We start from the raw sequence: 55,395 nt of genomic DNA on the forward strand, positions 1-55,395 counted from the left end.
GGGTGAGATACTGAGGCTGAGGGAGGGCCGGTCTCCGGCCCTCCCGTGCAAGGCTGGGGCGCCTAGCGTGCGGTGTTTCGTGCAAGTTCTGAAACCGCCTGTTCAGACGCGCTCCACCGCCAGCGCCAGACCCATGCCCACGCCCACGCAAAGGGTGGCGAGCCCGCGTTGGCCACCGGTCTGTTCCAGTTGACGCACCAATGTCAGCGCGAGGCGCGTGCCCGACATACCGAGCGGATGCCCCAGCGCGATGGCGCCGCCATGCGCATTGACGTGCGCCGCATCGTCTTCCAGCCCGAGCGACCGGAGGACCGCCAGGCTCTGGCTGGCAAAAGCTTCGTTCAGCTCGATCGCGTCGAAGTCACGGATGGTGAGATCGAGCCGCTGCATCAGCTTTTGCGTGGCCGGCACCGGGCCGATTCCCATTAGCCCGGGCTCTACGCCCGCTGCGGCCGCGCCGAGGATGCGCGCACGCGGCGTCAGCCCGAAGGTCTTCGCGGCCTGTTCGCTCGCGATGATCATCGCCGCCGCGCCGTCATTGATGCCGGACGCATTGCCGGCGGTGACGGTGCCTTCGGCACCGAACAAGGGCTTGAGCCGCGAGAGCGTTTCAAGGGAGGTGGTAGGGCGCGGGTGCTCGTCGAAGGACACGAGATCCGTCTCTCCACGCACCTTTCCCGGCACCGCGACGGGCAGAATTTCACCGTCGTGGAAGCCGCTGCTTCTTGCCGCGGCGGCGCGCTGCTGGCTGCGGAGCGCAAATTCATCCTGATCCGCGCGGCTGATCTTGTATGCCGATGCGACATTCTCGGCCGTTCGCGGCATCGTCTCCGTGCCATAGGCGGCATCGAGCGCTGGATTGATGAAGCGCCAGCCCATCGTTGTATCCATCAACTGCTGATCGCGGTCGAAAGCGCTTGTGGCCTTGCCCATGACAAGCGGCGCGCGGCTCATGCTCTCCACACCGCCAGCCAGCGCAAGCTGCATCTCCCCCGTGCCGATCGCGCGCGCGGCCGCGCTGACGGCCTCCAGCCCCGAAGCGCACAGGCGGTTGTGGGTGACGCCCGGCACCGTCACAGGTAGCCCGGCAAGCAAGAGGCTCATCCGCGCGACATTGCGATTGTCCTCGCCCGCCTGATTGGCGCATCCGTAGAACACCTCCTCGATCGCGGCTGGGTCGAGTTGCGGATTGCGTTCGAGCAGCGCCTTGATAGGCAACGCGCCCAGATCGTCCGCCCTTATGCCGGAGAGGCTCCCGCCATAGCGCCCGATCGGGGTGCGGATGGCATCGCAGATGAAGGCCTCTCTCATGCCTCTTGCCCCGATCCGCAGAGGCCTCGCGCTCCGGCCGTGAGTTCCAAGGGCACTCCGGTGAGCGCACGGAGATCGTCAAGGCCGAGGCCATCCACCATGTCGATCACGCGGGCGCCTGCGTGCCCCACTTCGAAGGTGGCAAGATCGGTATAGACGCGGGACACGCAGGCCAGCCCTGTCAGCGGATAGCTGCACTCGGCCACGAGCTTGCTTTTCCCTTGGCGGGTCAGCAGGTCCATCATCACAAAGGTCTGCCGGGCGCCGATTGCCAGATCCATCGCGCCTCCGACAGCCGGGATCGCGCCTTCCTCGCCGGTATGCCAGTTGGCGAGATCGCCGGTCACGGACACCTGATAGGCGCCCATCACGCATATATCGATATGGCCGCCCCTCATCATCGCGAAGCTGTCCGCATGGTGAAAATAGGCGCCGCCGGGTAGCAGGGTGACCGGCTGCTTGCCTGCGTTGATCAGTTCCCAATCCTCCTCGCCCGGCGCTGGCGCAGGCCCCATGGCGAGCAGTCCATTTTCGCTCTGGAGGAAAATGTCGCGGTCTGCTGGCAGATAGTCCGCGATCTTGGTTGGCAGTCCGATGCCGAGATTGACGTAGGCGCCCTCCGGGATGTCCTGCGCCACGCGCTGGGCAAGCTGATTGCGATCGCGTCGGTTCATGGCAGGCTTCTCCTCATGCGGCGGCCACGTTCCGGCGATCGACCTGCACCACTCGCTGGACAAAGATGCCGGGCGTCACGATCGCTTCAGGATCGAGGGCTCCCAGCGGGACGATTTCGGACAGCTGAGCGATGCATGTTCTGGACGCCATCGCCATGATCGGGCCGAAGTTGCGGGCCGTCTTGCTGTAGACGAGATTGCCCCAGCGGTCGCCGCGGTGTGCCCTGATCAGCGCGAAGTCCGCCGAGATCGGATATTCCAGCACATAATCGCGCTCGCCGATGCGGCGGGTTTCCTTGCCCTCTGCGAGTTGCGTGCCAAAGCCGGTGGGCGTGAAGATTGCGCCAAGGCCCGCACCGGCGGCCTGTATCCGTGCTGCCAGATTGCCTTGCGGCACGAGTTCGAGCTCGATCTCTCCGGCCCGATAGCGCGCGTCGAAATGGTGGGAATCAACCTGGCGCGGGAAGGAACAGATGATCTTCGCGACGCATCCGGCCCGGATCAATGCTGCGAGGCCGGATTCGCCATTGCCCGCATTGTTGCTGATGATGGTGAGGTTGCCCACGCCCCGCGCAATCAGCGCGTCGACGAGGTCGTCCGGCATGCCAGCGGTTCCGAACCCGCCGATCATCACCGAGGCGCCATCAGGAATATCCGCTGTCGCCTCGATCAGGGATGCAAAGGTCTTGTCGATCATGATGTTAAATCCAGGAGGCCAAAACCGAGTGGATCACGCGGGGTAGGGCAGGGGGCGAACGCCGATCCGCCCAAGGCGCCCATGTCCCGCCGCCATCGGCTAGCCGGAGCGGGTTTGCTCCGTCTCAAACCGGGAGGCGACGAAGATCAGAAAGCCGCCAACGGCCGCCGAGCACGCCACGATTCCCATCGAATAGCGCAATGCGTGGACGCCAAGATCGGCGAAGATCGTATCGTTCATCAGGCCGATGCTGGTCGGCCCGATGAGATCGGCTAAGAAATTGCTGGCGAGGAGCGCGAAGGCCAACCCTGTCGCGCGCAGACCGGCGCCCGATACGTCCATGCAGATGGCAACCGTCGACGCTTGCGACCCCATGATCAGCATTCCGGTCAGCAGATAGGCGGGCATCCACACCCAATAGTCGTCTGCCATCAGATAGGTCATTTCGGCGGGCGCGCCCAGCATCAGCATGATCCCCGGCACCCAGAAGCGCCAGCGATGGTCACGCCGGGCAAGTCGGTCGGTGACCCATGCGCCGACAAGCGCGCCGATCAGCAAGGCCGGGCCGCGCGAAATTCCCGAAAGCACGCCAATTTCCGTGGGAGACAGTTCCCGAACCCGGACCAGGAAGGCCGGCGCCCATACACTGTTGGCCTGCAACGTCACGCCAGCCAGCGCGAACCCGGTGATCACAAGCAGGAAAGCCGGTGAGCGGCGCCACTGAGCCCAGGCCGCTTTCAGGCTGACCGGTGCAATGGCCTTGCCCTGGGCGTCCTTCTCGCGCTCCGGCTCGCGCACGGTGAAGATGGCCAACGGCACGAGGATGATCGCCGGCAAAGCCAGAACGTAGAAAGACGCACGCCAGCCGTAGCGATCCGTGACGTAGCCGAGGCTGCTCATCATCACGAGAACGATGATCGCGCCGAAAATCCGCAGGCTCGCAAGGGCCATCCGGCGGTTTTGCGGCGGCACCAGATCGTTGACCATCGCGCTGGAAGGGGCGTTACCCGATGCCTCGCCGATCCCCAGCAGCATGCGCGTGAACAGCAGGCCGACAAAGCTGGTGACCATCCCCATCAAGCCGATGATGAGGCTGTAAAAGCCGAAACCGATGGCGATGATGTCGCGACGGCTGTAGCGATCGGCCAGACGCGCCAGGGGCACGCCGGCGACGGCATTCAGCAGGAAGAAGCCGATGCCCGCGGCCAGGCTCATCTGGGTATCGGTCGCACCGAGCTCGAGTTTGATCGGCTCCAGATTGAGCGCCAGCAAGCCGCGATCAACCATGTTAAAGCCGCTGAAAATCCCCAGGATCGTCAGTGCCCAGAGCTGGTGACTGGAGAATTTGGTGGCGGCTGGCTTGAGAGCGCCACCGGCAAGGCCCGGCCGAGCATCCATAATCAATCCTTCCGAGCAGCGCCGCGCCGAGACCGGACCTCGGCGGGTTCAAGTATGCCGTTGCGGTTGGTATCCTGGGCATCGAAAGCGGCAGCCTTTCGACCGCCAGATGCCCATTCCGCGCGCGAAAGCTGGCCGTTTCCGTCGCTATCCAGCGTCGCGAGGGCGCCCAGCCGGGCTGATGGCGGTAATGGCTTGAGGGTGAAGAGCCCGAAGGCGCCGACGCATGACGATGTCACTGCGCAACCTATGCCGATCAACTGTGGCCAGTTCATTGCATCCCTCCGGCTCGACAGCGCGCCCTCATCAGCGCACGCTCTCCCTCACATAAAACCTATATATCCAGATTAACGGCCTAGTAAAGCGGAGATTGGGGGGAAATGGCCACGAAATGACCGTTTTAAGCCTATTTGGACTTGATGTTGAGGCGAACGACGTCCCCTCGATAGGTGTTCCGCGCAAACAGAACGAGGATGCCGTCCGCATCGACCACATAGCGCTCGATCTGCGCGACAGGTGCGTTGAGCGGGATCTGGAGGGAAACCGACGCGTCGAGATCCGCCACGCCGATGGTCATGATCTGCTCCACATCGGCAATGGCGAGGCCATCGATGTCGGCGACCAGCTTCAACGCCGTCTTGCTTGTGAACGCCGCGCGCGGAATCTTGTTCGCCCAGCGCTCGGAAATGAAGACCTCGGCGATCATATAGGGCTGGTCATCGCGCCAATGCCGGCGGCTGAGCTTGCGATAGGCCCCGTCGGCAACGCCAAACTCGATCGTTCCAGCGATGCCGACCTTGCGCTCCTCGCCGATCAGTTCGATCTGTGCGCCTTCGCGCGCCTGGAGCAGGCCGAGGAAGTTGGTCTCCAACTGGCACCAGATCTGATCGCGCGGTGCGCCGGTGACGAACGTGCCTTTGGCGCGGTATCGGCGGATCAGACCTTCCTCGGCCAACATGCCCAGGGCCTGCCGGACGGTCTCCCGCGCCACATCATAGGACAGGGCCAGCTCAACGACGGTCGGTATCTGGCTGCCGACTTCCCACACGCCCGTCTCGATATGGCGGCGGAAGACGGCCGCGAGTTGATGATAGCGCGCGATGCCCCGGCTGCCGAGATCGGCGGCTCCTGCGGGCCGGCCACCGGGGCCTTTCGGATTGGACCGGGTTGAATGCGTGCTCACAGCCTGTCTCCGTTACAAAGAGTCCGCCATTAGCTGCCGGGCTGCCTTCCGTAAAAGGCTTTGATCGCTCCCCATGATATACCAATTGGCACCCATGTCCGAGAAGTAACGGCGCTCCGCCTCGCTGGAGACGACGACGCCCTTGATCTTTTCGCTGTCTGCCACGGCCTGAAAAATCGAGGTCACGATCGCTTCGACAGCAGGGGAGGAGGCGTCGCTTTCGCCCAAGGCCACAGCGAGGTCCGCCCGACCGATCACAATTCCGTCCACGCCCTCAAGCTCCAGAATCGCTTTCGCCTCATGTGCCGCGTCCGGATGTTCGATTTGCACCAGAACAAGGACATCGTCCGCGGCATCGATGACGTCACGCATCGAGCCCGAGCCGTAATTTGCGTGGCGCGGCGCGCTCGAATAGCCTCTTTTGCCGCCCTTATAGCGGGCGCTCGCGACCACGGCGCGTGCCATCTCCACCGACGCGACATGGGGAACCATGATCCCGGCGGCCCCAAGATCCAGAGCGCTGCAGATCGAGCTGCTCTGGGCGTCGGCAACCCGCACCAATAAGGGCAACTGCGCCGCGCGTCCTGCCAGCATCATGAGATCGAGCATGCCCCGGTCGAAAGGGCCATGCTCCGCATCGATCACCGCGAAGTCCGGCTTCTCCAGCGCCAGGATCTCGACAATCTGGGGCGCGGGCGTCTTGATGAACAGCCCGCGAGGCGCTTCCCGGCTCATGCCGCCGGCTCCGCATGGACCTGATATTCATGTGCGTTGAACACCCAGCCCTTCGCGATGAAGTCGGCGCGAGGCGGCGCGAACACGTCGACCAGCACATGCTTGCCGTCTCCTACGCCTTCCGTGGTGTGGATGATCTCGGGCGGAATGACGACCACGCTGGAAGGGCCGGCAGGCAGATGCTGATCCTCCTGCCAGAGCCGCGCATCGCGGCCCCAAGGGGTCCGCAGATGGTGGGTGAACTGGCCTTCGATGGCCAGGCTTGCCTGCTCCAGATCGGCATGGGCATGGGGGCTTAGCGCGCTATTGTCCCGCAGCCCGTCATATTCGACCCAGTTGATGCTCATGGTTTCGCTTTGAAGGAAACGCAGCCTGCCATTGTCGGGCGGAATGGTCACATCCTCGATCCGGTGAATGCGGACATCCCCCCCATGCGCGATGCGCTCATAAGCCTTGCCCACGGGACGCACCCGCGCGTCATGCGAAGCATAGGCGTCGGCATTGCGGGGCATCGCCATGTCGGCCTGCTCACGATGGGTCGCGAGAAGATAGAAGGCCGCGGGCCGGTCCAACGCGAAGGCATAGGCGCCGGCCGGGATGATGACCACACTGTGGTCAGGCAGCGCCATGGCCCGATCTCCGCTCAGCGTTCCCCCGGCATGCGGAAGAAGCAGGATGATCTCCCGCTCCGAAGCGAAGCGATGCGATGCGGCGGGGCCGCTCTCGACCCGCTCGATGGAGAAATTCTGCGCTCTGGCAGCGGTGCGGCCAAGCTCATCGGCAGGAGCGGGCATCAGGTCCACGAGCATGGGCGTTCGCACTGGCTTGTTCATGTGTTCGGCCCTCAATAGGTTGCTTCATTGGCGCGCTTGAATTTGCGCGTCAGTTCGAAGCTCTCCTGCGTCACCGCATATTCGGCGCCGCCCAGTCGCGACACCGGACGGGCGGCGAGCGTGTCGAAATGCCCGTCTTCGTGCAGATAGCCGGGCGCAATATGCATCCCCACCACCTCGCCGAACGTGACATTCGTCTCGGGCCCCAGATCGCCCCCGCCGAACGAGACCACCTTGATGACCCGGCATTCCAGGCTGCAGGGCGAGGCGGCAACGCGGGGCGCGGCAACGACCCGGCAGGGCGCTTTTTCGATCCCGAAATGCTCGAATTCGTCGACGCCGTAAGGCACCGGCGAGGAGGTATCGTTCATCGCTTCGAGCTGACTGGCAGCGACGAGATTGAAGACGAATTCGCCGGTCTTCCTGACGTTCGCCAACGTGTCCTTGGCCGGCCGATCCTCCGGCGTGTTGCAGGAGAACATGAGGATGGGCGGCAGGTTCGAGACGATATTGAAATAGGAGAAGGGCGCCAGATTGGACTTGCCGTGCTCGTCGACCGTGCTCAGCCAGCCGATGGGCCGGGGCGCCACGATGGCATTGAAGATACCCCGTTTGAACGACGCGCTGTCCTTCGGATCGAAAAAGAGGGGCTGAACATTGGCCATGATTATTCCGATCTTTCGGCTGCTACGCGACGCTGGTTGAGCGTCTGCATGATTGCGGGCAGGCGACTGCGCGCCTGATCTTCAAGAGACTGGTAGATGGAGCGGCCCCGGGCATCGATGCCGACGGTGAGAGGGCCGAGATTTTCGACCCTCATCTTGCTCAGCCTGAAATGCGATGGAAAATCGCGCCATTCGACGGCGAGAACCGCTTTGATCGCTTCGGACAGGATCGGGCTCCCGCCGCCGAGCAGCGACAGGTAGACGCAGCCTGTATCCGTCATGACCTTGGCGACATCAGCGCCCAGGCCGCCCTTGCCGCCAACGATGTGCAGGTCCAGATCGCGGATAATCTGCGGCATATAGGCATCGAAGCGGCGGCTGGTCGTGGGATTGACGTATTGCACATCATAACCGCCGTCGGGCCGCGCCTCGATCATGTGCGGGAGATGGATGAAAACACCCTCCATCGCGAGCGGCAGTGGCAAGCCGCGATCAAGACAGTCGATCATCCGCTTGTGGGCCGGCAGGCCGCCGGTGACGACGATATCGCCGCTCAAAAAGACCAGATCGCCAACATTGAGCGCGGCCACCGCGTCCCGGGAAGGCGGGCATGTGATCGAGACGACCGCCATCAGAGCAGTCGTTCCACGCGGCCATCGCTATGGAGCCGCGCCTTCGCCCGCCGGTTGATCCAGCAATTGAAGCAGACCGCGACCGGCGTGTAGCCATGGCCGAAAGCGTAATCGATGTGGACGGCAAGCGCCGTGGTGCTGCCGCCAACCCCCATCGGGCCGAAACCCGTTGCATTGGCCGCCTCGGTCAGCCGCTCTTCCATGGCCGCGAGCGTTGGATTGGGGTTGAGAGAGCCGATCTCGCGATAGGTCGCGCGATTGGCGAGTTTGGCCGTCAGGTCGAAATTACCGCCAATTCCCACGCCAACAACGACAGGGGGGCAATGCTGAGACCCCGCTTCGATGATGGCATCCAGCACGCAGGCTTCGATGTCTTCCAGCGAAGGCGAGATCAACGTGCGCAATGATGCCCAGCGTCCCGACCCGAGCGCCTTGGGCACGCAGGTGATGTCGATATAATCGGCATTGCCGAGCAGATCGACGGTAATAGCGGGCATGTCCTTGCCCGGCCCGCCGCGCTCGTTCGTCAGGGGATTATTGACGTGTTTGAGAAGGGGCGGTGAAATGGTCTCGACAAGATGATCGAAGCCGCGGGTAATGGCGGCCTTGAGGTCGCCCTGCCACTGTGCCGCCCCGCCGATTTCGACGAAATAGGTCGGCACACCACTGTCCGAGCAGACGAACGTGTCTTTCGCCTCTGCCAGGCGCGCGCTCCGCACCATGAGATCGAGCGTTGCCCTGGCGCCCTCCTGCGCCTCGTGTTCCCGTGCTGCTTCCAGCGCCTGGACCGTATCCGGCGGAACCCTCCGCAATGCGGCTGAGTAGAGGGATTCCGATATCTCCTGGACCAGATCCTCGGTAATCATGACAAGAGAATACCCATATAACTAGGTTTTAGTTCTAGGAGTCGGGATTGGCACGGTCAAGGCATTTTCATCCCGAGAAGGGCGGCAGGATTGTCTGAAAGGCAGCGACGGAAAGCCTCTTCTCCCATCCAGGACCGGAGCTGATTGAGCAGGGCTGACGGGTCGGGCACCTGAGCGGTCCGTACAAAGGGCCAGTCCGATCCCCAGATCACCCGGTGGGGTGCCGCGTCTACAAGTGCGGATACGACCGGCTGCATGTCGCTATAGTCGCCCGGCAGTGCCGACCGCCGAAAATAAGTCAGCTTGACCCAGGCCATGCCGGTGGCGACGGCATCCAGCAGCCGGTCGAAGCGATAGGTGCCCGGACGGTCATCCGGGGAGAGACCGGCGAGGTGATCGAACACCAACGGCATATCGCTCCCAGCGTCGCCAAGCGCCAGATCAGCGCATTGCTCCAAACTTCCCCACACATGGGCGTGAAGCCCGAGAGTGCGCATATCGCTGCGCAGATCCTCAAGCTGATCAAAGCCTTGCGTCCCCGGATAGGGGCCGCCGTCCGGCCCCGGAACGCCGACAAAGCGAAGGGCGACGACGCCTGCGCTTCTTAATGCTGCCAGTCTATCCCGATCGATCGTCGCGCTGACAGAGCCGACTCCCAGCAGCCGGCCCTGGCCGTGGCGCAAAGCATCCAGCAGGGCGCTATGATCGTCGCCATAGAGGGAGGGCTGGATGAGAAGCGCATGATCGAACCCCAGCCGGTCGAGCGTCGCAAGATGCAGGTCGCGGTCGGCGGACGGAGGCTCGTAAGCGCCGCCTGCTGCGAGCGGAAAGTGCGGACGCGGCCCGAAAACATGGGTGTGGAAATCCCAGGCGCTGGCCGGCAGGATGTGCGGAGGACGACCGTCGCCGGACATTCCGGAGTTGCTGGTCATGCTTCTGCCTCCTGACGTGCTTTCACCGTCGGACGACGGCCGGGTTAGCGCTATTGACCTATTTCTTTAGGTCATGCAAGTCGGCCAGAAGGAGCGACTATGAACGAGCGACCCGAAATTGCTGTCATCGCCGAGCTGCCCGCAGACCTGCGAACCGCGCTCGAACGCGATTTTCGGTTGATCCCCGTCCCGCTCGAAGGCGCGAATGCGCAGCCAGTCACGGCAATTCCATCGACTGTGCGCGCTGTGGCCACGCGGGCGGTCCTTGGCATTCCCTCGGGCCTTCTGGAAGCGCTGCCGGATTTAGGACTCGTGCTCTCCCTCGGCGCGGGTCTGGACAATATCGACGTCGAGGCGCTGGCCGCACGCCAGATCGTCCTCGCGCACACCCCCGACCAGTTCACGGAGGATGTCGCCGATTTTGCACTCGGGCTCATCTACGCCGCCGAGCGCAACATCGTCGCGGCCGACCGGTTCATGCGCAGCGGACGTTGGGCGGAGAACCGCTTCATGAATGGCCGTCGCGTGAGCGCCCGGCGGGTCGGCATTGTCGGGCTGGGTCGGATCGGGCGGAGGCTCGCCCAGAAATGTGCCAGCCTGGGCATGTCTGTCGATTACCACGCGCGCGCCCCGGTCGCGGCTTGCGCCTACACTTATCATTCCGACGTAACCGCGCTCGCTGCCGCGTGCGACATTCTGGTGCTGGCCTGCGCGGTGACGGATCGGACGCGGCGCGTGGTCACCCGCGAGGTCCTGGACGCGCTTGGCCCGCAAGGCATTGTCGTCAACATCGCGCGCGGCGCCGTGATCGATGAAGAGGCGTTGATCGACGCCCTGCAAGATCGCACCATCGCCGGCGCGGCGCTCGATGTGTTCGACAAGGAGCCGGACTTCGACCCGCGCTTGGCCCGCCTCGAGAATGTGATCCTGACGCCGCACGCCGCAAGCTTCACATTTGAAGCGCGGCAGGCGGTCATCGATCACTTGACGGACGCGGCAAGAACCTACTTTTCGAGCGTTGATGCTTCCCAGGCCCCAACATAGCGGAGAATTGCGATGCCCAGCCTGTCTGAGATGGAAATCACCCGGCGTTGGCCGGCCGAACATCCCGATCGGATTCAGCTCTATTCCGTCTCCACGCCCAATGGCGTGAAGGTCTCCATCATGCTTGAAGAGACGGGGCTGCCGTACGAGGCGCATCTCGTCGCCTTTTCGACGGACGAGCAAAAGAGCCCGGAGTTTCTCTCGATCAGCCCGAACGGGAAGATTCCGGCGATCGTCGATCCCTCCGGCCCGGGAGGAGCCCCGATCGCGCTGTTCGAGTCCGGTGCCATTCTGCTCTACCTTGCCGACAAGACGGGGCAGTTCATACCCACCGACGCATCCGGTCGCTGGGAAGCGCTGCAGTGGTTGATGTTCCAGGTCGGGGGCGTCGGTCCGATGGTCGGGCAGCTGGGGTTTTTCCACAAGTTCGCGGGCAAGGACTGGGAGGACAAGCGCCCCAGAGACCGCTATGCGGCGGAAGCGGCTCGGCTGCTCAGCGTCATGAACACGCGGCTCGCAGATCGGGAGTGGTTTCTCGGTAAAGATTATTCGATCGTTGACATCTCGCTGCTCGGATGGATCCGCAATATTGTCGGCCTGTTCGACGCGGCAGAGTTGGTTGACTTCGGATCAATGCCCCACGTCGCGCGATGGCTCGAACAAGGACTGGCGCGGCCGGCAGTTCAGCGCGGGCTGACCATGCCGCCGCGCCCGTCCTAAGTCCGGCTTTCCGGCGACGGCGGTGGTCAGCGCTCGTCCAGCCCGTGCCGGTGAAGGAAGGCCGAGAGGAGGTCGGCCACGGCCACATTATTGAGGTCCGCAAAGGGGAGGTGGGTGTTCCCCGAGAGGCCGGCGGCCGGCAAGGAGAGGATTTCCGCCTTACCGCCATGGGCGTTGACGATCGCTACAAAGGTCGTCGCCGCGCGATAGGCCGCACTCCAGTTCGTCGACTGCGCAATGTGGTCGCCGAACACGATCTGGATCGGAATGCGCGTGAGCCGTTTGAATTGCTCGGCGGACACCTTGACCGGGCCGAACGGTCCCTTTCCAGCCGGCGGGCCTTCCCCTTCAGGAAACACGAACCCGGGCGGCTCGTAAGCGACGATGCCTTTGACATTGTCACTCTCGAGCGCGGTCATGAAGGCCCGGAAACCGCCGCCGGAATTGGTGACAAGCACCGTTGGGCCGATCCGGTCGACAGCCTTCGCCGCTGCCGCGCTCTGCAACTGGGCGTTAGGCACAGTGTCGAACTCATCGTACCGCGCGCGCATCGCCTGATCCCAGGCTTGCGGGTCGTCCTTGGGGAACTGGATGCCCGGGAACCAGTTGGGGTAGGCTTCCCCCAGGCGCCAGGCCTTGAAATTCCCCTCATCTCGGCCGGGCACTGCCTTGTAGGTATAGTCCTCGCAGCCCCAGTTCGCGCGGCCAACACGCGGGCCATCCCAGAGGTAGATCGGGAAGCCGCGGCGCAGGAAGATGCTCTGGAAGCCTTCGCCGCCATCCCACCGGTTTTGCCACACGGCCACGCTGGAACTGTGCCACAGCAGCAGCGCTGTCTTCCGCGCCCGCCGGGGGATCTGATATTCCACGAAACCGTGATCGCACGACAGATGTCCCGATGCGGCGTCACCCAGCAGCGCACCTCCGACCGAAAACGAACCTTGCCGCTCAAGGACGATGGGCGCAGCGAATGCCGGAGTTGCCTTGAACGGACTCGCGGCGACGCACAAGCTGCCGATGCTCGCCAACGTTAGCAATCGGCGCAGTGATCTTCTCATGGATTCGGTCTTCCCCGGAAAGGCAGATGAAGAATGTCAGGAGGCTCGCAGGGCGCGGAGGCAGTTTCCCACCGCCGGTCTTGCATCATCCATTGATCCGCAGATGCTACCGGAGAAATTTCCGCTTCTCAAGGCCGGAGGATGGCTTGCGCTGCAGACAAAGCCATGCAATTTGTGAATCCGGAATATTTTCCGGCTTATTGCGGCGCGGGCAGGTTTCAGGAGCGTCCCAGCGGCGTCTTGAACAGGCATCCGCCCAGACAAGAGCAATGCATCGCGGGGTTCGGAGAGGAAATTTGGACGACATTTCAGTCACGCGGATCAACGGTCTCATCGGCGCCGAGATTGGCAATGTGGACATGTCCAAGGATCTTGATGACCGGACGATCGAGCAGATCACAAAAGCTCTCGCCGAGAATGGCGTCATCTTTTTCCGCGATCAGGATCTCAGCGCCGACCGGCAACGCGCATTTGCAGGCCGCTTTGCCTTGCCGGGCGCAAAGCGCGCGCCGGTGGCGGACGCGCAGATCACGATGATCGAGAAGGAAGAGCAGCAGCTCAAGAATGTGGGCGGCGGCTGGCATGCCGACCAGACGTTCAACGAGATTCCATCCTGGGGCTCTATCCTCGCGGCGAAGGTGCTGCCGTCAGCCGGCGGCGACACGGTGTTTGCGAGCCTCGCTGCCGCTTATGATGATCTCTCCGAGGGCATGAAGACCCAGCTCGAGACGATGCGCGCAGAGCATAATAACGAGCGGGTCGTCACGTCGATGTCCCTGCTGCCCCAATATGCAGGCGCCAAGGCGAAGGTCGTGAAGGCGACCCATCCCGTGGTCATCCGGCATCCGATCACCGGCCGTAAATCGCTGTTCGTCAACCGCGGCTACACGACCCATTTCGAGGGCTGGACGCAGGAAGAGAGCGCGCCCTTGCTCCAATATCTGTTCCAGAAGTGCGAACGACCGGAATATCAGGTCCGTCTCAAGTGGCGCCCGGGAACGGTAGCGTTCTGGGACAATCTCCAAGTCCTGCACTATGCCGTCAATGATTATCACGGCGAGCGGCGGGTCATGCAGCGGGTCTCCGTTTCGGGCATTCGCCTCGATCGGGCGGGGTGCACAGCAGCGGCCTGCGTGTCCCAGCCATGATGTTCAATCACATCTTTGTCGGAACGAACGACCTGGAGAGAGCGCGGCAGTTTTACGATGCCGTGATGGGGGCACTGGGGCATGCCAATGCCGCCGCCCCGGACGCGCCCCTGCTTTCTTATCGCTGTGGCGAGCAAGGGTTCGCCGTCAGGGCGCCCCGCAATGGCGATCCGGCAACCTTCGCGAACGGCGGCACGATCGGCTTTCGGGCGCCAAGCCCGGAACATGTCGATGCGTTTCATCGTGCCGGGTTGGCCAATGGAGGGGTAGACGATGGCGCGCCTGGCACGCGGCCGGGCAGTTACGGCCAGCCATATATCGCCTATCTGCGCGATCCCGACGGCAATAAAGTCTGCGCGACCTGGAAAGCTTCCTGGAAGGACTAGTCGCGCCGGTGTGGCTGCCGTCAGAGCAGCGAAGACGCCGCCTGTTCGATCTCGATCGCAGCCTCCTGCAATGGGCCAAGCAGATCGGCCACCAGCCGATCCAGGGACGCACTGCTGACCGAGGCGGCTGCGACAATCGAAGCCGCCTGAACCCCGCCCAGCGACAGAGGGACGGCAATGGAGCGTTGGCCGAGGAAGATCTCCTGATCGTTCAAGGCATAGCCTTTGCTCCGCGCCTCTTCCACATCGGCCTTCAGCGCTGCGGCACTCGAAAGGGTGTTGGGCGTGAAGGATTGGAAGTCCCAGCCCTTCAGGCGCTCGTCCAAGACGTCCGGCGCCAATCCGGCGAGCAGAACCTTGCCGGGTGCCGTCGCATAGGCCGGCAGCCGCGCGCCGACATGCACGTAAAAGGGCTCGATCGGCTTATGCGTGCCCCGCGCGATATAGACCACATCCCGCTCGTCCAGCACCGTGATGCAGCATGTCGCATTCAGCCTGCGCGCAAGCTGGGTGAGAAGCGGTTTCGCGATGGTAGCGAATGGCTGCGACGAGAGATAGGAAAAGCCGAGTTTGAGAACCCGGGGGGTGAGGCAGAACCGGCCTTCGTCGGCTACGGCATAACCGAGCTTTTCCAGCGTCCGCAGAATACGGCGGGTGGTTCCCGGCGTGAGCTTGAGCTCCCGTGCAATCTGACTCAAGGTCCAGTCAGGATTGTCCGATCCGAACAACTCCAGGACGGCTAGCCCTTTTTCCAGCGAGGGAATGAAGTCGTCATCCACCGCGCGCGCGCCCTCCTGCTCCCCGGTCTGCGTTTTCGATTTGGCCATGTTCAATATTCCGACTTTTTCGCGGGGAATGATGCTTCTCTGCTTTCCACGGCTGGCGGTCAGAATCAAGCTGACGCCCTTAGCCGATCCTGCATGGCAGACAGAGCCAGAAGCAGACAGGGCCGCCGGCGCCTGCCGACAGCCCTGTGTCGCTTTGGGGTAAGCCGAATGCTCGGCTCAGCGCATTATTAGAAGCTCTTCTCCACAGTCAGGTAGAACTGGCGCGGCGCCGCCGGCTGCGCGTTGGTGTAGGCCGCGCCCAACGCCTGGGAGTCGAACACGTTATAATAATAAACCTTGTCGAACAGGTTCGTGGCTCCAACGGCGATCGAGAAGTCATATTCGTCGTTGTCGTAGGTCAGGCGGGCATTGAAGACCGAACGCGCCGGCATAAGGTTATCAAAGGTGGTCGACGTGCCGGACACCACCTGGCTCGATTCATAGATCCAGTCCACCCGGGGCGTGATCGATCCGGCCAGTGACGGAAGCTCCGCCGTGTACTGCACGCCCGCATTCGCCGTCCAGAACGGCGAATTCTGCCGCCGGTTGACTGCGCGCTCCCGAATGTCCGGCGCCGTCAGCTTGGTGTACCCCACCGAGCCATTGATGAGCAGGCCATCGACAGGATTGATGGTATACTCGGCTTCAAAGCCGCGGATTTTTGCAGCCTGATTGCGATAGTAGGTCCGTCCGAGGCAGGTAATGCCGGTGCCTGCCGCCACGACCGCACCGCAGGTGGTCGACCCCGCAGGGCCTCCCGCGAGTGGGACGAGCGCGCGATTTCCGGGCACGGGCTGACCATTTGCGTCCAGCAGGGCCTCGGATCCTGAAATCGAAGTCGGGCGGTTCTTGAAGTCGGTATAGAAGGCCGCGAGATTCAGGCGCACCCGACGATCGAAGAGATCGAGCTTGGCGCCGATTTCGTAGGCGATGTCGTCATTGCCATCATATTGCGCGATCTGCGAGGGCTGTTGCGGGCGCGGATCGAAGCCGGGAAGCGAGTTGCCGGTCGCAGCGGACACATAGATGAGCGCGTTGGACGCCAGCTGATAATTGACGCCGGCCTTCCAGTCGAACCGCGTCTGCTGCGGAACGACGTAAAAGACCGTGTCGCTGGCGCTGGGCGAGGTGTCGAGGACGTTATAGAAGTCAACGACCTTCTTGTCGTCCGAATAGCGCAGGCCGCCCACGAAGCTGAGCGCTTCACCAAATGGCCGGATCGTGGCGTTGGCGAAGACCGCCTTGCTCGTCGGGTTGAACTCAGAATCGATCAGCCGCTGGAACGAGCTCTGGGGCGAGATGAAGGCGGCGTGCTGCGAGCCATCGGCCGTGAAGTAGAAGCCGCCCACGACCCAGTCGATGAACGATGACTGGCCGGACAGGCGCGCTTCGGCCGTCCAATATTCCTCCGAGAAGGTATTGGACCGCAACACCACATTGAGCGGCGAGCCATCATCGTCATAGGAATGGGTCTCGACCATCTCACGATGGGCGACCACCGCGAGGAAATTGATGTCGGGATTGATGTCCCAGCTCATCTTGGCTGAGACGCCCCAGTTCTTGAGGTCGATGAACGGCGAAAAGCTGGCGCCGCCGCGCACGGCCACACCATTGATCCGCAAACCATTATAGAATGTGTTGCCCGGGATGACCGTGCCTGCGGCGATGGGATCGCTGAAGCTGGCATAGGTGCTATAGGGATCGCCCGTCAGGAAGCGCGTGTCATAGGCCAGACCCAAGGTGTTGGCGGCGGACACGACCGTCCCGGATACCCGGTTGTTGATGATCCCGACGATGCTATCGGCGTTATTCTCGCTCGTATCGCGGATATAGTCGCCCGTCACCGTGAACCGCAGATCCTCGGACGGCTTCCAGAGCAAGGACCCCCGGTAGGCCTGCACATCTTCGCCGCCCTGATGGCCGACGACGCAATCCTTGGGCGTGAACCCGGCGGTCGGCATGTTGAGGGTCGAGGCATAAGGCAAGGAGCCCGACAGCGCAGGCGTGCCGCGCGCGCGCATCTCGCAGGTGAAATCGAGGATCTTCTGATAGCCGGTCCGCTTCTTCGAGAGCGCGGAAACGGAGAGGGCGAGCTGCTCGTTCAACGGCAGATTCAGCGAGCCGCGGAAGTCCATGCGGTCATAGGATCCCGCCGTGATCTGAATACGCCCATAAACATCGCTGGTGGATGGCTGCTTGCTGATGATGTTGACGGCGCCGGCGAGCGAATTCCGCCCAAACAGGGTGCCCTGCGGACCCCGAAGCACCTCGATATGCTCGATATCCAGAAGATCGAAGTTCGACCCGAGCAGCGTCGGGAAATAGACGTCGTCGAGATAGAAAGCGACGACAGGCTCGCTGGCGAGGCTCGTGTCCCGATTGCCGATCCCCCGGATCGTCGCGTCGATACCGGGCCCGAATGCACCCTGAGACTTCCGGAATTGCGTGTTGGGAACCACAGCGGTCAGTTCGCCGACGCTGGTAATGCCCTTCTGCTCGATCGCCTCGGCCGTGACCGCGGTGATGGCGATCGGCGTATCCTGCAAATTCGTCGACTGGCGCGTGGCGGTAACCACGATGTCCTCAAGGCCGCCTGCCCGGCTGTCCTGTGGCGTCGCTTGCGGGGCCGCCGATGCCGATCCAACCTGTGCGCTTGCCGGCCCTGCTAACAAAGCGAGAACCAGCGCTGCCGAGCTTATGGTTGCCAATTCCAGGTTTTTCATCTCAGTCTCCCTCGGGCGAATTCTAGCGAAATGGAGACCCTCTCGTCGCCTCTCGCGATGCTCGCCATATTTCCGGATATTTTTCCGGTTAGCGATCTAGCGCGCATTTTCGGCAGCTGCAATCCTAATAATCGGCGAACTCCAGAGGAATTTGGCGGAGGTGCGATGTATCTATTTTGTAAAAATGAGACAGGACTGTGATGAGTCGGGCGATAAAATAAGTGATCAACTACAGATATGTCTTGTCTACATGTATGATCTCGCTGAGAGAGTTCATGTATATGTTTATCGATCTACGACAATTTTCAGATGTTTTCCGAAGAATGGGAGGACTTCTTTTTGCAGTCTTTCCGGAACTTTACTGCTGTGATCGCCCGGATAAATGTCCAGTTGATTGCTTATAGCATAGTTATCTAGGTTTTTATGGAGCTCGGTTGCTGCGGTGACGATCGTGTCCTGATCGCCGACGTCGATGCCAATGGCGCGATAGGTCCTGAGAGCAGAGACGTACTGGTCGATGAAACTGAGCGGGGCATTGGCTGCGCGCTTGGCCATGATCGCCTCGCGCGACTCGCCCTGTTCCGTAATCGGCAGATCGACAAAGAGCGGCGGCTTCGCCGGATTGGGCGAGAAGGCCGCCGCTGTCGCAAGTGGCCCTGCATATTTGAACGGAAGCCCCCGGGCTGCCTGAGGGGATGCAAGATCGTTGATCTCCCTCACTTCTTTTGCGGTCAATCCCTGCGTTCCGAGAGCGCTCAGGCAACAGGGCGACATCATGTAGAGAACGCCAAACCGCCCTGGGCGCTTCATGCCAATGCGCGCGACGCCGTAGCCGCCCATGGAATGCCCCATCAAGCCACGCGCGGCCGCCTCTGGAATCGAGCGGAACTCCCGGTCGATATAGGCAGGCAATTCGTCCGCAACGAATGTCTCGAAGTCGCCGGTGACGATGGAACTGCCATAGAAGGACCCGCCATACTCATTGCTCCCATCGGGGAACACGACAATGACCTCCGGCACCCCCGCAGCAAAAGCTGCAGCGATCCGCCTGGCCGCATCGAGTTTCTGCATCCAGCTCGCCGCGTCGATGGAGAAGCCGTGCAGGGCGTAAACCACGGGGTATCGCCGCTTGATGTCGCGGCCATAACTCGGGGGAAGAACGACAAAGACCTCGCGCTCGGCGGAGGTTCTGAGAAGATTGCCGGCAATGGCTTGCGAGTGCACCAACCGTCGCTCCACCCGAACCTGGGTGTTGGGGGCTTCGGCCTGGCTTGCGATCGATGGAGCGGCGGGCGCGGCGCCGGCAGCCACCGAGGCAGTGACAAGGCCAAGACCACCCAACAATCGCATCTTCATATCTGTATCCTCTCTGATCGTCAGGCCAGGAGCGGTTGTCACGGCCAGCTCTCTGCATCTTGGGCTGGTACGACGCAGCGTTGCGGGATCACTTTAAACATATGTTTACATGTTTTATCGGTCAAGCAATGCTTGCCTTGACGCCCTTCGCGCGGTCACGTGGCCGGCCTGCGGCGCTGGTCAGAAGCTTGGCGAGTGTAATTCCTCTTGGTCAGGAGCTAAGGTCGCCTCATACCCGAACTCGGCCCAGTCCCACATAGCCAACATGCGCGGTGAATGACCCTGATTTGGGCACCGCGGACTTCAATCAGCGTCAGCGTGCGACCCAGCGGAGCACGGATTTTCACCATTTAAATCGCCGCCGATCATGGGGTCTCCACTCGGCTCACCGCGCTGGAAGTATTTGATTAACATCGCATCCCTAGCCCGGTCGCTAAGGAGCCTGCCATGCATCGCATTTTATATATCAGCACTGTCCGTCGAACGCTTTCGGATGCGGAGCTTGAGGACATTTTGGTTGCGTCCCGACGGAATAACCGGCTCGCTGATGTAACGGGCTTACTCGTGGTAGGGAATCGGCGCTTCCTTCAGGTTCTCGAAGGCCCTGAAGACGCGGTCAATTCGACGTTCTCCCGCATTTCAAAGGATCAGCGTCACTATGCTGTGGTCCAACTGAATAACAAGGCAATCGCGGCACGGTCGTTCGCGCGTTGGGAGATGGGATTTCAGCGGGGTGGCGACGTCAACGAGGGCTCGACCCTTGAAGAGCAGGTGGCAAGCTTGCTTGAACCTGTCACCGACGCAAATCTGAAAGCCTATTTCAGCGGTTTCGCTAAATCCCAAAGTCAGCCGGCCTGAGAAACCACCAACATTCGTGATTAGCGGATCCAAGCTCAGGAACCACCCGCATGTTTCCTCGTAGGAAGCCCGAATAGTCATCTTGGGCGCCGACGATTGACACTCATCGTCCAATCCTCAGTTGGAGCAGAGCGCGGCCTCGATGAGAGCAGAATGCCTCGCAACCATTGCTTGGCCTCCACGACATGTCTTCCTCGCGCCTTATCTTAGGCAGTCCTGCGCTACCGCACTAAAACCTCGTCGGCGCCAGCCTAAACCGCCTTCGGTAAGCGCGAGAGATGCTTGTCCAAGGTCATCGGATAATCCCGCAGCCGCACGCCGGTGGCATTGTAGATGGCGTTGGCGACCGCGGCTCCCACGCCGCAAATCCCAAGTTCCCCAACGCCTTTCGCCTTCATCGGCGTGGACCAGGGGTCGGTGGTATCGAGAAAGATGACGTCCTGATGCGGGATATCGGCATGGACCGGTACTTCGTAACCCGCGAGGTCGTGATTGACGAAGAAGCCGAACCGCTTGTCGACGACGAGTTCCTCCATCAGGGCCGCGCCTGCGCCCATGGTCATGGCGCCGATCACCTGGCTTCGCGCTGACTTGGGATTGAGGATGCGACCGGCATCGCACACAGCGAGCATTCGCCTGATGCGGGTTTCGCCCGTGAAGGCGTCGACCCCGACCTCCACGAAATGACCAACGAAGGTGGATTGCTGCGCCCGGTCGGCGAAGTCGTCGGCATAGTCGATGCCATCCTCGGCGACGACCTCCCCATCGCGCGCCGCGTCGCGCAAGGGGACGGCGCGATCGCCCGAGCGGACCTCGCCGTCGGTAAACGTCACATCTGCATTGTTCAGCCCCAAGCGCGCCGCCACCTGGTCGCGCATCTTGATGCAGGCGGCATAGACGCCAGCCGTCGAGTTGGCAGCGCCCCATTGGCCGCCGGAGCCGGCTGCGGCGGGGAAATCAGAATCGCCCAATTTCACGATGACATCGCCCAGGTCCACGCCCATCATCTCGGCGGCGGTTTGGGCGATGATCGTGTAGGTGCCGGTGCCGATATCGGTCATATCGGTCTCGACGGTGACCTTACCGTCGCCCGACAGCCGGACCCGTGCCGCGGATTTGGTCAGCTGATTGTTGCGAAAGCCGCCGGCCACGCCCATGCCGATCAGCCAGCGACCGTCACGCACCGACCCCGGGGTCGTCTTGCGCTTGTACCATCCGAACCGCTCCGCGCCGGTCCTGAGGCACTCGACGAAATGACGCGCCGAAAAGGGACGCTCGGGCTTCATCGGATCGACCTGCGTATCGTTCAGGATACGAAATTCCACCGGGTCCATCCCCAGCTTCTCGGCCATTTCATCCATGGCGATCTCCAGCGCCATCAGCCCCGGCGCTTCGCCAGGCGCGCGCATCGCATTGCCTTCCGGGAGATCGAGCTGCGCCAGTTTCATGGCGACTTCCCGGCTTTCCCCCGCGTAGAAAAGCTTGGTTTGCTGGACGGCGGTCTCCGGCTCGCCGTCCGGCAGGTTTCCCGAAATGCTCTCATGCGAGATCGCGAGAATGCGCCCATCCTTGTTCGCGCCGATCCGGATATGCTGCAGCGTCGCGGGCCGATGGGTCGTGTTATTGATGATGAGCGGACGCGTGAGCGCGACTTTCACCGGCCGCCCGACCGTCTTGGCCCCCAGCGCCGCAAGAACGACATCGGAGCGGAGAAACAATTTTCCGCCAAAGCCGCCCCCGACAAAGGGGGAATCGAGCCGCACCTGCTCGGGCTTGAGCGACAGGGCCTTGGCCAGATCGCGCTTGCCCCAGGCAATCATCTGGTTCGACGTCCAGACGGTGAGCCTGTCGCCTTCCCACGCGGCGATGGTGGCGTGCGGCTCCATCATCGCATGGCTCTCGTCCGGCGTGCTGTAGCGCTGGTCGAGCTTGACCTCAGCCTTGGCGTAGCTGGCTGCGAAATCGCCGGCTTTATTGGTCTCGTCCTCGTCCGGAACGGGCTCGGCCCGAGGCGCCTCACGCTGGAGATCGAATTTGCCATCCTCCCGGACATAATCGACCTGAATCAGCGACGCGGCCGCGCGGGCCTGCTCGAACGTCTCGGCGACCACCAGCGCGATCGCCTGATGATAATGCTGGATCTTCGCCCCGCCGAATAGATTGGCGGTGTTCTGGCCGCCGAGCGGCAGCGGCTTATGGTCCAGCGTGGTGATGATCGAGAGCACGCCAGGCGCGGCCTTGGCGTCGACCAGATCGAACGACCGGATCGTCCCCTTGGCGATGGCCGCGCCGACGACGAAGCCATAGGCCTGGTTCGCGGCGACATCATGCCGCTCATAGGCATAGGGTGCGCGCCCCGTCGTCTTGAGCGGCCCGTCGATGCGATCGGTGGACTTGCCGACGACCTTGAGCTGGTCGATCGGGTTCTGGGTGGCGGGGGCATCGAACTTCACGGCATCAACCCTTCGCGTCGTGCAAGATGCCGGCGAGCGTCCGCTCGACCAGCTCGATCTTGAATGCATTGTCCTTGGTCGGCGCGGCGCCGGCGAGGAGGTGCCGGGCCACTGCCTCCGCCCCTTGCGGGAGCGCGGCATCCGCGGCGTCCGTGCGCCAGGGCTTGGGCGCAATCCCGCCCACCGCAACGCGGCCTGTGCCATCCGGCTGGAGGATCGCCGCCACCGATACGAGCGCAAAGGCATAGGAGGCCCGGTCACGCACCTTGTGATAGACATGCTGGCCGCCAACCGGCTTGGGCAGCAGCACGGCCGTGATCAGTTCGCCGGGCGCCAACGCGGTTTCCACGTGGGGCGTCTCACCGGGCAATTTGTGAAAGTCGGCAATGTCGATCGACCGGACATTGCCCTGTGCATCGACCGTCTCCACGCGCGCATCCAGCAGCCGCATCGCAACGGCCATGTCGCTGGGGTTTGTCGCGATACATGCAGCGCTGCCGCCAATCGCCGCCAGCTGGCGGGAGGCGCCCTCAATAGCCGCGCAGCCAGTCCCGGGCTGACGTTTGTTGCAGGGTTGGTTGGTATCGTAGAAATAGGGACAGCGGGTCCGCTGCAGCAGATTGCCGCCGGTGGTCGCCTTGTTGCGGAGCTGCCCGGACGCGCCGGCCAGAATGGCCCGGCTCAGGACCGCATAATCGCTGCGCACGCGCCGATCCGCCGCAAGCGCCGTATTGGTGACGAGCGCGCCGATCCGCAGGCCGCCATCGGTCTCTTGCGTGATCTGATCGAGCTTCAGATCCTGGACATCGACCAGATGGGTCGGGGTTTCGATCTGCAGCTTCATGAGGTCCAGCAGGTTCGTGCCGCCGGCAATGAAGCGGGCGCCCTGCTGTCTCAAGACGGCCGTCGCGGCCTGAGCGGGCGAGGTCGCGCGCTCATAAGTGAACGGCCTCATGCCTTGGTCTCCGCGACTTCCGCAATCGCCTCGGCAATGTTGGAATAGGCGCCGCAGCGGCAGATATTGCCGCTCATCCGCTCGCGCAGTTCCGCGTTGCTGAGTTGCGGCTTGGCCGACAGATCATCGGTGACGTGGCTCGGTACGCCGGCGGCGATCTCATCCAGCATGGCGACCGCAGAGCAGATCTGGCCAGGCGTGCAATAACCGCACTGATAGCCATCGTGCTTCACGAAGGCGCGTTGCATGGAGTGCAGCTGTTCCGGCGTGCCCAGCCCTTCGATGGTGGTGACCTTGTCGCCGTCATGCATGACCGCGAGCGTCAGGCAGCTATTGATCCGGACACCATCGACCAGCACGGTGCAGGCGCCGCACTGGCCATGGTCGCAGCCTTTCTTCGTGCCGGTGAGTTTGAGCTCTTCGCGCAGCGCATCGAGCAAGGTGGTACGCGTATCGGTTTTGAACCTGTGCGGCTGACCATTTACGCTCAGGGTAACCTCGACCATCGCGTGGGCGGGCTGCGGCAAGGGCTGCCGAGCATCGGCGTTGTTCAGGCTCATGGTCGCCGCCGTGGCCGAGCCGCCAACCAGCGCGCCGCGTCGAGAGACATGCCACTCCTCCGATCGATCCATGGCATCGTCGTCCTTCGCACCTGCTGATTGGATAATCCCATGCTGGTCGAACGCAGCAGCTGCGAATTGGCTTCCAAATTATCGTGAGTGGCGGACAGGCGCGGCACTGCCCGGCCTGTTCAGCACCGCTCGGGACAGGTTGGCTTTACAGGCTCCCACTGCCAATGTTGCGGGATGACCAGTGATCCATTCGATCTGAACCGATTTGTCGACGCCCAGCAGGGACGCTACGCGCAGGCCCTGGCGGAAATCCGCAGCGGTGCAAAACGAACGCACTGGATGTGGTTCATCTTTCCGCAGATTGCGGGCCTGGGGACCAGCCCCACGGCGCAGCACTTCGCGATCCGCTCGCGCGCCGAAGCCAAAGCCTATCTGGCGCACCCGGTCCTCGGCCCGCGCTATGAGGAATGCGTCATCGCATTACAGGAGCTGCATGGCTCCAGCGCTGAGCAGGTCTTTGGCGCCATCGACGCGATCAAGCTCAGGTCATCACTGACGCTGTTTAACAGCGCTGAGGACAGGCCGATTTTCCGTGCCGCGATCGAGCGCTGGTTTGACAGCCCTGACGAACGCACCGTCGAAATTCTGGGGCAGATGGGTTCATCAGCCTGAAAGGGGGCGGTTGATGAAGCGGAGGCTCATATCGCCCGGCGAACGTATCGCAAACCTTCCTATAAAAATTCGCCTCACCGCCGATTTCAACCCACGCTTGTCACAGCCGAACCTCCTGTGTATTGAATGGCAATCGATTGCAAAATTGCTTTCGGGCCTACGAGTTCGGGCCGCCCGAACCCTCTGCCCGGCCATCCTGCACACCTGGCCGGGCAGAGTTGGGCGACCCATGCGGATAAAGTCCCCAGCCGCCGGATGAGGGATTGACTTGCAATCGATGGACAATAGCCTGTCGCAGATAAATGTGGCGGGCGAGGGGAGTGGCTGATGGATCTGGATGGCGATCATGAACTTGCGGCCATCAGTCGCGATCCGCACTATCAGGCTCTCGTCCAGGCCCGTGGCCGTCTCGGCTGGATTCTGAGCGGCGTGATGATGGCGATCTTCTTCGGCTTCATCCTGCTGGTCGCGTTTGGGCGCACCATTCTTGGCCAACCGCTGCCGGGCATGACGACGACCATTGGCGTGCCGCTGGGCATGGCGGTGATCCTCTCGGGCATCGCGCTGACCGGCCTGTATGTCTGGATCGCCAACCGCCGGTTCGATGCCGAACTGGATGCGCTGCGCGCGGAGCATCGCCTGTGAGCGGTTCGCGCTGGGCGGCGCTCGCCCTCATGGTGACCATCGGCGCGTTGATGCCCGGGATCGCCCGTGCGGCGACGCCGGGCAATGCCGGCCCCAACATGCCGGCCGTGGTCACCTTCGGCCTGTTCATCATCGTCACATTGGGCGTCACGGCCTGGGCTGCACGGCGGACGCGCACGACGAGCGATTTCTATACGGCTGGCGGCGGCATCAGCGGTCGGCAGAACGGTCTGGCCATCGCCGGTGACTATATGTCCGCCGCCTCGTTCCTCGGCATCTCCGCGCAGATTTATGCCGATGGCTATGATGGGCTGATCTACTCCACAGGCTTTCTGGTCGGCTGGCCGATCATCCTGTTCCTGCTCGCCGAGCGGCTGCGCAATCTCGGGCGCTACACTTTTGTCGATGCCGTCGCGTTCCGCTTCGCGCAGACGCCGGTGCGGATTTCGTCCGCCTTCAGTTCGCTCACCGTCGTGCTCTTTTACCTGATCGCGCAGATGGTCGGCGCGGGGCAGCTCATCCAGCTGCTGTTCGGCATTCCCTATCCTTATGCGGTCGGCATCATCGGCCTCGCGATTACGGCCTATGTGCTGTTCGGCGGGATGATCGCAACGACCTGGGTGCAGATCATCAAGGCAGTCATGCTGCTCGGCTGCGCCACCTTCATGTCGCTCGCCGTGCTGTATCGCGTCGGCTTCTCGCTGGACACGCTGTTCGAGCAGGCCGTCGCCGCCAAGCAGGCGATTGCGCTGGCCGCAGGCGCCAGCGCCGATGCCGCGGCGGCGAGCGCGCGGGGCATTCTCGCACCCGGCGGCTTCATCAAGGACCCGCTGTCCGCGATTTCGCTCGGCATGGCGCTGATGTTCGGCACCGCTGGCCTGCCGCATATCCTCATGCGCTTCTTCACGGTGCGCGATGCCCGCACCGCGCGCGCCTCCGTGCTGTGGGCGACGGGCTGGATCGGCTATTTCTATGTGCTCACCTTCATCATCGGCTTTGGCGCGATCGTGTTCGTCGGCAGCAACCCGGCCTATCTCGATGCCTTGAGCGGCGGGCTACGTGGCGGCAGCAACATGGCTGCCGTCCATCTCGCGGACGCGGTGGGCGGCGAGGTGTTCATGGGCTTCGTCTCGGCGGTCGCCTTCGCCACCATATTGGCAGTGGTGGCCGGGCTCACCCTTTCCGGCGCCTCGACGATCGCGCATGATCTCTACGCCTCGGTCATCCGCAAGGGCAATGTCGACCAGGCGACCGAGCTGCGCCTGTCGCGGATCACCGTGCTGGTGCTGGCCCTGATCGCGGTGGGGTTGGGGATCGCGTTTGAAAAGCAGAATGTGGCGTTCATGGTGAGCCTTGCTTTCGCGGTCGCCGCCTCGGGCAATTTCCCCGCCCTCTTGCTCTCCATCCTGTGGAAGGATTGCACGACGCGCGGCGTTGCCTGGGGCTCGGCCATCGGCACGCTGACTGCGCTGGCGCTGACCATCCTCTCACCGGTGATCTGGGTCGGCCAGCTTGGCGCCGCGCACCCCATCTTCCCGCTCGCCTCGCCCACATTGGTGTCGATGCCGCTGGCCTTCTTCACCATCTGGCTGATCTCGACGCTCGACCGCAGCGCGCGGGCGCAGGTGGACCGGGCCGGCTACACCGCCCAGCGCATCCGGTCGGAGACCGGCATCGGCGCCGCCGGCGCCAGCGATCATTGATCTGACTCATGCGACAGGAGACGCATTCATGAAGTTTCTGAACCGATCCTCGGCCTGGCTGGTGGCGGCGCTGCTTGCCACGACCGGCCCGACCCACATGGCCAACGCCCAGCCGCTGCCCGATCCCGCTACCGTCGCCGCGGCTTCGCTAAGCGCTGAGGACGCAGCCAAGCTCGCGCCCGTCGCGCCGGAACTGCACGGCGCCGCCCGCATGGCGCTCTATTATTCGACGCTGATGGGGCAAATGACCGAGGACTCGGTGCGCGCGTCGCGCAAGTCGGGCAATATGGGGCCGCCCCCGCCGCCGCATCACCGCGACGTTCCGGTCGTCGAGCAGATGATCCCCGGTGCGGCCGGCGCGCCGCAGGTGAAGCTGTACGTGATCAACGCGCAGGAAGGCGCCTGGCGCGGCGGCATCCTGCACACCCATGGCGGCGGCTACATTCTCGGCACGGCCGCGACCGATGTGCGTCGCCTGCAGGAGCTGGCCAAGGAACTGAACGTGGTCATCGTCTCCGTCGAATATCGCCTCGCGCCGGAAACGACCTATGCCGGGTCCATCGAAGACAATTATGCCGGCCTGCGCTGGATGCATGACAATGCCGCCAAGCTCGGCCTCGATCCCAAGCGGATCGCCGTGATGGGCGAGAGCGCCGGTGGTGGCCATGCGGCGCTGCTGGCGCTGACCGCGCGCGACCGCGGCGAAATCCCGGTTGCTTTCCAGGTGCTCATCTACCCGATGCTGGATGATCGCACCGGCGGCGTGGTGAAGGTGCCTTCGCACATCGCCACAGTCGGCTGGGACGCGCAGCAGAACCAGCTCGGCTGGAAGGCGTTCCTCGGCCAGCAGCCGGGCACGAACAAGGTGCCGGCCACCGCCGTGCCGGCACGCGCTGCTTCGCTCAAGGGTCTGCCGCCCGCGTTCATCGCTGTCGGCGGTGTCGATCTCTTCGTGAGCGAAGACATCGACTATGCCCGTCGCCTGACCGAGGCCGGCGTGCCGACCGAGCTGCTCGTCGTGCCCTCCGCCTATCACGGCTTTGACGCCATGGCGCCGGACTCGCCGCAGGCCAAGCAATTCAACAAGGCCCGCATCGAGGCCCTGCGCCGCGCTCTGGCGACGCCGGAGAAATAAGCTATAGCTTGATCTACAGCGTCTTCCGGCCCTTACCGGTCGGAGAGCACAAGGGGGCGATCGCAAGGTCGCCCCCTTTTCCTTACCGTCGACCGGGCGTGGGTGTCAGCCTTTCATCGCGGCGAGCTCGGACTCGTCCCAACCAGTTCGCATGGCCGAGACGGTGTCGAACCGCATGGTCTGTGCGCCATGGCCCACCACAGGGTCCCATTGCGCCAGCCCGCCATGATTGGGGTTGCCCGTCCGCGCGAAAGCAATCCACGCATCGGCCATCTCGGCCTCCAGCTTGAGGGCCTCGGCATCGCCGCCGGTCATGCTGGCACATCGTTCGGCATTGGCGAAGACATAGGGGATTTCCGCGCAGTGGAAGGCGCGCGGACGCCCGTCCAGCACGGGCGTGCTCCGATCAAAGCTGTAAAGCCATGCCGGGGCACGACGCAGCGCGGCCTTCCCGCTCGCCTGATCGATGGCGGTCTGGCGGATCGGTGCGGTGGCGATGCGTGACCAGATGTCGCAGGGCAGGGCCTCCGGCGTCGTCCGGCGGAACGCGGCCACCACCGCCGCGCCGCGCCCTCCCGTGTAGCGATCAGCCCGGTTCAGCAGCTCCGCCTCGCTCATCGTGAAAAAGTCGGGCTGGTTGATCCCGGTGGTGAACTCGTTGAGGGTCGTGCCGACGATCAGCGGCACATCGGCCGACAGCGCAAGGGACTGCGGTGCGTCGGGATTGGCGGGCAGCACCGCGCCATCCACTACCGGGGTAAAGCCGTAGCGGCCGCGGGTCCGAGCCTCCATAGAGCCGCCTTCGGGCAGTGGCGGATTCTCCCGGCGGAAGATGGCCGAGCTCGCCGCCAGCAAGCGATCATAGGGTAGGGAGTGCAAGGCACGCAGATCGGTTTTGCCGATGCCCAACTCCGCCAGCATGAGTTCCCCCAGCTTACGGGCCTGAGCGTGGGGCGTGGCCTTGGCGAAGGAGCCGCTCTGAACAATCGCACGGTGAAACATGCCGCGCGCGGCGGGCATGGCCATCAACGTCGAAACCTTGGCGCCGCCCCCGGACTGGCCGAAGATCGTGACCCGACCGGGATCGCCGCCAAAGGCTTCGATATTGCGCTTCACCCATTGCAGCGCCGCGACGATATCCAGCATGCCGACATTGCCGGACTGCGCATAGGCCGGGTCCACGGAGGAGAGGTCGAGAAAACCGAGCAGGTTGAGACGTTGATTGAGCGTGACGACCACCACGTCGCCCCGCTGGGCGAGATTATAGCCCTCGAAGGCGGGGACGTCGTGCCCGGAGCCGGCGACAAACCCGCCGCCGTGGAGCCAGACCATCACCGGTCGTCGGGCATTGTCCGTGCCGGGCGTCCAGATATTGATGCGCAGACAATCCTCGCCGTCGAAGCTGTCATTCCACTGGAAAATGAAGGCCTCTTCGTCATTCTGGCGGCCTGTGCCCTTGTCCTGCGGGCAGATCGGCCCATAGGCGAGGCTGCTGCGCACGCCGGTCCAGGGCTTGGCTGGCTTGGGCGGAAGGAAGCGATTGGCGCCGCCGGTCGTGTCGGCATAGGGGATACCGCGAAACATGGTGATCCCGCCCCGCATGAAGCCGCGCACCCGGCCGCTGGCGGTCTCGACATCCGCCATGCCTGTGCCGGTAAGAATGGGACCTCGCCCGCCGATGGCTCCGGGACTCGCCTGCGCCGGTCGCGCCCCGCTGGCTAAGGCACCGGTGGCGACAAGCCCTTGCAGAAGCGCCCGACGACTTGCGCCCTCTCCGCGCGAACCTGTCATGTTCCTCTCCTTGCCCTAAGGTCTTCGCAATCGATTACAGGTTTAGGCCCTTCGCGCGCGGAAGCAAGCCGGGTGAGGCCCACAATCGGGCTGTGCCGCGCTACCCGCTTGATCGTTGGGGAGGATCAGCCCCTGCTACGGCGCCAGCCGGAGAGGCGGCGCAGCAGGCCGCGGTTGCTGAGGGCTTCGAACATGTCGTCCGGCCCTTCGGGGTCGAGGATCTGGTTGTCCGCCAGCCAAGCCTCGACGCCTGTGAGGTCGGGAATCTCATAGGGCACCAGCGTGCGCCGGCGGCTCTTTGCATTTTTCCGGCCCTTGAAGCGGAGCGCCTCGATCGTCTCGATCAGCGATCCGCTGGCGGCTAGCTTTTTCTCGACCTGTGAGATGCTGGCATCGAGATGCTCGGCCAGCAGATCGTTGCGAACCTCCGCGATGGCGGCGCTGCATCCAGAATTGCTCGGCCGCGAGCAGTCCACGGCCACGTCGCATTCCGTATCGAGCCGCAAGGAGCGGGCATTCATGTTGGATGAGCCGACGCGCAGGATCATATCATCCACGATCATCACCTTGGCGTGGACGTAGATCGGCTCCTGATCGCGGGTGACGGGGTGGTAGAGCCGGAACCGGCCATGCTTGTCCCGCCGCCGCAGCGCGGCCACCAGTCGGGCGCGCGCGGTATCCATCGCCAGCGGTTCGAGCCAGCCTTGCGCGGCCTCGGGATTGACGATCACGATCTCTGGCCCGTCCGGCTCGTCCAGTCGCCGGGCCATGGCTTCGGCGATGCGGCGGGAGGCGAAATATTGGCTTTCGGCATAGATCCACCGCTTCGCCCGCCCGATCTGCTCGATATAGAGCTGCTCGATCTCGGTCACCTCGCGCTGATCCGGCATTTTGGGTGCCGTGCGGGCGATGAGAACCTCTACATCCTCGAATTGCACGGGCAGCGCTTCCGGCCAGACGTCATGTTTGCTGCGGATGCCGGCAATGGTCTGCCCGGTCGCCCGCTTCCAGCGGTCGCGCGAATGCTCGCCCAGCGCCGCCGCCGCCGGCCCCTGCAGCGCGGTCGTCGCATCGTGCCAAGGCATGTAGGCCGGCCCTTTGCCGGGGCGATGCCGCTCGGGTTCCTCGTCACGATGCGCGCGCGTGTCCCACCGGTCGCCGGTCATGTCGATCCCGCCGCAAAAGGCGAAGCAATCGTCGATCACGACGATCTTCTGATGATGCGACCCGCCGGTAGGATGATGAGCGTCCAGCTTCACATGGATGCGCGGATGGATGGCCCATTTGGCCACGGTGAAGATGGTCTTGCCCCGGAACAGCGAGCCAATGGCCCCGAGATCCCAGCGCAGCAAATAGACTTCGAGCTCGGGATTGGTCTCGACCAGCCAGTAGATAAGATCGCCGATGGTGGTCGGTTCCGGTCCATCGGGTTGCCCCTCTTCCTGGTGCGCGAGTTCGATCCGCGCGTCGAAGTCCCAGCCGACCAGCATGATGCGCTTGCGGGCGCGGATCATGGCCTGCCGCGCGAACCGGAAATAATCTTCCGCATCGACGATCACGCAGGCTTTCGCGGCCTTGGCGGCGCGCCAGTAATTGCCCTTCATGCCGGCGCGCTCCCCGCGACCCCCGCCTCGACGTGTCGGCGAGAGTGGGGATGTTGGCGGCCTGCTTCGATCATGCTTTCCCCGTTTCAATCGCCATCGGAACCCTTAGGCGTAACGGCTATCATTACGGTTGCAACGCAAAAGGGTGCCCGGAGGCTTCCCACTTTTCGCGCGGATCTGTGCGCGATGGCTCAAGGGGCGCCGGAGTCTGTCCGCCGCGCCGGCGACTCGGCTCGTCCCTGCAACGTTGCTGCTGCGGAACCGGCCGCCTAGCCAGTGCGATCCCAGTTTTCCGGAGCTTTCAAGATGATGACCGTTCGCACCGCCCTGATATCCTGCACAGCGCTTGCGCTGGCGGGCCTTGCCGTCCCCGCGCAGGCAGAAGGGCTGGGGGCGGAGGGCAATTATGCCCGTGCCAATGGGCGCTGGGGTGCCGAATTGGGTGCTGGTTATGCGGTGGACTTTGCAGGCTTCAGCCTCACGCCGGGCGCCGGGGTCTATCTGCGCGATGGCGGCACGGCAGCCTATGGCCGGGTGGAAGCGGCTTACCAGATCCCCATGTCCCTGCGCATCGGCATCGGCGCGCGGATCAGCGGCGAGGAGCCGCGCGTCTATGGCACCGTCGCCATGCCGGTGCTGCCCCGGGTTGCCGTGAAGGGCAATGTCGGGGACCGTTATGTGTCCGTGGGGCTAACGGTCGGCTATTAAGGGTCGACGATGGCGGTTGGCTGACAGCCGAAAGTCGCGCAGAGAGACGACATGCCGACCATCTTCAGCCATGCCGCCCTATCCCTGTTCGCCGGCGGTGCGCTGGGCCGGCGCCGGATTGCGCCAGCCCTTATCATCATCGGTGGTGCGCTCGCTGCCCTGCCGGATCTCGATGTGATCGGCTTTCCCCTCGGCATCGGCTATGCCAGCCAATGGGGGCATCGAGGCTTTACCCATTCGCTGGCGTTTGCGCTCGGCGTGGTCGGCCTGATCGCGCTGGTCTGGCCGCGCGCGGGACGTCCAGCGGCCTTTGCCTTTCTGTTCGCCTGCGCAGTGTCCCATCCTCTGCTCGATATGCTGACCGACGGAGGGCAGGGCGTGATGCTGTTATGGCCGTTCGACCATCAGCGGCTGTTCCTCGACTGGCAGCCGATCCGCGTCTCTCCGATCGGCGCGCGCTTTTTTTCGGCACGCGGGCTGGAGACGGTCTACTCCGAACTGCTGCTGATCTGGCTGCCCGGGCTGGCGATGATGACCGCCGCGTGGTTTTGGCGCCGCTGGCGCCGCCCCAAAGCAAAGTCGTCACAAAATCGCGCATAAAGAAAGGCCCGCGCCGATCGCTCGGGCGGGCCTGTTTCTTTGAGCGCGGAAGAGACCCCGCGCTGCCTCAAAAGCGCTGTTGGCGCTCGTAAAGCGACTTGTAATGCTGGATCCGCGTGACCCGCAGACCCGGCATGCCGGACCGGTCCACCGCGCGCTGCCAGCTGGCGAATTCCTCGAGCGTCAGATCGTAACGCGCACAGGCTTCGTCCACTGTCAGCAGGCCGCCATTGACGGCCGCCACGACTTCCGCCTTGCGACGCACTACCCAGCGGGTGGTCGACGGGGGCGGCAGCGAGTCAAGCGTCAGCGGCTCACCGAGAGGGCCGACAACTTGAGCAGGGCGAATCTTCTGGTTCTCGATCATTCTTTCCTCATTCACCGACGGGGATCGGTCTGACACGGTCTTCTTGCTCATGATGTTGACCCCAAAGCTTTTCACTCCGGCTAACCGCCAGAGTGAACGGCGCCTTCACCATTGGTCCCCACCGCCATGAATGCCGCCACGGATGCATTGAACGATCCCGCCGCGCGTCGCAGCGTTGCGGGGCTCGGTGTGTTCGATGCAAAGATCAGGCTCAGCCGTGACGGCTCATCCGCAAGCACGACCGGAAGATCGGCTTCACGAATGGCCCGGGCCGTCGGTGTCGTATCCTGGCGCGCGGCGTGAACCGTGAGCAGCAGGCGCAGATCCGGAATCCGGGGGCTGCGTCCGCTTGCCAGGGCGACAGGCAGGGCCTGATCATCGAGGTTGGCACTTATGTCCATGGCCACCCTGCTAGCAGCCAAAAGATAAGCGCTCGTAAAGGCCGTGGTGACAGGTTGTTAGGTGAGATTACCGGTGCATAGACCGCGACGGACGGCCTTTACCCGCTGGTCATCGGTTGCGGGTGCTGGTCGCTGCGCCCCAATGCGCTTATATGGCGCCGATGGACGGACTTTTTCAGCTTCCAACGCCTTTGCAGGGCAAGCGCATCGTCGTCGCCATGTCCGGCGGCGTGGATTCCAGCGTGGTCGCGGCGCTGGCCGCACGGTCGGGCGCGGAAACGATCGGCATCACGCTGCAGCTATACGATCATGGCGCCGCCGTGGGGCGGACGGGAAGCTGCTGCGCCGGGCAGGATATTCGCGATGCGCGGGCGGTCGCAGACAAGCTCGGCATCGCGCATTATGTCTTCGATTATGAAAGCCGCTTCCGCGAAAGCGTGATGGACCGCTTCGCCGATGAGTATCTGGCCGGCCGCACGCCCATTCCGTGTGTCCGCTGCAATATGGGCGTCAAGTTCACTGACCTGTTCGCGCTGGCCCGCGATCTGGGTGCAGATTGCCTGGCCACCGGCCATTATGTCCGGCGCGTGGTAGGCCCGGCCGGGGCTGAGCTGCATCGCGCTGTCGATCCCGCGCGGGATCAGAGCTATTTTCTGTTCGCCACGACGCAGGATCAACTCGATTATCTGCGCTTTCCCCTCGGCGGCATGGAAAAGCCGGTCGTCCGGCAGATCGCGGCAGAACTGGGGCTGGGCGTCGCGCTCAAGCCGGACAGTCAGGACATCTGCTTCGTGCCCGATGGCGACTATGCGGGCGTGGTGCGGAAAATCCGGCCCGAAGCCGATGATGCGGGGGAGATCGTCCATATCGATGGCCGTGTGCTGGGGCCGCACAAGGGCCTGATCCATTATACGGTGGGCCAGCGGCGTGGGCTGGAGATCGGCGGCCTCGCAGAACCGCTCTATGTCGTGCGGCTGGATGCCGAGCAGCGCCGGGTGATCGTCGGGCCGAAGGCGGCACTGGCCGTGCGCGCCGCGCGCCTTGACGAGATCAACTGGCTCGGCGGGACGTTCCATGGAAGCTTGAGCGCCAAGGTGCGGTCCATGGCCCGTCCCGTTCCCGCCCGGTTGGATGGCGACCGGTTGCTCTTCGAGAGCGAAGAATTTGGCGTGGCGCCGGGTCAGGCGGCAGTGCTCTACGATGGAGACCGGGTGCTCGGTGGCGGCTGGATCGCGGAAACGGAAGGCGCGGAGATGGCCATCGCATAAGGGCCGCGAGCCCTACCGTGAAACAAAACGTCAACTCCCATGGCTTAGAGGTGAGTGGCGGCTTGCGGAGTGCGTCCATGGCAATTTTGAAAAGGATCAAGGGTCGGGCGAATCGAATCGCAAGGAACCTTTCAGGTCGGGTGGTGGATGTTTTCCATGATCGGGCGATCGATCCCAAAATCGCCCGCTTTCGGGCCTCCGAGCACTTCCAGTCCATGCCGAGCCTGCGGGTTCTCGTGGTCGGCGTTCAATCGAACCGCTCGCCGCAATCGCTCGGCGAAATCTATGGCCGGATGCAAAGCGACCGCCACCGCATCACCTTTGACAGCAAGGGCGTCGATAATCTCGGCAAGCTGGACAACACCAACGTCCTCCTCGCGCGGCATGATCTCAACGCGTTCGACTGGGTGGTGATGACCGATGACGATATCGAACTGCCCGATCAGTTCATGGACACTTTCCTTGCGCTCGCCGAATATGCCGAGCTGAAGATCTGCGGTCCCGCGCAGCGCGGCTATTCTTATTGGAGCCGCGAGATCATGCGCCGTCGCAAGGGCGCGTTGGTGCGCGAGACGAACTTTGCGGAGGTCGGCCCGCTGGTCGCCTTCCGCCGCGAGGTGTTCGACATCGTCTTTCCCTTCCCCTCGCTGAAATACGGTTGGGGCGTCAACACCGTCTGGCCGGTGCTTGCGGAGAAGGAAGGCTGGAAGACCGGGGTCGTCGACGGCACGGCGCTCCGGCACACCAAGCCCATCGGCGCGACCTATGATTTCCGCGAGGCGGCGCGCGAAGCGGAAGAGTATATGAACCGCTTCGGCATCGTCACCGGCGTGCATGTGCTGCATACCTACCGGACATTTTACGAGGCGGGCTGACGATCCTGTGCGCTTTGCCGTGAATAAAACGTCAACTCCCATGTCGTAGGGCGAGTGACGGTTTGCGGGAGTGCGTTCATGGCAATTTTGAAAAGGATCAAGGGTCGGGCGAGTCGAACCGCGAGGAATCTCTCAGGCCGGGTGGTGGACGTTTTCCACGATCGCGCCATCGATCCCAAAATTGCCCGCTTTCGGGCTTCCCAGCACTTCCAGTCCCTGCCGAGCTTGCGGGTTCTCGTGGTTGGCGTTCAATCGAACCGCTCGCCGCAATCGCTGGGCGAAATCTATGCTCGGATGCAGAGCGAGCGACACCGCATCACCTTTGACAGCAAGGGCGTCGATAATCTCGGCAAGCTGGACAACACCAACGTCCTCCTGGCGCGGCATGACCTTAGCGAATTCGACTGGGTGGTAATGACCGACGACGATGTCGAACTGCCCGACCAGTTCATGGACACTTTCCTTGCGCTCGCCGAATATGCCGAGCTGAAGATCTGCGGCCCCGCGCAGCGCGCCTACTCTTATTGGGGGTGGGACATCATGCGGCGGCGCAAGGGCGTGTTGGTGCGTGAGACGAACTTTACGGAGGTCGGCCCTTTGGTCGCCTTTCGCCGCGAAGTGTTCGACATCGTCTTTCCCTTCCCCTCGCTGAAATATGGCTGGGGGTTGGACCCGGTGTGGCCGGTGCTCGCGGAGAAAGAAGGCTGGAAGACGGGCGTCGTCGACGGAACGGCGCTCCGACACACCAAGCCCATCGGCGCGACCTATGATTTCCGCGAGGCGGCGCGCGAGGCGGAAGAGTATATGAACCGCTTCGGCATCGTTACCGGCGTGCATGAGCTGCATACCTACCGGACATTTTGCGAGGCCGGCTGACGATCTAGCGGGCCCGTCCCTCGCCGGCTAGTTAATCACCGGGATGAGGTCGTCCTCATTGGAGGCGGGCGTGTCAGCCACTTCACCGATGCGCAGCATGGCGAAGATGACGCAGCTCAGCACCGTCATCGCGATCAGGATGACCATCAGCCAGGCAAGGCCGCTCGCGCCATAGATCCACGCATAAAGGCTGGCGCCCAGCGCGACCGGCAGGTTGGACAGCGAATTATAGATCGTGAACTGGGTGGCGCCGACCCGCTTGTCGGACAGACGCATCCGCAGCGGGTTGGAACTGATCGACGTCAGAATGTCCGTCGCCTCGCGCCCGATGGAGAGCAACACGAAGACGGTGCCGATCATCGCGACCTCGGGCGAGAGCAGGAAGACCAGCGACATGATCGCATAGCCGGCATAGGTGATGACGGTCGCGCGGCGCGGCCCGATCTTCCCGACGAGGAGGGAGCCGACGCCCATGCAGGAGATCGACACCAGCAGGCCGACCGTGGCGACCATCCCCGAATAGCTGCTGGTGCTGAAATTCGCCTGTGTGGTCGCGAAGACCGGCCAGAAGGCAGTGAATGCCCCGCCCACCGCGCGGCCGAGCACGCTGGCGGCGAGCAGCACCAGACTGTCGCGCTTGATCATCGAGCGGAAGGTGATGGCGAGGATGCGCAGCCAGGGCAGGCCATGGGCGCTCAGCGCCTCGGCCGAGGCCCGGCCTTTTGTCCATGGCAGCAGCTTCTCGCCCGGCCGCTCGCGCAGCACCAGAGCGAGCAGCAGGAAGCCGGCATTGAAGGGCAGGAAGGCGGCAAAGGCGATCGCGGCGCCATAATGCTGGAGCAGATAGCCCCCCATCGCGCCACCAATGGCCATGCCCAGCGCCTGTCCGCCGAACATGAAGGCGCTGGCCGTTCCCTGTTCCTCATCTGGAAGGATATCGACCGCGAGGCCATCGACCGCCACGTCCTGAATGGCGCCGCCGGAGAAGATCAGCACGCCGAGCACGGTGATGAGGCCGAGATCCTGCGGCCCCGGTGCGGCAATCGCGGCGACGGTGAGGCCGATCAGGATGACGGCCTGTGATCCGATCAGCCAGGCGCGTCGCCGCCCCATTGGCAGATAGGCGTAACGATCCATCAGCGCCGCGCCGATGAACTTGAAGCTCCACGGCAGATAGGCGGTCGCCACCAGCGAGGCGATGGCGGCAGGCGGCATCTGGTTAGAGGCAAGCCAGGCTGCCACCGCCGTCAGGAAAAGGCCGAGCGGCAGCCCTTGCGCCACATAGAAGGTCATCATGCTGCCGATGCGCAGCCGCTTGCTCTCGCTCAATATCAGGCTGATGACGCGTCCCCTGCGGCTTGATTGTCCGGCCGCTCAGGATGCTAGAGACTCATCGGCAAAGTGCAATGGCCTGGCTGACGACCCTGCCGGCAGGGCGGTCAGCGAGTGGGGCGCGACATGACCTGCGCATTGCCGTCCGGCTGGACCATGATGAGATGAGCATCACCCTGATCGCACTGGGCGCGCCAGGTGGGCACGCCGCCTTCCGGCTCGAGCCGCTCGACCTTCGTGACGTCGCGGCAGGAAATATCGGCATCGCGAATGGCGCGCAGGAAGACCGCCTGCTGCTGCGTTTCGGAGAGATTTTCGATGGCCGCGACATGGTCGATCGCGTTGGCGGCGTTGTCCATCGCATTGCGGGCCAGCGCGGCATTGTTGGCTGCGCCTGCGCTATTCTCTTGGCTGGCGCCGCCGCCACAGCCAGCGAGCGAGAGCGTGGCCAGGCCGATCAGGAAAACACGCATGGGTCTATCTCCGGGGCGTTCTTGCTGGGGCGGGCATGATAGGCCGGCGCGACCGCGATTGCGACCCTTATCGCCGGCTTATGGCGCGCTCAGCGCGCGAAGAGCGCCTTGAGCCACTTGTCGAGCACCGGCGTGGCGGGATAATCCGGGTCGCCCAGCCGGCGATTGATTTCCATGTGGCCCTGCAGGCCTTTGCCCTCGAACCGGTCGATCTGCACCGGCGTTCCGGCCTTGCGCAGAGCCTCGGCCAGCGCGCGGGCCTGCGCGGTGCCATCCTCGCGGTCGACATGGAAGATGAGGAAGGCCGGCGCATTGGGTGCGGCGGCGTGCAGCGTCGGAGAGAGAGCCTTCTGCCGGGCCGGATCGTTGCCGAAGGCCTCCGTGTAGGTCTTGCCCATGATGCGCGGCCCGGACTTCATTTGGGCCGGCACGTCATATGCGGCGCCATCCAGCGCCACGATGCCGGCGGCGGCATCTGGTGCCAGACCGGCCTCGCGCAGATAGCGCGGGTCCGTGCCCACCAATGCGACGAGATGCGCGCCCGCGCTATGCCCCATCAGCACGATCCGCCGGGGGTCGATGTTCAGCTTGTCCGCGTGGGCGATGACATAGGCGAGGGCGCTGGCCACATCCGCCGCTTGCTGCTCGACCGTCGCCTGCGGCACCAGCCGGTAGTCGATGGAGGCGAGCGCATAGCCCTGCGCCGTCAGATGCGCGACCTTGCGCTGGCCCGTGGCATTGGTCTTGTTGCCATGCTGCCATCCGCCGCCATGCACGAAGATGACGAGTGGCACCGGCGCGGACCTCTGCCCAACAGCGGGCCAGAAGGCGAGGGTCTGCGCCGGGTCGCGCCCATAGGCCATTTCGCGCCCGTCCACCGTCTTGTCGGCTGCGATATCCTGCTGCATCCGCCCGGCCATGCGCTCGCGAATGCGATCGCGCAGGCTTGCATCGGCGGGCAGGCTGGTAACACCGACCGTGGCCACGATTGCGGCGATGAGCGTGACGCCATGTAAATGAGAGCGAATCATGAGCCTGACTTTCGAAAACGTCAGGCCTTTTGATTGGGAACTTTGCCTTACAATGCGATGAACGGAAGTTTGCTGCTGGTGAATGGTCCCATCTCCTGACATGCCTGCTCGCCGCACCTGCCTTGACGGAAGGTCCATCGAGCGGCTAACGGGCGCCCCGGACCGGGTGCGATGGCGCGCCCGCTTTGATCCAGTCCGACCACCGAGTCCTGTCGAAGGGTGGTCGCGATCCGCCCGGCAGGCGGAGACGTGTATCCATGGCAAATGTAACCGTGATCGGCGCCCAGTGGGGCGATGAAGGCAAAGGCAAGATTGTCGATTGGCTGGCCAGCCGCGCCGATTGCGTCGTGCGCTTCCAGGGCGGTCACAATGCCGGGCACACGCTCGTCGTCGGCGAGCAGGTCTACAAGATCAGCCTCGTGCCTTCGGGCATCGTCACGGGTACGCTCTCCATCATCGGCAATGGCGTGGTGCTCGATCCCTGGGCGCTCAAGGCCGAGATCGAGAAGCTGCAGGGTCAGGGCGTGCATGTGACGCGCGACAATTTCGCCGTCGCCGACAATTGCCCGCTCATCCTGCCGATCCACCGCGATCTTGACGGCCTGCGCGAGACGGCCGCCGGCAAGGGCAAGATCGGCACCACGGGCCGTGGCATTGGTCCGGCTTATGAGGACAAGGTCGGTCGCCGTGCGATCCGGGTCTGCGATCTCGCTCATCTTGATTCGCTGGAGCCGCAGCTCGATCGGCTGTGCGCCCACCATGACGCGTTGCGCGCCGGCTTTGGCGAGCCGCCCATCGACCGGGCCAAGCTGATCGCCGATCTGCGCGAGATCGCGCCGTTCGTGCTGCAGTTCGCCGAGCCGGTGTGGAAGCGGCTGCGCGATGTGCGCAAGGGCGGCAAGCGCATTCTGTTCGAGGGCGCGCAGGGCGTGCTGCTCGACGTGGACCACGGCACCTACCCGTTCGTCACCAGCTCCAACACGGTGAGCGGTACGGTCGCCTCGGGCTCCGGCATGGGGCCGAGTGCGGCTGGCTTCGTGCTCGGCATCGTGAAGGCCTACACCACCCGCGTCGGCTCCGGGCCGTTCCCCACCGAGCTGGTGGACGAGACCGGCGAGCGCCTCGGCCAGCGCGGCCATGAATTTGGCACCGTCACGGCCCGCAAGCGCCGCTGCGGCTGGTTCGACGCGGTGCTGGTCCGCCAGACCTGCGCGCTTTCGGGCGTCACGGGCATTGCCCTCACCAAGATCGACGTGCTCGACGGGTTCGAGACGATCAAGATCTGCACCGGCTACCGGCTGAATGGCGAAATCATCGATTATCTGCCCGCGCACGCGGCCGATCAGGCCGCCGTCGAGCCGGTGTATGAAGAGATGGACGGCTGGGAAGGCACCACCGTCGGCGCCCGCTCCTGGGCGGACCTGCCGGCGCAGGCCATCAAATATATCCGCCGCATCGAAGAGCTGATCGAATGCCCGGTCGCCAGCGTCTCAACCTCGCCACAGCGTGAGGACACGATCCTGGTGCGCGATCCGTTCGAGGATTGAAAATTAACCCGTTAGCGCGTGGGTAGAGGTTCCCAGTGGTTAGGGGGCCTCTACCCATCCATTCGCCCTGAGCTTGTCGAAGGGCTGTTCTTCTGGTCTTGGGCTAGTCGGGCGATTGTCTCCCAATCGCTGCGAATGAGGGCCATTTTCTTCGCTCGAGACCAGCCTTTCAGTCTTCGCTCCATTTCCAGCGCCTCAATCCGGGTTGAGAACTGCTCAGACCAGACCAGCTTCAACGGTCGCCGGTGTTGCGTAAACCCAGCAATTTCGCCGGATTGGTGCTGATTGATACGACGCTCAATATCATCGGTATGGCCCACGTAAAATGCGCCGCCATAACAATGCAGCATGTAAACCCAGAACGACATGAAGCCATTTAGAAGGAAGGACGGCCCTTCGACAAGCTCAGGGCGAACGGCAGAGACGCCGATGTCTGTGCTAAAACCCCTCAGAAAAGCAGATAGAGCAGGATGATGATGGGAATCGGGATCCCGATCAGCCACAGCAAGATGCCTTTACCCATGTCATCAGTCTCCTTCTTGTCTCCTTGACCAATGCCTCGCGCGCCAATCCGTTGCCTTGATGGGCGAATGCGGCCCGCAATTGCAGTTTCGCGCGTGAGGGCCTAAAGCGCGCCGGCTATGAGCCGCTCCATCACATTCGCCATTCCCAAGGGACGCATTCTCGAAGAGGCCCTGCCGCTGCTGGCGCACGCGGGCATCGAGCCCGAGGCGGAGTTCCATAAGAAGGAAAGCCGGGCGCTGCGGTTCGCGACCAATGTCGAGGGCCTGTCCATCATCCGCGTGCGCGCATTCGATGTGGCGACCTTCGTCGCGCATGGCGCAGCCCAGGTCGGCATCGTGGGGTCGGACGTGATCGCCGAGTTCGGCTATTCCGAGCTTTATGCGCCGGTCGATCTCGATATCGGCCATTGCCGCCTGTCCATCGCCGAGCCGGCCGATGCCGTGCCCGAGGTGCTGGGGGCTGCCAGCCATGTCCGCGTCGCGACCAAATATCCGCATCTCACCCGCGCTCATTATGAGGCGCTGGGGGTGCAGGCCGAGTGCGTGAAGCTGAATGGCGCGATGGAACTGGCGCCCTCGCTCGGGCTGGCGCGGCGGATCGTCGATCTCGTCTCGTCCGGCGCGACGCTCAAGGCCAATGGCCTCGTTGAAACCGCGAAGATCATGGACATTTCCGCGCGGCTCATCGTCAACCGGGCGGCGATGAAGATGCGCGCTGCCGAGCTGGTGCCAATGGTCGAGCGCTTCCGCGCTGCCGTGGAGGCCAGCCGTGCCGCTTGAGTTGGATGCCCGTGATGCGGGGTTCGCTGCGCAGTTCGAGGCGCTGGTCAACGCCCGGCGCGAGGCGGATGAGGATGTCGCACAGGCTGTGCGCGATATCGTCCGGCGCGTGCGAGGCGAGGGCGACGCAGCGCTGGCCGACCTGACCGCGCGGTTCGACCGCTTCGATCTTAATGCGCAGGGCTGGTCGATCAGCGCCGAACAATGCGCGCAGGCCTATGCGCACATCGACGCGCCGCTGCGCGATGCGCTCAACCTCGCCGCCGAGCGGATCGCGACCTATCACGCGAAGCAGAAGCCCGAAGATGCCGGCTGGACCGACGAGGCCGGCGTGCGGCTCGGCGCGCGGTGGAACGCCGTGGAAGCGGCGGGCATCTACGTGCCGGGCGGGCTGGCTGCCTATCCCAGCTCGCTGCTGATGAATGCCATTCCAGCCAAGGTCGCCGGGGTCGAGCGCATCGTGATGATGTCGCCGACGCCGGGCGGGCAGCTCAATCCCGCCGTGCTGGCGGCGGCGCACATCGCCGGCGTGAGCGAAATCTGGCGCGTCGGCGGTGCTCAGGCCGTGGCGGCGCTGGCCTATGGCACGGAGCGGATCAAGCCGGTGGACGTCATCGTCGGGCCGGGCAATGCCTGGGTCGCGGAAGCCAAGAGGCAGGTTTACGGCGTGGTCGGCATCGACATGGTGGCGGGGCCGAGCGAGATCGTGGTCGTCGCGGACGGCAAGAACGATCCCGAATGGATCGCCGCCGATCTGCTCAGCCAGTCCGAGCATGACGAGACCAGCCAGTCGATCCTGTTCACCGATGATGCGGCCTTTGCAAAGGCCGTGGCTGCGTCGGTCGAGGGCTGGCTCAATCGGCTCGAAACCGGCGCTCGCGCGCGGGTGAGCTGGACCAACAATGGCGCGATCATCCTAGTGCCGGACCTTGAGGCCGCGCTGCCGCTGGTCGACCGGCTGGCGCCCGAGCATCTCGAACTGGCCGTGGACGATCCGCAGCCGCTGTTCGACAAGGTGCGCCATGCCGGATCGGTGTTCATGGGCCGGATGACGCCGGAGGCAATCGGCGATTATGTCGCCGGGCCGAACCATGTGCTGCCGACCGGGCGCCGCGCGCGCTTCTCCTCCGGGCTTTCCGTGCTGGATTTCATGAAGCGCACCAGTTTCCTGCAGCTCGATGCCCGCGCCATCGGCGCCATCGGCCCGGCAGCGCTGGCGCTGGCGCAGGCGGAGGGGCTGCCGGCCCACGCGGCCAGTGTGGCGGTGCGGCTGAAATAGACAGACCCGATGCAGAGGCGCGCGGAACGGGATGGTGAAATCCCGTATCCATCGCGCGCCCGAACCGATATGAAGGACGCAATGAAGCCAACGAAATCAAAGTCCCGCTCTGCGGCGCGGCTCGCGGCCGTGCAGGCGCTCTACCAGCAGGAGATGGAAAGCACGCCGTTGCCGCTGCTCCTCCATGAGTTCCATCAGCACCGCCTTGGCGCAACCATCGAGGACGTGACCTATCACCCCGCCGAACAGGCTTTCTTCGATGATGTGGTGAAGGGCGTGGACGCGCGCCGCGACGAGATCGACCAGCATATCATCGACCGGCTGGCCAAGGGCTGGTCGATGGAGCGCCTCGACAAGCCGATGCGGCAGATCCTGCGCGCCGGCACCTATGAGCTGCTGGCCCGCGCCGACGTGCCCACGGCGAGCGTCATCAGCGAATATGTCGATGTCGCTCACGCCTTCTACGACAAGCGAGAGGCCGGCTTCGTCAACGGCCTGCTCGACGGCATCGCCAAGAGCGTGCGCAGCTAAGATGAGCGCGGAGGCGGACCTTCTCCGCCGTCTGCGCGCCATGGCGAGCGACCCCGCGGCGCGCGGCCTGATGGACGATGTCGCGGTGATGCCCACCATGGGGCAGCAACTCGTCATCACCAGCGACACGATGGTCGAAGGCGTGCATTTCCGCGCCGACGATCCGGCCGAAACCGTTGGTTGGAAGCTCGCGGCGGTCAATCTCTCCGATCTCGCCTCCAAGGGCGCGGTGCCGGTCTCCTGCCTGCTGAACTATGGACTGACCGGTCAGCCCGGCTGGGACGAGGGGTTCCTCGATGGGCTGGGTCGAGCGCTGCGCAGCTTCGGCATGCACCTCATCGGCGGCGATACCGTAAAGCTGCCGGCGGGCGCGCCGCGCGTGCTTAGCCTGACCGCCATGGGCGAGGTGCCCGCGCATGAACAGGTGCCGGCACGCACCGGCGCGCGACCGGGCGACCGCTTGTTCGTCTCCGGCCCGATCGGCGATGCAGGAGCGGGTCTCGCCTTGCTCGATGAAGGGCTCAAGGAGCCGGCGGAACTGATCCGTGCCTATCGGGTGCCAACGCCGCATATCACGCTCGGGCAGACGCTCTCGTCGCAGGCGCATGCGATGATGGACGTCTCCGACGGGTTGCTGATCGATGCGCAGCGCATGGCGCTGGCCAGCGACTGCGCGGTGGAAATCAATCAGGTGCCGCTGTCGGACGCCTATGTGTCGCTGCGCGGGAACGGCATCGAGGCGCGGCTGGCTGCTGCGACGGCCGGCGATGATTATGTGCTACTCGTTGCCTTGCCCGGCACGCTGGCGCCGCCGCGCGGACTGCTGGAGGTCGGGCGGTTCAAGCACGGCGACGGGTTGACGGTGCGCCTTGATGGCAAGGCAGTGCCGTTGCCGGCGCGGCTGGGCTACGAGCACGGTTAGAAGGGGGTGACGGTCGCTCTCGTCCGTTCGTGCTGAGTAGGCTCTGAGTAGCGCGGTGGCGCGTATCGAAGCATCGCGCCGCGAGCAGTCCTTCGATACGCCATTTCGACAGGCCCAATGGCTACTCAGGACGAACGGATTAGGGGAGTGCGGCCGTTGGGCGGATCGCAAGGCCGGCGACCTGTTCGTGAGCTGTTACGGCCTTATTCCTGGCCCCGTTCGTGTCGAGGCCTTCGACTGCCCGTAGGGCGGGCGCTCAGGATAAACTTCAGCTGTAAGCTGAAGTCGACACACAGCAGGGCGGCGCTTGCGGCATCTCGACTTCGCTCGATGCGAACGGACGCGTAGCCCCGATCCCGCCCCTCCTTTTAACCGCTTGACGGCACGGGAGAGCGCTTTACCTTCCGCTCCAAAGCCGAACATGGGCGGTCAACGCCCGGGCACCGTCACAGGGGAGAACGCGATATGACCTCGGTCTTGATCGCCATTGGTTGCGGCCTGCTTGCCGTGATCTATGGTCTGGTGACCAGTCGCCAGGTGCTGAGCGCGCCGGCCGGTAGTGCCAGGATGCAGGAAATTGCGGGTGCCATTCAGGAAGGCGCCAAAGCCTATCTCGGGCGACAATATACCACCATCGCTATCGTCGGCGTCATCGTCGCCATCATTCTCTTCTTCACGCTCGGTCTGCTCTCCACCGTCTCGTTCCTGATCGGTGCGGTGCTCTCGGGCGTCGCCGGTTATGCCGGCATGAACATTTCCGTGCGGGCCAATGTCCGCACCGCGCAGGCCGCGAGCGAATCCCTGCAGGGCGGGCTGACGCTGGCCTTCCGGTCCGGCGCGGTGACCGGCATGCTCGTGGCGGGCCTCGGCCTGCTCTCCATCGCCGGGACGTTCTGGTATCTGACCGGTCCGGGCGGCCTCGCACCCAATGATCGCTCGATCATCGCCGCGCTGACGGCGCTGGCCTTCGGTGCCTCGCTCATCTCCATCTTCGCGCGGCTGGGCGGCGGCATCTTCACCAAGGCGGCCGATGTGGGCGCCGATCTCGTCGGCAAGGTCGAGGCCGGTATTCCCGAGGACGATCCGCGCAATCCGGCGGTCATCGCGGACAATGTCGGCGACAATGTCGGCGACTGCGCCGGCATGGCCGCCGATCTGTTCGAGACCTATGTGGTGACGCTCGGCCTCACCATGGTCTCCATCGCGCTGCTGGTCGATGCGCCGTCTGCGCAACTCATGGCGCTGATGTCACTGCCGCTGGTCGTCGGCGGCATCTGCATCATCACCTCGATCATCGGCACCTATTTCGTGCGGCTGGGCAAGTCGCAGAACATCATGGGTGCGCTCTACAAGGGCTTCTGGATGACGGCGGTGCTCTCGGTCGGCGGCATCTGGTACGTCACCTGGCGCGTGCTGGGCGACATGGATATGGCGATCGGCGCGGGGCTGGATGGCACTGGTGGCTATACCGGCATGGCGCTTTTCTGGTGCATGCTGATCGGCCTGATCGTCACCGGCCTGCTGGTGTGGATCACCGAATATTACACCGGCACGAACTATCGACCGGTCAAGTCCATCGCCAAGGCGAGCGTCACGGGCCATGGCACCAATGTGATCCAGGGTCTGGCGATCAGCCTGGAATCGACGGCGCTGCCGACGTTGGTCATCACCATCGCGGTGATCGCAACCTACCAGATCGCCGGGATTATCGGCGTGGCCTTCGCGGCTACCTCGCTGCTGGCATTGGCCGGGATGGTCGTCGCGCTCGATGCTTATGGTCCGGTGACCGACAATGCCGGCGGCATCGCGGAAATGGCGGGCCTGCCCGATGATGTGCGCCACCGCACCGATGCGCTCGATGCGGTGGGCAACACCACCAAGGCGGTGACCAAGGGCTATGCCATCGGTTCGGCGGCGTTGGCGGCGCTGGTGCTGTTCGGGGCGTACACAGCCGATCTCGAAATCTACTTCCCGGACATCGCGGTCGATTTCTCCCTGAGCAATCCCTACGTCATCGTGGGCCTGCTGCTGGGGGCGTTGCTGCCCTATCTGTTCGGCGCATTCGGCATGACGGCCGTGGGCCGGGCGGCGGGCGCGGTGGTCGAGGATGTGCGTGAGCAGTTCCGCAGCGATTCGGGCATCATGGCGGGTACGTCCCGGCCCAATTATGCCCGCACCGTGGACATCGTGACCAAGGCGGCGATCAAGGAAATGATCATTCCCTCGCTCCTGCCGGTGCTGACGCCCATTGCGGTCTACTTCATCATCACCGCGGTGGCCGGGCAGGCGCAGGGCTTCGCGGCGCTGGGCGCGCTGCTGCTTGGCGTGATCGTTTCTGGGCTGTTCGTCGCTATCTCGATGACGAGTGGCGGCGGCGCCTGGGACAATGCCAAGAAATATATCGAGGATGGCCATCATGGCGGCAAGGGCTCCGAGGCCCACAAGGCTGCCGTGACGGGCGACACGGTCGGCGATCCCTACAAGGATACGGCCGGTCCGGCGGTCAACCCGATGATCAAGATCACCAATATCGTGGCGCTGCTTCTGCTCGCCGCACTGGCGCACGGGGCGATGTAAAGATCCCGGCGCACAATCCCGGAAACGGGAGAGGAGGAAAGCCCGTCCGGATCCTGTCCGGGCGGGCTTTTCACGTCTTGGCCGATGGGCCCTCTCCGCGATGCTGGCGAGCCGGAGGCGCCGACGCTATAGCGCCGACCATGTCTTCTGCGCTTGCCTCCTTCCAGTCCCAGCTTGATGCGCTGGAGCGTCGCGCCCGCCGGCGGCGCCTCATGCCGCGCGCAGGCCATGATTTTGCATCTAACGACTATCTCGGCCTTGCCGGCGACCCGGCGATTGCCGCTGCGGTGGCTGATGCGCTGGCGCGGGGTGTGCCGGTCGGCTCGGGCGGGTCGCGGCTGCTGCGCGGCAATGCGCCTGAGCATGAGGCGCTGGAGGCGCAGGCCGCGCAGATGTTCGGCAGCGAAGCAGCTTTGTTTCTAGCCAATGGCTTTGCCGCGAACATCGCCATTCTTGCCGGCCTGCCGGGGCCAGGCGATCTTGTCGTCGCGGATGCGCTCATTCACGCCAGCGCCCATGACGGGATGAAGCTCGGCAAGGCCGGCTCCGTGCTGGCGCAGCATAATGATGCCGACGCCTTTGCCGACGCCATTGCCGGCTGGCGGCGCGAGGGTGGCACGGGGCGGGTGTGGATCGTCGCCGAAACGCTCTATTCCATGGACGGTGACAGGGCGCCGGTCGATGACCTTGCCGCTGTCGCCGCGCGACATGATGCGATGCTGGTGCTGGACGAGGCGCACGCCACCGCCGTTCACGGGCCGGGCGGGCGGGGCCTGGGCGCGCATCTTGAGCCGGCGGAAAACGTCATTGCGCTCCACACCTGCGGCAAGGGGCTGGGCGCGGAGGGGGCGCTGGTGACGGCCACGCGGCCGATCATCGATCTGCTGGTCAATCGCGGGCGCAGCTTCGTCTTCTCGACGGCGCCATCGCCGCTGATGGCGGTTGCGGTGCAGGCCGCGCTGGCGCGCAGTCTGGAGGGCGACGATCTGCGCGCGCGGCTGCGCCAACTGATCGATCATGCTGCGCAGCATTTATGCGCGCCGCTGGGGCTTCCCGCGCCTGCCAGCCAGGTCCTGCCGATCGTGCTGGGGGACGATGCGCGGACGATGCAGGTTGCGGCCTTGCTGCAGCAGGCCGGGTTCGATGTGCGCGGTATCCGCCCGCCCACGGTGCCGCGCGGCACCGCGCGCCTGCGCCTGTCGCTCACGCTGAATGTCGATGAGGAGATCATCGCAGAACTGGGGGAAGCCTTGCAGCAAGCGCTCCGACAGGTGCCGGCATGAGCGGCGCCCTCATCGTCTCGGGCACAGATACCGGCATCGGCAAAACGGTGGTTGCGGCCGGTCTCGCTGCGGCTCTGGGCGCTTCCTACTGGAAGCCGATCCAGGCCGGCACGGCCGATGGCACGGACAGTTCGGATGCGGTGACGCTCGGCGTTGCGCCGGGCCAGTGCCTCCCGGAGGCGTATCGGCTCGCGCTCCCGGCCTCGCCGCATCTGGCCGCCGAGCGGGAAGGGCTCGTGCTGGCCCCATCCCGTCTGGCGCTCCCACCCGCGCGTCCGCTGATCGTGGAGGGCGCCGGCGGCTTGATGGTGCCCGTCCGCCGCGATCCGTCGATGCTGATGATCGACCTGTTCGCGGGCTGGGGCGCGCCGGTGTTACTCGTCGCGCGAACGGGGCTGGGCACGATCAATCATAGTCTGCTCAGCATCGAGGCGCTGAAAGCGCGGGCGATCCCGATTGCCGGGCTGATCTTCGTCGGGGCGGCACATCCGGACAATGAGGCGATCGTGCCGGCGCTGACGGGCGTGCGCAGCTTCGGCCGCCTGCCGATGCTCGATCCGCTCGATGTGCCGCATCTGCGGCGGGCCATGCATGCGCAGATCGATCTGGCCGGGGTGCGCTCGGCGATGGGTGGGCCGTCATGACCTCCCCGGTCTGGCATCCCTTTACCCAGCATGGGCTGGGCGAGCCCATCCCGCAGATCGTCTCCGCCTCCGGGGCGTGGCTGACCTGCAATGACGGCCATCGACTGCTCGACGGCATCTCAAGCTGGTGGGTCATCACCCACGGCCATTGCGAACCGCGCATCGCGGCGGCCATTGCGGCGCAGGCGGGCACGCTCGATCAGATGATCTTTGCGGGCTACACCCATCCGCAGGCGGAGGCGCTGGCCCGGTCGCTGGTGGCGCTGACGCCGGCTGGCCTCAATCATGTATTCTTCTCGGATAGCGGGTCGACGGCCGTCGAGGTGGCGCTCAAAATGGCGCTTGGCCATTGGCACAATCGCGGCGAGGCGCGCCACCGCCTGCTGGTGCTCGAGCATAGTTATCATGGCGACACCATCGGCACGATGTCTGTGGGCGAGCGGGGCGTGTTCAATCGCGCTTATGCGCCGCTGCTGTTCGATGTGGAGATGGTGCCCTTCCCCGCGCAAGGGCAGGCACAGGCCAGCCTCGATGCGCTGGAGCGGCTGTGCCGGACGGGCGAGAAGCCCGCTGCGTTCATCGTCGAGCCGCTGGTGCTCGGGGCCGGCGGAATGCTCTTCTATCCGCCCGAAACGCTCCGCGCCTTTGCCGAAATTTGTGCGCAGCATGACGTGCTCTTCATTGTCGATGAAGTGATGACCGGCTGGGGCCGCACCGGCACGCTCTTCGCTTGCCAACAGGCCGGTGTGTCGCCGGATATCCTCTGCCTGGCGAAGGGGCTCACCGGGGGGGCAGTTCCCTTGGCGGCGACGCTGGCCAGCGCAGCAATTTTCGACTCGCACCGCAGCACTGACCGTGCGGCGATGTTCTTTCACTCATCGAGCTTCACGGCCAACCCGGTCTGTTGCGCGGCGGCCAATGCCAATCTGGCGATCTGGCGGGACGAGGATGTGCCGGGGCGCATCGTGGCGCTGGGTTCGGCGCTCGATGAAGGGCTGGCCACGCTTGCCGGCCATAGGTGCTTGCACAACCCCCGGCGGATCGGTGCCATCGCGGCCATCGACATGGTGGTCCCCGATGGCGGCTATCTGTCCGACGTCGCCCCCCGCTTGCGGGCGCATGCGCTGGCGCAGGGGCTCTTGCTACGGCCGCTTGGCAACACCATCTATCTCATGCCGCCTTATTGCACGACGCCGGCCGAGATTGCGCAGGCTTTCTCCGTCATTGCGGACGCGGTGGACGCCAACACGCGCTGACACAGGCGCTGAAATTCACCGGACGGCTCAATCGCTTCCCAATCCGCGCTTTTGCGGCTATGGGGCGCCATTCGCGAAAAACTGGAAGATTATGGCCAAAGAAGAACTCCTCGAGATGCGCGGGCAGGTGGTTGAGCTGCTGCCCAACGCCATGTTCCGCGTCCGTCTGGAAAATGATCACGAAATCCTCGGTCACACCGCAGGCAAGATGCGCAAGAACCGCATCCGCGTGCTCGTCGGTGACGAAGTGCTGGTCGAGCTGACGCCCTATGACCTGACCAAGGGCCGGATCACCTATCGCTACATGCCCGGCCGCGGCGGCCCTGGCCCCGGCCAGCCCTGATCGGCAGCGCGGTGGCGCCTCCGCCCCGCGATAGCCGGACAGGCGACTCCATGCGCCTCATTCTCGCATCCGCCTCGCCGCGTCGACTGGACCTTCTCGCCCAGATCGGCGTGACGCCCGATGGTGTGGACCCTGCCGACATCGACGAAACGCCGGGCAAGACCGAACTGCCGGTGCCCTATGCCGCGCGCATGGCCGCGCAGAAGGGCGCGGCGGTGGCGGCGCGTCATCCCGGCGCGCTGGTGTTGAGCGGCGATACGGTGGTGGCCTGCGGGCGGCGCATTCTGCCCAAGGCGGAGGATGAGGCGACCGCCCGTATTTGCCTGACGCTGCTTTCCGGCCGGCGGCATCGCGTGCTGAGTGCGGTCACGCTGATCGATGCCGAGGGCAAGGCGCGCCACAAGCTCTCGACCAGCACCGTCACCTTCAAGCGCCTGCATCCGCAGGAGATCGACGCCTATCTCGCCAGCGGCGAGTGGGACGGCAAGGCTGGTGGCTACGCCATTCAGGGACGCGCGGCGGGACTGATCCGCGCCCTCTCCGGCAGTCCGTCCGGCGTGATTGGCCTGCCACTTTACGAAACGCGCACGCTCCTCCTTTCAGCAGGCTATTCTTGTGACTGATATACCCACGACGCTCCACTGGCTCTATGAAGAGGGCATTGGCGAGGCCCGCGCCGCGCTGGTGAGGGGCGGGCGGATCGTCGAGGCGCAGATCGAGCGGGAAGACAAGCGCGCCCGCGCCGGCGGCATTCATTCCGGGCGGCTGGTTCGCACGCTCATTGCCCGCAAGCGCGGCATCGCGCGGCTGGATAGCGGCGAGATGGTCCTGATCGAGCCGATCCCGCCCAAGGTGGCGGAAGGCGCGCCCGTGCGCGTCGAGATCCTGCGCGAGGCTATCGCCGAGCCGGGGCTGGACGAGGCGCGCGAAAAGCTGGCCAAGGGGCGCATCGCGCAGCTCGGCGTGCAGGCCGGTCCCGGGCCGAGCCTGCTCCAGCGGCTGCAGGCGAGCGGCGTGCCTATCGTGCCATGCCCGGCGCATGAGGCCGACCGGATGGAAGCGGCCGGCTGGAGCGAATTGCTGGCCGAGGCGATGAGCGGTGAGGTGGGCGCCGAGGATGCCGCATTACGCATCTTCCCGACGCCGGCGATGACACTCATCGATGTCGACGGTGCCGCGCCGCCCGCCCAGCTCGGCCCCAAGGGCGCCAAGCTTGCGGCGCAGGCGATTGCGCGCATGGGCATAGCCGGGTCGATCGGCATCGATCTGCCAACGATGAACAACAAGGACGAGCGCCTGATCGCGGCGGCGCAGATCGACAAATATCTGCCCCAGCCCTTCGAGCGCACGGCGGTCAACGGCTTTGGCTTCGTGCAGATCATCCGCAAGCGCGAGCGGCCCTCGCTCATGGAACTGCTGCGCGCCGACCCAGTGCGCGCGGCGAGCATGGCGGCGCTGCGCGCGGCTGAGCGGCAGGAGACCGCCGGCGGCGGAGGCGGGCCGGTCGTGCTGACGGTGCCTGCGGCTGTCGCGAAGGATATCCGCACCCATCCGGACTGGATAAAGCTGCTGGAGCGCCGGCGCGGCGGGTCGCTGGACCTGCGCATCGACGACGCCCTGACGCTCGGGACGCATCATGCCCATTAAGAACGTCTGCCCCTTGTGCCGCCAGCCGAGCGTGCAGGAATTTCGCCCCTTCTGCTCGCGCGGCTGCCGCGACCGTGATCTGATCGGCTGGATGGATGAGGGCTATCGGGTCCCCGTTCGTGCCGATGATGACGAGGATGGCGAAGGCGGCAGTGCCGGTCCCGCCAATGAGGACGCTTCGCGGGGCTGACCGGCGCGCAAGGCCCGCCAAATGCGGGCGGAATGCGCATCTTCGGCTCCCGTCACTTTCTTGAACGGAAAAGGGCGAAACGGGGCTGGACATGCCCCCGCGACCATGCTTATAGCGCACGCTCTTTCGCCGGGTCTTGCACCAGAGGCGATCCCCGTGCCCGGGTAGCTCAGTTGGTAGAGCATGCGACTGAAAATCGCAGTGTCGGCGGTTCGACTCCGTCCCCGGGCACCACTTTCCTCAGAATCTGAAAGTCTGCTGCCCGTGGCAGGCCGGCGCTGCGCTATTGCAGGTTCTTTTGCCGCACGACCCAGCGCGGGTTGCGGCACAGCCCGCAATCGGCGCCGACGAACATGGCGCGCGCGTGGGGATCGCCCTTGAGGCGCCAGTCGAGCCAGGCGACGGCGACCTTGCCGAACTCGCCGCCATTCTTCTCCCAATAGGTGCCCTCATGCGGGGTCTGCTTGCGATAGGCGCGCAGGGCCGGGATGTTCGGCAGATGGGCGAAGTCGTCATTCGCGTTGGGGAAGGCGACATCCATCTCATCGCCGCTGATATAGGCGACCGCACCATGCAGCTTGGCCAGATCGGCCTTGACCAGCGCCTTGCCGCCGGCGGTGGCATTGAGGCCGGACTCGTCAGGGAACAGGCCCATATTCCACACGACGGTGGTGGTGACGCGCCTGTCGGCGCCCGCCTCGATCGCCTGCACGCCGCCGCAGGACATGCCCATCACCGCAATGTTCGCCGTGTCGATGCGGCCCTGATAGGGGCTGCCGGCGCGGCTGTTCTCGGCGATGGCCCAGTCGATGGCGGCAATCAACTGCCGGGCCGATGTCGGGGCAGGCGGTGCCGTCGCCGGATCGGGCGGGCCCTGGTTGGGGGCAGGCTCGGGCCGCCAGCTTTGCTCCTCCAGCGCGCCGATCTTGCCGTTCGAGACCACAAGATAGCCGTGAGAGGCGATCTCGCTGAGGAACCAACGGAACCACGTGCCCTTGTCCAGACAGCCGCCAACGCCCCACACCACAATAGGGAGCTTCTGGTTCGGCAGCGTGCGTCCACGCAGGGGATCATAGATCGTGTGATCGGACAGGCGCGCATCGGTGGACGGGGTCACCGGAAATGGGCCGGAGCCCAGCGGCGTCTCGTTCGACACTGCCTTTGGCAGGCCACTGGTCGCGCAGGCGCTGAGGCCAGCGACGCCCGCCAAAGCCATCATGCCGGAAAGGATGATTTTCCGAACAGCCTTCACTCGCAACGCCCTTGTTCTCACGATCTTCATAGGGCGCACAGTGCCGCGCGGGGCGGGCATTGGCTACATAAAATTGTTAGGCAATGCAGCTCGTCTTCAGCTTGCGCCGCCGATTGCGCCCGGCGTCAGCACCAGCGCCAGCAGGATGAGCGCGGTGGCGATATAGGCCCAGACGCCCATGCCTGCCCAGGCCGCGCGCAGGGCGCCGCCCTCCATGCCGTCGGCCTTCTGCAGCCGGCGGGCGTAGATGATTGTCCCGGTGACCGAGAGGCCGGTCATCAGCACGCCGAACAGGAACCAGACGATCTTGGTCGGCAGGCCGCCGAGGTCGCCGAAGTGGAGCGGGTCAGCCATTTCCGAGATGCGCTGATGGACGTTGAGGTCGCGCCCATCCAGCAGGGCGGTCACGCGGCCGGTGGAGGGATCGACGGCGACGCCATTGGCGCGGTCCCGCACCAGCCAGGCCTGGTCCTGCCCGAGGAAGATGACGCCATTGTCCGGCGTGAAGCGGATTTCCCTGATCGAGAGTGTTGGCTTGGCCGCATGGGCGACCGCGACCAGCCGATCCAGCGCGGCGCCGGTCGGCGGCGGCACAGTGGCGGCGGCGATCTCGGGCAGTTCCGGCACCGGCGCCCGACCGCCGAGCGTTTCGACCAGATACCAGAGCCCGGTCAGCGTGATGAGCGCGACGAACCACAGGCTCCACAGGCCGGCGAGGCGGTGCAGGTCGCCATGAAAGCGCCGTGAGTCCCCGCGTCTTGGCGCGCGGAAGAAGCCGCGCCACCATTTCTTGTACGTCACGATACCCGTGACCAGCGATGCCAGCAGCACCAGCGAGAGCGCGCTGACGATGGGGATACCGATCTTGGTCGGCAGCATGAGGTGGCGATGCACTTGCCGCAGGAAGCGGTGGACATTGGCCCAGCCATGCGTGCCGGTCACCTGCGCTTCCCAGGGATCGACATAGACGCGGCGAGGCGAACCCTTGCCCCTGTCCACCCACGCCTCCGCGGCGAACCAGGGATCGAGCGGGGCGTGGACCATCTGCAGCCGCCCCTCCGGCTCCGCCCGGGCCGCTGCTTGCGCTATGGCACCCCAGCTTGCCACGGGCCG

General features: G+C 64.4%; 57 protein-coding genes and 1 tRNA gene (2 of these 58 cut by a window edge). 29 read left to right on the forward strand and 29 right to left on the reverse strand.

The window, feature by feature from the left end; genetic code table 11:
* On the forward strand, positions 1–14 hold the final stretch of the coding sequence (locus M2334_RS02475; RefSeq protein ID WP_264604703.1) for a TonB-dependent receptor domain-containing protein. 2,935 nt of this gene lie to the left of the window's left edge; 14 of the gene's 2,949 nt are visible here — the last part of the coding sequence; the start codon falls outside the window, past its left edge; the stop codon is at positions 12–14.
* A gap of 88 nt (positions 15–102) precedes the next feature.
* Here M2334_RS02475 and pcaF read toward each other — a convergent pair whose 3' ends face one another.
* From pcaF to M2334_RS02535, 12 genes are all read right to left on the reverse strand, one after another.
* Positions 103–1,311 (reverse strand): 3-oxoadipyl-CoA thiolase, encoded by a 1,209-nt coding sequence (gene pcaF / locus M2334_RS02480; protein WP_264604704.1) that lies wholly within the window; start codon positions 1,309–1,311, stop codon positions 103–105.
* The gene (locus M2334_RS02485; protein WP_264593764.1) at positions 1,308–1,985 is read right to left on the reverse strand and encodes a 3-oxoacid CoA-transferase subunit B; all 678 of its coding nucleotides are present in this window, start codon (positions 1,983–1,985) and stop codon (positions 1,308–1,310) included. The genes pcaF and M2334_RS02485 overlap by 4 nt, the downstream gene beginning before the upstream one ends.
* Before the next feature lie 13 nt (positions 1,986–1,998).
* Entirely contained in the window at positions 1,999–2,682 is a 684-nt protein-coding gene (locus tag M2334_RS02490) for a 3-oxoacid CoA-transferase subunit A (protein ID WP_264593765.1), read from the reverse strand.
* A 99-nt stretch (positions 2,683–2,781) separates the two neighbouring features.
* A complete protein-coding gene (locus M2334_RS02495; RefSeq protein ID WP_264587978.1) occupies positions 2,782–4,080 on the reverse strand; it encodes an MFS transporter in 1,299 nt (432 codons plus the stop codon).
* Positions 4,081–4,082: 2 nt separating this feature from the next.
* Positions 4,083–4,355, reverse strand: coding sequence for a hypothetical protein (locus M2334_RS02500; protein WP_264571862.1), 273 nt, complete (start codon positions 4,353–4,355; stop codon positions 4,083–4,085).
* 131 nt (positions 4,356–4,486) lie between these two features.
* A complete protein-coding gene (locus M2334_RS02505; protein WP_264571863.1) occupies positions 4,487–5,263 on the reverse strand; it encodes a GntR family transcriptional regulator in 777 nt (258 codons plus the stop codon).
* Between the two features lie 12 nt (positions 5,264–5,275).
* Complete coding sequence (locus M2334_RS02510; protein WP_264573783.1) at positions 5,276–5,998, reverse strand: HpcH/HpaI aldolase family protein; 723 nt, start codon at positions 5,996–5,998, stop codon at positions 5,276–5,278.
* Positions 5,995–6,831, reverse strand: a complete 837-nt coding sequence (locus M2334_RS02515) for a hypothetical protein (protein WP_264604705.1) — start codon at positions 6,829–6,831, stop codon at positions 5,995–5,997. The genes M2334_RS02510 and M2334_RS02515 overlap by 4 nt, the downstream gene beginning before the upstream one ends.
* Before the next feature lie 11 nt (positions 6,832–6,842).
* Positions 6,843–7,496, reverse strand: coding sequence for a flavin reductase family protein (locus M2334_RS02520; RefSeq protein WP_264604706.1), 654 nt, complete (start codon positions 7,494–7,496; stop codon positions 6,843–6,845).
* Between the two features lie 2 nt (positions 7,497–7,498).
* Positions 7,499–8,128, reverse strand: a complete 630-nt coding sequence (locus M2334_RS02525; RefSeq protein ID WP_264604707.1) for a fumarate hydratase C-terminal domain-containing protein — start codon at positions 8,126–8,128, stop codon at positions 7,499–7,501.
* Positions 8,128–8,994 (reverse strand): fumarate hydratase, encoded by an 867-nt coding sequence (locus M2334_RS02530; protein WP_264604708.1) that lies wholly within the window; start codon positions 8,992–8,994, stop codon positions 8,128–8,130. Before M2334_RS02530 ends, M2334_RS02525 begins: the two co-directional genes overlap by 1 nt.
* A 56-nt stretch (positions 8,995–9,050) precedes the next feature.
* Complete coding sequence (locus M2334_RS02535; RefSeq protein ID WP_264604709.1) at positions 9,051–9,926, reverse strand: amidohydrolase family protein; 876 nt, start codon at positions 9,924–9,926, stop codon at positions 9,051–9,053.
* A 99-nt stretch (positions 9,927–10,025) separates the two neighbouring features.
* On the opposite strand from M2334_RS02535, the gene M2334_RS02540 reads away from it, so the two are divergent.
* Positions 10,026–10,970, forward strand: a complete 945-nt coding sequence (locus tag M2334_RS02540; protein ID WP_264604710.1) for a 2-hydroxyacid dehydrogenase — start codon at positions 10,026–10,028, stop codon at positions 10,968–10,970.
* A gap of 12 nt (positions 10,971–10,982) precedes the next feature.
* Complete coding sequence (locus M2334_RS02545) at positions 10,983–11,690, forward strand: glutathione S-transferase N-terminal domain-containing protein (protein ID WP_264593771.1); 708 nt, start codon at positions 10,983–10,985, stop codon at positions 11,688–11,690.
* A gap of 26 nt (positions 11,691–11,716) precedes the next feature.
* On the opposite strand, the gene M2334_RS02550 is transcribed toward M2334_RS02545, so the two are convergent.
* The gene (locus M2334_RS02550) at positions 11,717–12,559 is read right to left on the reverse strand and encodes an alpha/beta hydrolase (protein WP_264593772.1); all 843 of its coding nucleotides are present in this window, start codon (positions 12,557–12,559) and stop codon (positions 11,717–11,719) included.
* A gap of 485 nt (positions 12,560–13,044) precedes the next feature.
* On the opposite strand from M2334_RS02550, the gene M2334_RS02555 reads away from it, so the two are divergent.
* Together M2334_RS02555 and M2334_RS02560 are read left to right on the forward strand one after the other, a co-directional pair.
* Positions 13,045–13,896: a TauD/TfdA dioxygenase family protein gene (locus M2334_RS02555; RefSeq protein ID WP_264593773.1), complete on the forward strand. Its 852-nt coding sequence runs from the start codon at positions 13,045–13,047 to the stop codon at positions 13,894–13,896.
* The gene (locus M2334_RS02560; RefSeq protein WP_264580007.1) at positions 13,896–14,282 is read left to right on the forward strand and encodes a VOC family protein; all 387 of its coding nucleotides are present in this window, start codon (positions 13,896–13,898) and stop codon (positions 14,280–14,282) included. Before M2334_RS02555 ends, M2334_RS02560 begins: the two co-directional genes overlap by 1 nt.
* Positions 14,283–14,302: 20 nt before the next feature.
* On the opposite strand, the gene M2334_RS02565 is transcribed toward M2334_RS02560, so the two are convergent.
* From M2334_RS02565 to M2334_RS02575, 3 genes are all read right to left on the reverse strand, one after another.
* Positions 14,303–15,109, reverse strand: coding sequence for an IclR family transcriptional regulator C-terminal domain-containing protein (locus tag M2334_RS02565; RefSeq protein ID WP_264604711.1), 807 nt, complete (start codon positions 15,107–15,109; stop codon positions 14,303–14,305).
* 188 nt (positions 15,110–15,297) lie between these two features.
* Positions 15,298–17,832, reverse strand: a complete 2,535-nt coding sequence (locus tag M2334_RS02570) for a TonB-dependent receptor (RefSeq protein ID WP_264604712.1) — start codon at positions 17,830–17,832, stop codon at positions 15,298–15,300.
* A gap of 285 nt (positions 17,833–18,117) precedes the next feature.
* Positions 18,118–19,188, reverse strand: coding sequence for an alpha/beta hydrolase (locus M2334_RS02575; protein WP_264593776.1), 1,071 nt, complete (start codon positions 19,186–19,188; stop codon positions 18,118–18,120).
* 447 nt (positions 19,189–19,635) lie between these two features.
* On the opposite strand from M2334_RS02575, the gene M2334_RS02580 reads away from it, so the two are divergent.
* On the forward strand, positions 19,636–20,046 hold the full coding sequence (locus tag M2334_RS02580; RefSeq protein WP_264604713.1) for a BLUF domain-containing protein: 411 nt from the start codon (positions 19,636–19,638) through the stop codon (positions 20,044–20,046).
* A gap of 251 nt (positions 20,047–20,297) precedes the next feature.
* On the opposite strand, the gene paoC is transcribed toward M2334_RS02580, so the two are convergent.
* Genes paoC through paoA form a run of 3 tightly spaced genes read right to left on the reverse strand, consistent with a single transcriptional unit; the run spans position 20,298 to position 24,086 of the window.
* A complete protein-coding gene (gene paoC, locus M2334_RS02585; protein WP_264604714.1) occupies positions 20,298–22,499 on the reverse strand; it encodes an aldehyde oxidoreductase molybdenum-binding subunit PaoC in 2,202 nt (733 codons plus the stop codon).
* A 4-nt stretch (positions 22,500–22,503) separates the two neighbouring features.
* A complete protein-coding gene (locus M2334_RS02590; protein ID WP_264604715.1) occupies positions 22,504–23,454 on the reverse strand; it encodes an FAD binding domain-containing protein in 951 nt (316 codons plus the stop codon).
* Positions 23,451–24,086 carry an aldehyde dehydrogenase iron-sulfur subunit PaoA gene (paoA, locus tag M2334_RS02595; RefSeq protein WP_264604716.1) on the reverse strand — a complete coding sequence of 212 codons (636 nt, stop codon included), beginning with the start codon at positions 24,084–24,086 and terminating at the stop codon, positions 23,451–23,453. The genes M2334_RS02590 and paoA overlap by 4 nt, the downstream gene beginning before the upstream one ends.
* 174 nt (positions 24,087–24,260) lie before the next feature.
* Here paoA and M2334_RS02600 point away from each other — a divergent pair, with 174 nt between their 5' ends.
* The 4 genes from M2334_RS02600 (at position 24,261) to M2334_RS02615 (ending at position 28,181) form a co-directional block, all read left to right on the forward strand.
* Positions 24,261–24,698 carry a DUF1810 domain-containing protein gene (locus M2334_RS02600; protein WP_264579878.1) on the forward strand — a complete coding sequence of 146 codons (438 nt, stop codon included), beginning with the start codon at positions 24,261–24,263 and terminating at the stop codon, positions 24,696–24,698.
* 327 nt (positions 24,699–25,025) lie between these two features.
* Entirely contained in the window at positions 25,026–25,343 is a 318-nt protein-coding gene (locus M2334_RS02605; protein WP_181558521.1) for a DUF485 domain-containing protein, read from the forward strand.
* Between the two features lie 29 nt (positions 25,344–25,372).
* Positions 25,373–27,046, forward strand: coding sequence for a cation acetate symporter (locus M2334_RS02610; RefSeq protein WP_413715173.1), 1,674 nt, complete (start codon positions 25,373–25,375; stop codon positions 27,044–27,046).
* Positions 27,047–27,074: 28 nt separating this feature from the next.
* Positions 27,075–28,181 carry an alpha/beta hydrolase gene (locus tag M2334_RS02615; RefSeq protein WP_264604717.1) on the forward strand — a complete coding sequence of 369 codons (1,107 nt, stop codon included), beginning with the start codon at positions 27,075–27,077 and terminating at the stop codon, positions 28,179–28,181.
* Positions 28,182–28,286: 105 nt separating this feature from the next.
* On the opposite strand, the gene M2334_RS02620 is transcribed toward M2334_RS02615, so the two are convergent.
* On the reverse strand, positions 28,287–29,972 hold the full coding sequence (locus M2334_RS02620; protein WP_264593783.1) for a carboxylesterase/lipase family protein: 1,686 nt from the start codon (positions 29,970–29,972) through the stop codon (positions 28,287–28,289).
* 125 nt (positions 29,973–30,097) lie between these two features.
* Positions 30,098–31,576, reverse strand: coding sequence for a phospholipase D-like domain-containing protein (locus tag M2334_RS02625; protein WP_264604718.1), 1,479 nt, complete (start codon positions 31,574–31,576; stop codon positions 30,098–30,100).
* 309 nt (positions 31,577–31,885) lie between these two features.
* On the opposite strand from M2334_RS02625, the gene M2334_RS02630 reads away from it, so the two are divergent.
* Both M2334_RS02630 and M2334_RS02635 read left to right on the forward strand, forming a co-directional pair.
* On the forward strand, positions 31,886–32,284 hold the full coding sequence (locus tag M2334_RS02630) for a hypothetical protein (RefSeq protein WP_413716456.1): 399 nt from the start codon (positions 31,886–31,888) through the stop codon (positions 32,282–32,284).
* Positions 32,285–32,335: 51 nt separating this feature from the next.
* A complete protein-coding gene (locus M2334_RS02635; RefSeq protein ID WP_264604720.1) occupies positions 32,336–32,884 on the forward strand; it encodes a metal-dependent hydrolase in 549 nt (182 codons plus the stop codon).
* 67 nt (positions 32,885–32,951) lie between these two features.
* Here M2334_RS02635 and M2334_RS02640 read toward each other — a convergent pair whose 3' ends face one another.
* Together M2334_RS02640 and M2334_RS02645 are read right to left on the reverse strand one after the other, a co-directional pair.
* Complete coding sequence (locus M2334_RS02640) at positions 32,952–33,251, reverse strand: DUF1153 domain-containing protein (RefSeq protein WP_181561284.1); 300 nt, start codon at positions 33,249–33,251, stop codon at positions 32,952–32,954.
* An 80-nt stretch (positions 33,252–33,331) separates the two neighbouring features.
* Positions 33,332–33,652 (reverse strand): hypothetical protein, encoded by a 321-nt coding sequence (locus M2334_RS02645; RefSeq protein ID WP_181558526.1) that lies wholly within the window; start codon positions 33,650–33,652, stop codon positions 33,332–33,334.
* 161 nt (positions 33,653–33,813) lie between these two features.
* Between M2334_RS02645 and mnmA the strand changes: the two genes are divergently transcribed.
* From mnmA to M2334_RS02660, 3 genes are all read left to right on the forward strand, one after another.
* Complete coding sequence (gene mnmA / locus M2334_RS02650; protein ID WP_264604721.1) at positions 33,814–34,920, forward strand: tRNA 2-thiouridine(34) synthase MnmA; 1,107 nt, start codon at positions 33,814–33,816, stop codon at positions 34,918–34,920.
* Between the two features lie 143 nt (positions 34,921–35,063).
* Positions 35,064–35,795, forward strand: a complete 732-nt coding sequence (locus M2334_RS02655; protein ID WP_264593788.1) for a hypothetical protein — start codon at positions 35,064–35,066, stop codon at positions 35,793–35,795.
* Between the two features lie 144 nt (positions 35,796–35,939).
* Positions 35,940–36,671 (forward strand): hypothetical protein, encoded by a 732-nt coding sequence (locus M2334_RS02660; RefSeq protein ID WP_264585836.1) that lies wholly within the window; start codon positions 35,940–35,942, stop codon positions 36,669–36,671.
* Positions 36,672–36,698: 27 nt separating this feature from the next.
* On the opposite strand, the gene M2334_RS02665 is transcribed toward M2334_RS02660, so the two are convergent.
* The 3 genes from M2334_RS02665 to M2334_RS02675 all read right to left on the reverse strand — a co-directional run bounded on the left by M2334_RS02665 (position 36,699) and on the right by M2334_RS02675 (position 39,396).
* Entirely contained in the window at positions 36,699–38,000 is a 1,302-nt protein-coding gene (locus tag M2334_RS02665) for an MFS transporter (protein WP_264604722.1), read from the reverse strand.
* Positions 38,001–38,110: 110 nt separating this feature from the next.
* Positions 38,111–38,476, reverse strand: a complete 366-nt coding sequence (locus M2334_RS02670) for a hypothetical protein (protein WP_264604723.1) — start codon at positions 38,474–38,476, stop codon at positions 38,111–38,113.
* An 89-nt stretch (positions 38,477–38,565) separates the two neighbouring features.
* Positions 38,566–39,396, reverse strand: coding sequence for an alpha/beta hydrolase (locus M2334_RS02675; RefSeq protein WP_264606023.1), 831 nt, complete (start codon positions 39,394–39,396; stop codon positions 38,566–38,568).
* Between the two features lie 368 nt (positions 39,397–39,764).
* Between M2334_RS02675 and M2334_RS02680 the strand changes: the two genes are divergently transcribed.
* Entirely contained in the window at positions 39,765–41,054 is a 1,290-nt protein-coding gene (locus tag M2334_RS02680; protein WP_181558533.1) for an adenylosuccinate synthase, read from the forward strand.
* Between the two features lie 50 nt (positions 41,055–41,104).
* Here the strand turns inward: M2334_RS02680 and M2334_RS02685 are convergent, their stop codons facing one another.
* Positions 41,105–41,557: a GIY-YIG nuclease family protein gene (locus tag M2334_RS02685; protein WP_264604724.1), complete on the reverse strand. Its 453-nt coding sequence runs from the start codon at positions 41,555–41,557 to the stop codon at positions 41,105–41,107.
* Between the two features lie 138 nt (positions 41,558–41,695).
* Here M2334_RS02685 and hisG point away from each other — a divergent pair, with 138 nt between their 5' ends.
* The 13 genes from hisG to M2334_RS02750 all read left to right on the forward strand — a co-directional run bounded on the left by hisG (position 41,696) and on the right by M2334_RS02750 (position 53,264).
* Complete coding sequence (hisG, locus tag M2334_RS02690) at positions 41,696–42,358, forward strand: ATP phosphoribosyltransferase (RefSeq protein ID WP_181558534.1); 663 nt, start codon at positions 41,696–41,698, stop codon at positions 42,356–42,358.
* Positions 42,348–43,637 carry a histidinol dehydrogenase gene (hisD, locus tag M2334_RS02695; RefSeq protein WP_264604725.1) on the forward strand — a complete coding sequence of 430 codons (1,290 nt, stop codon included), beginning with the start codon at positions 42,348–42,350 and terminating at the stop codon, positions 43,635–43,637. Before hisG ends, hisD begins: the two co-directional genes overlap by 11 nt.
* Positions 43,638–43,706: 69 nt before the next feature.
* Positions 43,707–44,168 carry a transcription antitermination factor NusB gene (gene nusB / locus M2334_RS02700; RefSeq protein WP_413716426.1) on the forward strand — a complete coding sequence of 154 codons (462 nt, stop codon included), beginning with the start codon at positions 43,707–43,709 and terminating at the stop codon, positions 44,166–44,168.
* Position 44,169: 1 nt separating this feature from the next.
* Positions 44,170–45,090: a thiamine-phosphate kinase gene (thiL, locus tag M2334_RS02705; RefSeq protein ID WP_264593791.1), complete on the forward strand. Its 921-nt coding sequence runs from the start codon at positions 44,170–44,172 to the stop codon at positions 45,088–45,090.
* A gap of 465 nt (positions 45,091–45,555) precedes the next feature.
* Positions 45,556–47,667: a sodium-translocating pyrophosphatase gene (locus M2334_RS02710; RefSeq protein WP_264604726.1), complete on the forward strand. Its 2,112-nt coding sequence runs from the start codon at positions 45,556–45,558 to the stop codon at positions 47,665–47,667.
* 140 nt (positions 47,668–47,807) lie between these two features.
* The gene (locus M2334_RS02715; RefSeq protein WP_264604727.1) at positions 47,808–48,950 is read left to right on the forward strand and encodes an 8-amino-7-oxononanoate synthase; all 1,143 of its coding nucleotides are present in this window, start codon (positions 47,808–47,810) and stop codon (positions 48,948–48,950) included.
* A complete protein-coding gene (gene bioD, locus M2334_RS02720) occupies positions 48,947–49,594 on the forward strand; it encodes a dethiobiotin synthase (protein ID WP_264604728.1) in 648 nt (215 codons plus the stop codon). Before M2334_RS02715 ends, bioD begins: the two co-directional genes overlap by 4 nt.
* The gene (locus M2334_RS02725; protein ID WP_264604729.1) at positions 49,591–50,850 is read left to right on the forward strand and encodes an adenosylmethionine--8-amino-7-oxononanoate transaminase; all 1,260 of its coding nucleotides are present in this window, start codon (positions 49,591–49,593) and stop codon (positions 50,848–50,850) included. Before bioD ends, M2334_RS02725 begins: the two co-directional genes overlap by 4 nt.
* Before the next feature lie 91 nt (positions 50,851–50,941).
* The gene (gene infA / locus M2334_RS02730) at positions 50,942–51,193 is read left to right on the forward strand and encodes a translation initiation factor IF-1 (RefSeq protein WP_181558542.1); all 252 of its coding nucleotides are present in this window, start codon (positions 50,942–50,944) and stop codon (positions 51,191–51,193) included.
* A 50-nt stretch (positions 51,194–51,243) separates the two neighbouring features.
* Complete coding sequence (locus tag M2334_RS02735; RefSeq protein WP_264604730.1) at positions 51,244–51,816, forward strand: Maf family protein; 573 nt, start codon at positions 51,244–51,246, stop codon at positions 51,814–51,816.
* Positions 51,803–52,840, forward strand: coding sequence for a ribonuclease (locus M2334_RS02740; RefSeq protein ID WP_264580066.1), 1,038 nt, complete (start codon positions 51,803–51,805; stop codon positions 52,838–52,840). The genes M2334_RS02735 and M2334_RS02740 overlap by 14 nt, the downstream gene beginning before the upstream one ends.
* Complete coding sequence (locus M2334_RS02745) at positions 52,830–53,030, forward strand: DNA gyrase inhibitor YacG (RefSeq protein ID WP_264579861.1); 201 nt, start codon at positions 52,830–52,832, stop codon at positions 53,028–53,030. Before M2334_RS02740 ends, M2334_RS02745 begins: the two co-directional genes overlap by 11 nt.
* A gap of 158 nt (positions 53,031–53,188) precedes the next feature.
* Positions 53,189–53,264, forward strand: a tRNA-Phe gene (locus M2334_RS02750).
* Positions 53,265–53,313: 49 nt separating this feature from the next.
* Here M2334_RS02750 and M2334_RS02755 read toward each other — a convergent pair.
* Complete coding sequence (locus M2334_RS02755; protein WP_264604731.1) at positions 53,314–54,312, reverse strand: hypothetical protein; 999 nt, start codon at positions 54,310–54,312, stop codon at positions 53,314–53,316.
* A gap of 66 nt (positions 54,313–54,378) precedes the next feature.
* Positions 54,379–55,395: the 3' portion of a PepSY-associated TM helix domain-containing protein gene (locus M2334_RS02760; protein ID WP_264604732.1), read on the reverse strand. Its footprint extends 174 nt past the window's final position; the window shows 1,017 of its 1,191 coding nt (coding positions 175–1,191); its start codon lies off the right edge, out of view; its stop codon occupies positions 54,379–54,381.

Origin of the sequence: Sphingobium sp. B11D3D (assembly GCF_025961755.1) — a bacterium.
GTDB lineage: Bacteria > Pseudomonadota > Alphaproteobacteria > Sphingomonadales > Sphingomonadaceae > Sphingobium.

What these genes read in the sequence shown, in the direction of transcription:
- pcaF (WP_264604704.1), bottom strand. Translation starts at nt 1,311, where the DNA reads ATGAGAGAGGCCTTCATCTGCGATGCCATCCGCACCCCGATCGGGCGC.
- M2334_RS02485 (WP_264593764.1), bottom strand. Translation starts at nt 1,985, where the DNA reads ATGAACCGACGCGATCGCAATCAGCTTGCCCAGCGCGTGGCGCAGGAC.
- M2334_RS02490 (WP_264593765.1), bottom strand. Translation starts at nt 2,682, where the DNA reads ATGATCGACAAGACCTTTGCATCCCTGATCGAGGCGACAGCGGATATT.
- M2334_RS02495 (WP_264587978.1), bottom strand. Translation starts at nt 4,080, where the DNA reads ATGGATGCTCGGCCGGGCCTTGCCGGTGGCGCTCTCAAGCCAGCCGCC.
- M2334_RS02500 (WP_264571862.1), bottom strand. Translation starts at nt 4,355, where the DNA reads ATGAACTGGCCACAGTTGATCGGCATAGGTTGCGCAGTGACATCGTCA.
- M2334_RS02510 (WP_264573783.1), bottom strand. Translation starts at nt 5,998, where the DNA reads ATGAGCCGGGAAGCGCCTCGCGGGCTGTTCATCAAGACGCCCGCGCCC.
- M2334_RS02515 (WP_264604705.1), bottom strand. Translation starts at nt 6,831, where the DNA reads ATGAACAAGCCAGTGCGAACGCCCATGCTCGTGGACCTGATGCCCGCT.
- M2334_RS02520 (WP_264604706.1), bottom strand. Translation starts at nt 7,496, where the DNA reads ATGGCCAATGTTCAGCCCCTCTTTTTCGATCCGAAGGACAGCGCGTCG.
- M2334_RS02525 (WP_264604707.1), bottom strand. Translation starts at nt 8,128, where the DNA reads ATGGCGGTCGTCTCGATCACATGCCCGCCTTCCCGGGACGCGGTGGCC.
- M2334_RS02530 (WP_264604708.1), bottom strand. Translation starts at nt 8,994, where the DNA reads ATGATTACCGAGGATCTGGTCCAGGAGATATCGGAATCCCTCTACTCA.
- M2334_RS02535 (WP_264604709.1), bottom strand. Translation starts at nt 9,926, where the DNA reads ATGACCAGCAACTCCGGAATGTCCGGCGACGGTCGTCCTCCGCACATC.
- M2334_RS02540 (WP_264604710.1), top strand. Translation starts at nt 10,026, where the DNA reads ATGAACGAGCGACCCGAAATTGCTGTCATCGCCGAGCTGCCCGCAGAC.
- M2334_RS02545 (WP_264593771.1), top strand. Translation starts at nt 10,983, where the DNA reads ATGCCCAGCCTGTCTGAGATGGAAATCACCCGGCGTTGGCCGGCCGAA.
- M2334_RS02560 (WP_264580007.1), top strand. Translation starts at nt 13,896, where the DNA reads ATGTTCAATCACATCTTTGTCGGAACGAACGACCTGGAGAGAGCGCGG.
- M2334_RS02565 (WP_264604711.1), bottom strand. Translation starts at nt 15,109, where the DNA reads ATGGCCAAATCGAAAACGCAGACCGGGGAGCAGGAGGGCGCGCGCGCG.
- M2334_RS02570 (WP_264604712.1), bottom strand. Translation starts at nt 17,832, where the DNA reads ATGAAAAACCTGGAATTGGCAACCATAAGCTCGGCAGCGCTGGTTCTC.
- M2334_RS02575 (WP_264593776.1), bottom strand. Translation starts at nt 19,188, where the DNA reads ATGAAGATGCGATTGTTGGGTGGTCTTGGCCTTGTCACTGCCTCGGTG.
- M2334_RS02580 (WP_264604713.1), top strand. Translation starts at nt 19,636, where the DNA reads ATGCATCGCATTTTATATATCAGCACTGTCCGTCGAACGCTTTCGGAT.
- M2334_RS02590 (WP_264604715.1), bottom strand. Translation starts at nt 23,454, where the DNA reads ATGAGGCCGTTCACTTATGAGCGCGCGACCTCGCCCGCTCAGGCCGCG.
- paoA (WP_264604716.1), bottom strand. Translation starts at nt 24,086, where the DNA reads ATGGATCGATCGGAGGAGTGGCATGTCTCTCGACGCGGCGCGCTGGTT.
- M2334_RS02600 (WP_264579878.1), top strand. Translation starts at nt 24,261, where the DNA reads ATGACCAGTGATCCATTCGATCTGAACCGATTTGTCGACGCCCAGCAG.
- M2334_RS02605 (WP_181558521.1), top strand. Translation starts at nt 25,026, where the DNA reads ATGGATCTGGATGGCGATCATGAACTTGCGGCCATCAGTCGCGATCCG.
- M2334_RS02610 (WP_413715173.1), top strand. Translation starts at nt 25,373, where the DNA reads ATGGTGACCATCGGCGCGTTGATGCCCGGGATCGCCCGTGCGGCGACG.
- M2334_RS02615 (WP_264604717.1), top strand. Translation starts at nt 27,075, where the DNA reads ATGAAGTTTCTGAACCGATCCTCGGCCTGGCTGGTGGCGGCGCTGCTT.
- M2334_RS02620 (WP_264593783.1), bottom strand. Translation starts at nt 29,972, where the DNA reads ATGACAGGTTCGCGCGGAGAGGGCGCAAGTCGTCGGGCGCTTCTGCAA.
- M2334_RS02625 (WP_264604718.1), bottom strand. Translation starts at nt 31,576, where the DNA reads ATGAAGGGCAATTACTGGCGCGCCGCCAAGGCCGCGAAAGCCTGCGTG.
- M2334_RS02630 (WP_413716456.1), top strand. Translation starts at nt 31,886, where the DNA reads ATGACCGTTCGCACCGCCCTGATATCCTGCACAGCGCTTGCGCTGGCG.
- M2334_RS02635 (WP_264604720.1), top strand. Translation starts at nt 32,336, where the DNA reads ATGCCGACCATCTTCAGCCATGCCGCCCTATCCCTGTTCGCCGGCGGT.
- M2334_RS02640 (WP_181561284.1), bottom strand. Translation starts at nt 33,251, where the DNA reads ATGATCGAGAACCAGAAGATTCGCCCTGCTCAAGTTGTCGGCCCTCTC.
- M2334_RS02645 (WP_181558526.1), bottom strand. Translation starts at nt 33,652, where the DNA reads ATGGACATAAGTGCCAACCTCGATGATCAGGCCCTGCCTGTCGCCCTG.
- mnmA (WP_264604721.1), top strand. Translation starts at nt 33,814, where the DNA reads ATGGACGGACTTTTTCAGCTTCCAACGCCTTTGCAGGGCAAGCGCATC.
- M2334_RS02670 (WP_264604723.1), bottom strand. Translation starts at nt 38,476, where the DNA reads ATGCGTGTTTTCCTGATCGGCCTGGCCACGCTCTCGCTCGCTGGCTGT.
- M2334_RS02675 (WP_264606023.1), bottom strand. Translation starts at nt 39,396, where the DNA reads ATGGCCGGGCGGATGCAGCAGGATATCGCAGCCGACAAGACGGTGGAC.
- M2334_RS02680 (WP_181558533.1), top strand. Translation starts at nt 39,765, where the DNA reads ATGGCAAATGTAACCGTGATCGGCGCCCAGTGGGGCGATGAAGGCAAA.
- hisG (WP_181558534.1), top strand. Translation starts at nt 41,696, where the DNA reads ATGAGCCGCTCCATCACATTCGCCATTCCCAAGGGACGCATTCTCGAA.
- nusB (WP_413716426.1), top strand. Translation starts at nt 43,707, where the DNA reads ATGAAGGACGCAATGAAGCCAACGAAATCAAAGTCCCGCTCTGCGGCG.
- thiL (WP_264593791.1), top strand. Translation starts at nt 44,170, where the DNA reads ATGAGCGCGGAGGCGGACCTTCTCCGCCGTCTGCGCGCCATGGCGAGC.
- M2334_RS02710 (WP_264604726.1), top strand. Translation starts at nt 45,556, where the DNA reads ATGACCTCGGTCTTGATCGCCATTGGTTGCGGCCTGCTTGCCGTGATC.
- M2334_RS02715 (WP_264604727.1), top strand. Translation starts at nt 47,808, where the DNA reads ATGTCTTCTGCGCTTGCCTCCTTCCAGTCCCAGCTTGATGCGCTGGAG.
- bioD (WP_264604728.1), top strand. Translation starts at nt 48,947, where the DNA reads ATGAGCGGCGCCCTCATCGTCTCGGGCACAGATACCGGCATCGGCAAA.
- M2334_RS02725 (WP_264604729.1), top strand. Translation starts at nt 49,591, where the DNA reads ATGACCTCCCCGGTCTGGCATCCCTTTACCCAGCATGGGCTGGGCGAG.
- infA (WP_181558542.1), top strand. Translation starts at nt 50,942, where the DNA reads ATGGCCAAAGAAGAACTCCTCGAGATGCGCGGGCAGGTGGTTGAGCTG.
- M2334_RS02735 (WP_264604730.1), top strand. Translation starts at nt 51,244, where the DNA reads ATGCGCCTCATTCTCGCATCCGCCTCGCCGCGTCGACTGGACCTTCTC.
- M2334_RS02745 (WP_264579861.1), top strand. Translation starts at nt 52,830, where the DNA reads ATGCCCATTAAGAACGTCTGCCCCTTGTGCCGCCAGCCGAGCGTGCAG.
- M2334_RS02755 (WP_264604731.1), bottom strand. Translation starts at nt 54,312, where the DNA reads ATGAAGATCGTGAGAACAAGGGCGTTGCGAGTGAAGGCTGTTCGGAAA.